54 protein-coding genes and 1 pseudogene (2 of these 55 running past the window's edge) are annotated in these 55,890 nt (G+C 61.6%); 29 read left to right on the top strand and 26 right to left on the bottom strand.

The genetic code is table 11. The features are described from left to right. The 8 genes from BLW22_RS02250 to yaaA all read right to left on the bottom strand — a co-directional run. Positions 1 to 668, bottom strand: the beginning of a protein-coding gene (locus BLW22_RS02250; protein ID WP_074845124.1) for an alginate O-acetyltransferase. The gene continues 778 nt to the left of window position 1, outside the view; 668 of the gene's 1,446 nt are visible here — the first part of the coding sequence; it begins with the start codon at positions 666 to 668; its stop codon lies off the left edge, out of view. An 11-nt stretch (positions 669 to 679) separates the two neighbouring features. Then, positions 680 to 2,248, bottom strand: coding sequence for a mannuronan 5-epimerase AlgG (algG, locus tag BLW22_RS02255; RefSeq protein WP_065924232.1), 1,569 nt, complete (start codon positions 2,246 to 2,248; stop codon positions 680 to 682). After that, entirely contained in the window at positions 2,248 to 3,735 is a 1,488-nt protein-coding gene (locus BLW22_RS02260) for an alginate export family protein (protein ID WP_074843959.1), read from the bottom strand. The genes algG and BLW22_RS02260 overlap by 1 nt, the downstream gene beginning before the upstream one ends. Then, positions 3,732 to 5,123 (bottom strand): alginate biosynthesis TPR repeat lipoprotein AlgK, encoded by a 1,392-nt coding sequence (algK, locus tag BLW22_RS02265; protein WP_074843961.1) that lies wholly within the window; start codon positions 5,121 to 5,123, stop codon positions 3,732 to 3,734. Before algK ends, BLW22_RS02260 begins: the two co-directional genes overlap by 4 nt. Positions 5,124 to 5,125: 2 nt before the next feature. Beyond that, the gene (locus BLW22_RS02270; protein WP_065924230.1) at positions 5,126 to 6,292 is read right to left on the bottom strand and encodes an alginate biosynthesis protein Alg44; all 1,167 of its coding nucleotides are present in this window, start codon (positions 6,290 to 6,292) and stop codon (positions 5,126 to 5,128) included. Between the two features lie 36 nt (positions 6,293 to 6,328). Continuing rightward, complete coding sequence (gene alg8 / locus BLW22_RS02280) at positions 6,329 to 7,810, bottom strand: mannuronan synthase (protein WP_162494264.1); 1,482 nt, start codon at positions 7,808 to 7,810, stop codon at positions 6,329 to 6,331. Between the two features lie 83 nt (positions 7,811 to 7,893). Further along, positions 7,894 to 9,210, bottom strand: a complete 1,317-nt coding sequence (locus BLW22_RS02285) for a nucleotide sugar dehydrogenase (protein ID WP_065924229.1) — start codon at positions 9,208 to 9,210, stop codon at positions 7,894 to 7,896. 888 nt (positions 9,211 to 10,098) lie between these two features. After that, complete coding sequence (yaaA, locus tag BLW22_RS02290; RefSeq protein WP_065924228.1) at positions 10,099 to 10,878, bottom strand: peroxide stress protein YaaA; 780 nt, start codon at positions 10,876 to 10,878, stop codon at positions 10,099 to 10,101. Between the two features lie 120 nt (positions 10,879 to 10,998). On the opposite strand from yaaA, the gene BLW22_RS02295 reads away from it, so the two are divergent. The 5 genes from BLW22_RS02295 to moaE all read left to right on the top strand — a co-directional run bounded on the left by BLW22_RS02295 (position 10,999) and on the right by moaE (position 15,118). Then, a complete protein-coding gene (locus tag BLW22_RS02295; RefSeq protein WP_074843965.1) occupies positions 10,999 to 12,123 on the top strand; it encodes a polysaccharide deacetylase family protein in 1,125 nt (374 codons plus the stop codon). Between the two features lie 347 nt (positions 12,124 to 12,470). Continuing rightward, positions 12,471 to 13,865, top strand: a complete 1,395-nt coding sequence (locus tag BLW22_RS02300; protein WP_005785025.1) for a PhoH family protein — start codon at positions 12,471 to 12,473, stop codon at positions 13,863 to 13,865. A gap of 88 nt (positions 13,866 to 13,953) precedes the next feature. After that, positions 13,954 to 14,427 carry a cyclic pyranopterin monophosphate synthase MoaC gene (moaC, locus tag BLW22_RS02305; RefSeq protein WP_027604721.1) on the top strand — a complete coding sequence of 158 codons (474 nt, stop codon included), beginning with the start codon at positions 13,954 to 13,956 and terminating at the stop codon, positions 14,425 to 14,427. Beyond that, a complete protein-coding gene (gene moaD, locus BLW22_RS02310) occupies positions 14,424 to 14,666 on the top strand; it encodes a molybdopterin converting factor subunit 1 (protein WP_065938595.1) in 243 nt (80 codons plus the stop codon). The genes moaC and moaD overlap by 4 nt, the downstream gene beginning before the upstream one ends. A gap of 2 nt (positions 14,667 to 14,668) precedes the next feature. Beyond that, complete coding sequence (gene moaE / locus BLW22_RS02315) at positions 14,669 to 15,118, top strand: molybdopterin synthase catalytic subunit MoaE (protein ID WP_065924226.1); 450 nt, start codon at positions 14,669 to 14,671, stop codon at positions 15,116 to 15,118. A gap of 130 nt (positions 15,119 to 15,248) precedes the next feature. Here moaE and rhlB read toward each other — a convergent pair whose 3' ends face one another. Together rhlB and BLW22_RS02325 are read right to left on the bottom strand one after the other, a co-directional pair. After that, positions 15,249 to 16,712, bottom strand: coding sequence for an ATP-dependent RNA helicase RhlB (gene rhlB / locus BLW22_RS02320; protein ID WP_074843967.1), 1,464 nt, complete (start codon positions 16,710 to 16,712; stop codon positions 15,249 to 15,251). 95 nt (positions 16,713 to 16,807) lie between these two features. Then, on the bottom strand, positions 16,808 to 17,464 hold the full coding sequence (locus tag BLW22_RS02325; protein WP_027604717.1) for an alpha/beta hydrolase: 657 nt from the start codon (positions 17,462 to 17,464) through the stop codon (positions 16,808 to 16,810). Between the two features lie 345 nt (positions 17,465 to 17,809). Between BLW22_RS02325 and BLW22_RS02330 the strand changes: the two genes are divergently transcribed. The 4 genes from BLW22_RS02330 (at position 17,810) to BLW22_RS02345 (ending at position 21,979) form a co-directional block, all read left to right on the top strand. Further along, positions 17,810 to 18,841, top strand: a complete 1,032-nt coding sequence (locus BLW22_RS02330) for an amino acid ABC transporter substrate-binding protein (protein ID WP_065875000.1) — start codon at positions 17,810 to 17,812, stop codon at positions 18,839 to 18,841. 72 nt (positions 18,842 to 18,913) lie between these two features. After that, a complete protein-coding gene (locus BLW22_RS02335) occupies positions 18,914 to 20,095 on the top strand; it encodes an amino acid ABC transporter permease (RefSeq protein ID WP_065948981.1) in 1,182 nt (393 codons plus the stop codon). A 10-nt stretch (positions 20,096 to 20,105) separates the two neighbouring features. Continuing rightward, complete coding sequence (locus tag BLW22_RS02340; RefSeq protein WP_027604714.1) at positions 20,106 to 21,203, top strand: amino acid ABC transporter permease; 1,098 nt, start codon at positions 20,106 to 20,108, stop codon at positions 21,201 to 21,203. Positions 21,204 to 21,214: 11 nt separating this feature from the next. Next, the gene (locus BLW22_RS02345) at positions 21,215 to 21,979 is read left to right on the top strand and encodes an amino acid ABC transporter ATP-binding protein (protein WP_003171943.1); all 765 of its coding nucleotides are present in this window, start codon (positions 21,215 to 21,217) and stop codon (positions 21,977 to 21,979) included. 50 nt (positions 21,980 to 22,029) lie between these two features. Here BLW22_RS02345 and BLW22_RS02350 read toward each other — a convergent pair whose 3' ends face one another. Together BLW22_RS02350 and BLW22_RS02355 are read right to left on the bottom strand one after the other, a co-directional pair. Then, the gene (locus tag BLW22_RS02350; RefSeq protein ID WP_065924223.1) at positions 22,030 to 22,512 is read right to left on the bottom strand and encodes a type II toxin-antitoxin system MqsA family antitoxin; all 483 of its coding nucleotides are present in this window, start codon (positions 22,510 to 22,512) and stop codon (positions 22,030 to 22,032) included. Next, positions 22,509 to 22,820 carry a type II toxin-antitoxin system MqsR family toxin gene (locus BLW22_RS02355; protein WP_074843969.1) on the bottom strand — a complete coding sequence of 104 codons (312 nt, stop codon included), beginning with the start codon at positions 22,818 to 22,820 and terminating at the stop codon, positions 22,509 to 22,511. The genes BLW22_RS02350 and BLW22_RS02355 overlap by 4 nt, the downstream gene beginning before the upstream one ends. Positions 22,821 to 22,979: 159 nt before the next feature. Here BLW22_RS02355 and BLW22_RS02360 point away from each other — a divergent pair, with 159 nt between their 5' ends. Then, on the top strand, positions 22,980 to 23,639 hold the full coding sequence (locus BLW22_RS02360; RefSeq protein WP_074845128.1) for a FadR/GntR family transcriptional regulator: 660 nt from the start codon (positions 22,980 to 22,982) through the stop codon (positions 23,637 to 23,639). Continuing rightward, positions 23,629 to 24,894, top strand: coding sequence for a CynX/NimT family MFS transporter (locus BLW22_RS02365; RefSeq protein ID WP_074843971.1), 1,266 nt, complete (start codon positions 23,629 to 23,631; stop codon positions 24,892 to 24,894). Before BLW22_RS02360 ends, BLW22_RS02365 begins: the two co-directional genes overlap by 11 nt. Here BLW22_RS02365 and BLW22_RS02370 read toward each other — a convergent pair. The 8 genes from BLW22_RS02370 to BLW22_RS02405 all read right to left on the bottom strand — a co-directional run bounded on the left by BLW22_RS02370 (position 24,891) and on the right by BLW22_RS02405 (position 32,625). Continuing rightward, positions 24,891 to 25,541 (bottom strand): DUF1120 domain-containing protein, encoded by a 651-nt coding sequence (locus BLW22_RS02370; protein ID WP_074843973.1) that lies wholly within the window; start codon positions 25,539 to 25,541, stop codon positions 24,891 to 24,893. The two genes, BLW22_RS02365 and BLW22_RS02370, sit on opposite strands and share 4 nt — an antisense overlap. A gap of 17 nt (positions 25,542 to 25,558) precedes the next feature. Then, positions 25,559 to 26,695 (bottom strand): DUF1120 domain-containing protein, encoded by a 1,137-nt coding sequence (locus tag BLW22_RS02375; protein WP_074843975.1) that lies wholly within the window; start codon positions 26,693 to 26,695, stop codon positions 25,559 to 25,561. Between the two features lie 11 nt (positions 26,696 to 26,706). Then, complete coding sequence (locus BLW22_RS02380; protein WP_083381311.1) at positions 26,707 to 29,139, bottom strand: fimbria/pilus outer membrane usher protein; 2,433 nt, start codon at positions 29,137 to 29,139, stop codon at positions 26,707 to 26,709. Positions 29,140 to 29,233: 94 nt separating this feature from the next. Further along, positions 29,234 to 29,935 carry a fimbria/pilus chaperone family protein gene (locus tag BLW22_RS02385; RefSeq protein WP_065924218.1) on the bottom strand — a complete coding sequence of 234 codons (702 nt, stop codon included), beginning with the start codon at positions 29,933 to 29,935 and terminating at the stop codon, positions 29,234 to 29,236. A gap of 33 nt (positions 29,936 to 29,968) precedes the next feature. Then, on the bottom strand, positions 29,969 to 30,592 hold the full coding sequence (locus tag BLW22_RS02390; RefSeq protein WP_065924217.1) for a DUF1120 domain-containing protein: 624 nt from the start codon (positions 30,590 to 30,592) through the stop codon (positions 29,969 to 29,971). Positions 30,593 to 30,681: 89 nt separating this feature from the next. Continuing rightward, on the bottom strand, positions 30,682 to 31,302 hold the full coding sequence (locus tag BLW22_RS02395; RefSeq protein WP_065924216.1) for a DUF1120 domain-containing protein: 621 nt from the start codon (positions 31,300 to 31,302) through the stop codon (positions 30,682 to 30,684). Between the two features lie 38 nt (positions 31,303 to 31,340). Further along, positions 31,341 to 31,955, bottom strand: a complete 615-nt coding sequence (locus BLW22_RS02400; RefSeq protein WP_065924215.1) for a DUF1120 domain-containing protein — start codon at positions 31,953 to 31,955, stop codon at positions 31,341 to 31,343. A 46-nt stretch (positions 31,956 to 32,001) separates the two neighbouring features. Then, a complete protein-coding gene (locus tag BLW22_RS02405; RefSeq protein WP_065924214.1) occupies positions 32,002 to 32,625 on the bottom strand; it encodes a DUF1120 domain-containing protein in 624 nt (207 codons plus the stop codon). 416 nt (positions 32,626 to 33,041) lie between these two features. Here BLW22_RS02405 and BLW22_RS02410 point away from each other — a divergent pair, with 416 nt between their 5' ends. From BLW22_RS02410 to dacB, 7 genes are all read left to right on the top strand, one after another. Further along, positions 33,042 to 33,851, top strand: a complete 810-nt coding sequence (locus tag BLW22_RS02410; protein WP_065924213.1) for a response regulator — start codon at positions 33,042 to 33,044, stop codon at positions 33,849 to 33,851. A 198-nt stretch (positions 33,852 to 34,049) separates the two neighbouring features. Continuing rightward, complete coding sequence (locus BLW22_RS02415; protein WP_065948977.1) at positions 34,050 to 34,685, top strand: response regulator; 636 nt, start codon at positions 34,050 to 34,052, stop codon at positions 34,683 to 34,685. Positions 34,686 to 34,778: 93 nt separating this feature from the next. Then, a complete protein-coding gene (locus BLW22_RS02420; RefSeq protein ID WP_065948976.1) occupies positions 34,779 to 35,249 on the top strand; it encodes a nuclear transport factor 2 family protein in 471 nt (156 codons plus the stop codon). A 36-nt stretch (positions 35,250 to 35,285) separates the two neighbouring features. Next, a complete protein-coding gene (locus BLW22_RS02425; RefSeq protein WP_065924326.1) occupies positions 35,286 to 35,561 on the top strand; it encodes a GIY-YIG nuclease family protein in 276 nt (91 codons plus the stop codon). Positions 35,562 to 35,636: 75 nt separating this feature from the next. After that, complete coding sequence (locus BLW22_RS02430; RefSeq protein WP_065924210.1) at positions 35,637 to 36,572, top strand: glutathione S-transferase family protein; 936 nt, start codon at positions 35,637 to 35,639, stop codon at positions 36,570 to 36,572. Positions 36,573 to 36,681: 109 nt separating this feature from the next. Further along, positions 36,682 to 39,099: a TonB-dependent siderophore receptor gene (locus tag BLW22_RS02435; RefSeq protein WP_074843977.1), complete on the top strand. Its 2,418-nt coding sequence runs from the start codon at positions 36,682 to 36,684 to the stop codon at positions 39,097 to 39,099. A gap of 296 nt (positions 39,100 to 39,395) precedes the next feature. Continuing rightward, positions 39,396 to 40,841, top strand: a complete 1,446-nt coding sequence (gene dacB / locus BLW22_RS02440; protein ID WP_074843979.1) for a D-alanyl-D-alanine carboxypeptidase/D-alanyl-D-alanine endopeptidase — start codon at positions 39,396 to 39,398, stop codon at positions 40,839 to 40,841. Between the two features lies 1 nt (position 40,842). On the opposite strand, the gene BLW22_RS02445 is transcribed toward dacB, so the two are convergent. Next, on the bottom strand, positions 40,843 to 41,622 hold the full coding sequence (locus BLW22_RS02445) for an IclR family transcriptional regulator (protein WP_074843981.1): 780 nt from the start codon (positions 41,620 to 41,622) through the stop codon (positions 40,843 to 40,845). A gap of 120 nt (positions 41,623 to 41,742) precedes the next feature. Here BLW22_RS02445 and hmgA point away from each other — a divergent pair, with 120 nt between their 5' ends. Genes hmgA through BLW22_RS02465 form a run of 4 tightly spaced genes read left to right on the top strand, consistent with a single transcriptional unit; the run spans position 41,743 to position 46,387 of the window. Further along, positions 41,743 to 43,026 carry a homogentisate 1,2-dioxygenase gene (gene hmgA, locus BLW22_RS02450; RefSeq protein ID WP_074843983.1) on the top strand — a complete coding sequence of 428 codons (1,284 nt, stop codon included), beginning with the start codon at positions 41,743 to 41,745 and terminating at the stop codon, positions 43,024 to 43,026. Between the two features lie 3 nt (positions 43,027 to 43,029). Further along, positions 43,030 to 44,316: a fumarylacetoacetase gene (fahA, locus tag BLW22_RS02455; RefSeq protein ID WP_065924205.1), complete on the top strand. Its 1,287-nt coding sequence runs from the start codon at positions 43,030 to 43,032 to the stop codon at positions 44,314 to 44,316. Positions 44,317 to 44,328: 12 nt separating this feature from the next. Further along, positions 44,329 to 44,967 (top strand): maleylacetoacetate isomerase, encoded by a 639-nt coding sequence (gene maiA / locus BLW22_RS02460; RefSeq protein ID WP_074843986.1) that lies wholly within the window; start codon positions 44,329 to 44,331, stop codon positions 44,965 to 44,967. 49 nt (positions 44,968 to 45,016) lie between these two features. Beyond that, a complete protein-coding gene (locus BLW22_RS02465) occupies positions 45,017 to 46,387 on the top strand; it encodes an MFS transporter (RefSeq protein ID WP_065948970.1) in 1,371 nt (456 codons plus the stop codon). A gap of 172 nt (positions 46,388 to 46,559) precedes the next feature. Here the strand turns inward: BLW22_RS02465 and BLW22_RS02470 are convergent, their stop codons facing one another. After that, positions 46,560 to 47,363: a SirB1 family protein gene (locus BLW22_RS02470; protein ID WP_074843988.1), complete on the bottom strand. Its 804-nt coding sequence runs from the start codon at positions 47,361 to 47,363 to the stop codon at positions 46,560 to 46,562. Between the two features lie 185 nt (positions 47,364 to 47,548). Between BLW22_RS02470 and BLW22_RS02475 the strand changes: the two genes are divergently transcribed. After that, on the top strand, positions 47,549 to 48,568 hold the full coding sequence (locus BLW22_RS02475) for a Leu/Phe/Val dehydrogenase (RefSeq protein WP_027604689.1): 1,020 nt from the start codon (positions 47,549 to 47,551) through the stop codon (positions 48,566 to 48,568). A gap of 55 nt (positions 48,569 to 48,623) precedes the next feature. On the opposite strand, the gene BLW22_RS02480 is transcribed toward BLW22_RS02475, so the two are convergent. Beyond that, a complete protein-coding gene (locus BLW22_RS02480) occupies positions 48,624 to 48,884 on the bottom strand; it encodes a YebG family protein (RefSeq protein ID WP_012722374.1) in 261 nt (86 codons plus the stop codon). Positions 48,885 to 49,155: 271 nt separating this feature from the next. Between BLW22_RS02480 and BLW22_RS02485 the strand changes: the two genes are divergently transcribed. From BLW22_RS02485 to BLW22_RS02495, 3 genes are all read left to right on the top strand, one after another. Continuing rightward, positions 49,156 to 49,416: a DUF6124 family protein gene (locus BLW22_RS02485; RefSeq protein WP_074843990.1), complete on the top strand. Its 261-nt coding sequence runs from the start codon at positions 49,156 to 49,158 to the stop codon at positions 49,414 to 49,416. 184 nt (positions 49,417 to 49,600) lie between these two features. Beyond that, complete coding sequence (gene relB / locus BLW22_RS35775) at positions 49,601 to 49,891, top strand: type II toxin-antitoxin system RelB family antitoxin (protein ID WP_083381312.1); 291 nt, start codon at positions 49,601 to 49,603, stop codon at positions 49,889 to 49,891. Positions 49,892 to 49,903: 12 nt separating this feature from the next. Then, a complete protein-coding gene (locus BLW22_RS02495; protein WP_053131246.1) occupies positions 49,904 to 50,392 on the top strand; it encodes a phosphate-starvation-inducible protein PsiE in 489 nt (162 codons plus the stop codon). Here BLW22_RS02495 and BLW22_RS02500 read toward each other — a convergent pair. Together BLW22_RS02500 and BLW22_RS02505 are read right to left on the bottom strand one after the other, a co-directional pair. Further along, the gene (locus BLW22_RS02500; protein ID WP_065924197.1) at positions 50,389 to 50,706 is read right to left on the bottom strand and encodes a DUF3509 domain-containing protein; all 318 of its coding nucleotides are present in this window, start codon (positions 50,704 to 50,706) and stop codon (positions 50,389 to 50,391) included. The two genes, BLW22_RS02495 and BLW22_RS02500, sit on opposite strands and share 4 nt — an antisense overlap. 337 nt (positions 50,707 to 51,043) lie before the next feature. After that, complete coding sequence (locus tag BLW22_RS02505) at positions 51,044 to 52,420, bottom strand: L-serine ammonia-lyase (protein ID WP_065948907.1); 1,377 nt, start codon at positions 52,418 to 52,420, stop codon at positions 51,044 to 51,046. A 137-nt stretch (positions 52,421 to 52,557) separates the two neighbouring features. Between BLW22_RS02505 and BLW22_RS02510 the strand changes: the two genes are divergently transcribed. Together BLW22_RS02510 and BLW22_RS02515 are read left to right on the top strand one after the other, a co-directional pair. Further along, positions 52,558 to 53,505, top strand: coding sequence for a LysR substrate-binding domain-containing protein (locus BLW22_RS02510; protein ID WP_065924195.1), 948 nt, complete (start codon positions 52,558 to 52,560; stop codon positions 53,503 to 53,505). 213 nt (positions 53,506 to 53,718) lie between these two features. Next, entirely contained in the window at positions 53,719 to 54,129 is a 411-nt protein-coding gene (locus tag BLW22_RS02515; protein ID WP_027604683.1) for an HPF/RaiA family ribosome-associated protein, read from the top strand. Positions 54,130 to 54,180: 51 nt separating this feature from the next. On the opposite strand, the pseudogene BLW22_RS02520 reads toward BLW22_RS02515, so the two are convergent. Beyond that, positions 54,181 to 55,691 (bottom strand): annotated as a pseudogene (locus BLW22_RS02520) (MFS transporter). A gap of 105 nt (positions 55,692 to 55,796) precedes the next feature. Between BLW22_RS02520 and BLW22_RS02525 the strand changes: the two are divergent. After that, positions 55,797 to 55,890, top strand: the 5' end (the start) of a protein-coding gene (locus BLW22_RS02525; RefSeq protein ID WP_065924193.1) for a LysR family transcriptional regulator. It continues 779 nt past the right edge of the window; the window shows 94 of its 873 coding nt (coding positions 1–94); it begins with the start codon at positions 55,797 to 55,799; its stop codon lies off the right edge, out of view.

Here is a 55,890-nt window from a genome sequence, read left to right on the forward strand (position 1 = left end):
GTCTTGCCCATGCGCCCGGAGCGCTTGGTCTCGAATTCGCGCTTGGGAATATCGGCAAACTCAGGCATTGCACGCACCTTGGCGCCGACGATTTTCGCCGTGCGCTGGGCGCCGTACGGGGTCCAGTGCTGGTCACCGCGGAAGTAGAAGTCGTGGGCCGGCAGTTCGTCCGGCAGTTGCTCATTGGTCAACGGTGACAGGTCCGGCACCACGTAGCCCATCTTGGCGAAACGGCCGAGCATGGTCTTGTAGTTGCCCAGGGCCTTGTCGAAATCGAACGAGGCTTTTTCCGCGGGGTTGAGCTTGTTGCGGTTCACCAGGCCACGGGTCGGCTGGTAGACCACCACCAGTTCCACGCCCTTGGCCTTGAACGCGTCGTGCAGTTGTTGCATGCGCTTGTAGCCGGCCGGGCTGGTGTCGAATTCGGTGCGCAGGTCTTCCTGGGTACGGAACAGCCAGTCGCCCTGGGCTTGCACCAGGGTGGTGAAGTTCTGCTGGTAGCGCGTGGTGTAGTTTTTCGCGTCATGGGCGGCCGGGCACAGGCTGCAGCAGGGCTCGGCGGTGAAGGTCGGGGCCTTGATTTCGTCGGCGCGCACGCCCTGGCTGGCCGCGAGCAGGCCGAGGGTCAGACCCGAGAGGCTCAGCAGTTTGATCATGTGTGGGTGCATAAGGGTCATCCTCAGTCCTGCATTTCGGTCTGGCGTTCGACAGGGTCGATCAGCACGGCTTTCTGCTGGCGCACCAGCAGGTCGAGAATTTCTTCCTGACGATCGCCCAGCACGCCGGAGAAACTGATGCCGCTGGATTTGGTCGGCGCCAGCATCGATACGCGGTACAGCTCGATACTCAGTGGCGAGTCGATGGACAGCGGCCCGCTGCCGTTACCCGCCAGTTCACCGCCGACCACGATCAGCGAGACCTTGGCGTCGAACGGGTCGAGGGCGATGTCGCGGTCGGTGTCGGTCAAATCCTTGATGTGGCCGTACACGCCGGTCAGGCCGTTGGCCATCGAGGTGTTTTCGTACAGCTTGATGTTCACGCTGTTACGCACGCGGATGCCGTGGCGACGGTTGCTGATCACTTTGTTGCCCCACAGCAGGTTGTCGCCGCTCTCATAGAGGGTGATGCCGTCGGTGTGGTTGCGGTAGATCTCGTTGTCGGCGATCAGGTTGTTCACGCTGTTACGGTCGATCACCAGGCCCGAAAGCTTGTTGTCGTAGCTGCGGTTGTTGAAGATGAAGCTGTCGTTCACCTCACGGGAAATGATGATGCCGTGCTTCTTCTTGGTGCCGTAGACGGTGTTGTCCGCGATGATCAGGCCGTGGGAACGGTCATGGGGGTCAATGCCGTAGACGATGTTGTCTTTGTAGGTATTGCCCTTGATCACGAAGCCCGTGGTCTCGTAGCAGTAGAAGCCGTACCACATGTCCGAGAACTCGGAATCGATGATCCAGCCGGTCGGCTCAGGGCGCTTGAGCACCTTGGCCATGTTCGGCGTGTACTGGGAAATACTCACCCCATACGACTTACTGTTGGCATAGCCGAAACTGGCCATCTTGGTCTTGGAAACGTAGGTCTCGGTGCCGCCCCAGGCCAGCAGGAACGGGCGGAACTCCTTGGGCGACTTGAACAGCGCCGGGCCATTGGCTTTTTCGTCCCAACCGGTGATCCTGGTGTCACGCACAAACAACTGGCCGTCGTTGATCAGGAACGAACCGGCCTGCTGGGACAGGCGCAGCTCCTGGGTGTTTTTATCGATGTCCAGGATGCCCTTGCGGCCGACCACGATCGGCAACTTGGCCAGGAACACGCCCGGCGAGGTTTCGCTGAAGTACTGCTTGGGCACTTTGCCGAGCAGGTCCTTGAGGTTCATGTAACCGTCGTCGACAAAGATCGCCTGGGGAATACCGTGCTGGCGCACCACCCATTCGGCCATCTTGTTGTCGCCGCCGATAAAGTCCTTGAGGGCGTCTTCCTGCATCATGCGGCGGATGCTGATCTTGCCGGGCCTGGTGCGTACGATCTTCTTTTCCATCGCTGCGGCGGTATAACCCGACAGATCAGGCAGGGCCGGCTTGGCCATTTCCAGCGGCGCGGTCGGGGGGCTGGAAATGGTGTAGGTCTTGGCCTGTTGCAGTTCCTTGGCGATGGTCGGCGCCTTGGCCGCCGTATCGGCAAACGCTGTGGCGCTGGCCATCAGCATTGCCGCGACGAGTAGGCTTTGAGCATTCATTGCGCAGGCTCCCATCAGAATTTCCAGATCACGTCGACAAACGCGCGATGCATGTACGAGTCGACCTGGCTGCCATAGGCATCACCTGGCTTGAACACACCGGCACGGAACCGCACCAGGGCTGATGGCTCGTCAACCGACTGGCTGAGCGCGGCCGGCAGCAGGCCGGTCTTGAAGTACTTGGTGACTACAAGGTCCATCTCCTGGCCCAGGTCTTTCTTGCCGTCTTCAAGGGGCAGGGAAGTGCTGGACAGGATCGCGCCGGTCACGTCATCGGTGTTGTTCTGGACGGCGTCGATGCCATTGCTGCCCACCGGCTTGTTGCCGTCGACGCGCCAGAACTTGTGGTACACCAGGCTGGCGTCGTAGTCCTCGCGCAGCTGCCAGGAACCGAACAGGCTCATGGACTGCATGTTGTTCATCTCGCCACGAAACGCTTCGCCGAAACGGTGCACGCGGGACTGGGTGCCGGTGAAGTTCGAACGGTTGCTTTGCAGGCCGTTCTGCTCGTACTCGGCACTGGCGCGGGCATAGGCCGCACCCACTTGCCATTGCGGGTCCAGACGCAGGCGGATACCCAGGTCGGTCGCCCAGCCACTCACGTCATCGCTGCGCTTGGCCTCTGTCGGGCGGGTGCCGTCGGCGTTCAAGGCATTGACCGAGTCGCGGTCGCCTTTCATGCCGGTGATGCTGGCCCAGTAGTTGACGGTGTTGGTGTTGCGCCAGTTGTAGGCGTCGCTGTTGGCTTCGATGCCGAGCCAGGTCAGGTCGCCGTTCTCGCGCTTGTCCAGGGAGTCGGTGGCGACGCCCGGTTCCGGGTAGTCGAGCTTGCCGTTGTCATGGGTGTGGTGGCCACGCAGGCCGATCCACTGGCCCGGCGTCCACTGGTAGGACGCGTCGGCGTAGAGGTGCTGACGGTCCTTATCCTTGGGCGACAGTTCCTTGAGGTCGGTACGGTATTCGCTGAAACGTTCGGCGGCGCCGACGTTGGCCTTGAGCAGGGTGGTGTCGAAGGTCCAGTTCAGCGCTTCGATGTTGGTGTCGCGCCATTGGCCGTCGTCATTGCGCAGGCGTTGGCGACCGAGCTTGAGGATCTCGCCGGGGTAGGGCGTGAAGCCGCTGTAGCCGACCCAGAACTCGCGCATGGCCAGGTAGTTTTTCTTGGTCTTGCGGTCGTTGTTGGTGGTTTGCTGGTTTTCGTCATCCGCCGACTGTTGCAGGGTGTCGGTCTCGATGATGTCGCTCGAAGCCACCGCCTGGCCCATGGCGTAGGCGCTCCAGTTGCCGCTTTCGCCGTAGATCCACGGGCGCAGGTCGAGGCCGATGCCGTTGACGTCGCCGCCTTTCTGGGTGCCGAGGTCGCGGTCATCTTCGGACTGGCCGGTGACTTTGACTTCCAGGCCGAAATTCTTGGCTTCGGTCAGCGCGGCCAGGGTCGGGCACGACCACAGCAGGGCGAAGGTCAGGCCGATGCCGGCCTGCACGAATGGATTGAGCTTCATAGGGATTCCTCGCCGTCTTCTTCTTCCAGGGCGTGCAGTTGCAGCGTGCTCTGGGTCAGGGTGCCGCGGGCGGCCAGTTCCTGTTGCACCAGGCGTTGGCCTTGGGCGCGTTGTTCCGGTGTGAGCGGGGCTTCGAGCTGCGTGGCCAGGTCATTGGCCTCTGGCGTGCCCTGGGCTTTGGCCAATTGGCTGAAGACATAGGCATTCAATGGGTCGGGCTTGGTGCCCTTGCCTTGGGAAAACAATTGGGCGATGGCGAAGTCGGCGCTGTTCTGGCCGTTGCGCGCAGCGGTCAGCAGGTGGTCCAGGGCTTTTTGCGAATAGACCTGGCCCAGGTAACCACGGCGGTAGATCTGACCGAGGTAGTAGTCGGCAGCCACTTCGCGGCCCACGGCTTTCTGGAAGTGCGCTTCAGCCGCCTTGGCGTCCGCCGGCACCCACTTGCCTTCGTAGTAGAGCTTGCCCAGCAACAGCTCGGCGCGCGGCTGGTCGGCGGCGCGGCCGTTGTCCAGGTATTTCATCATCTGGTCGACGTCGCCCAGTTCGGGGAAGTCGTAGAGCAGTTGCGCCAGGCTGACCCAGGAAGCCGGGTAGCCGGGGGCGATTTTTTCCAGCAGGGCCTGGGCGGTTTTCTCGTCGGTCTTGCCCAGCGTGGCGTCGCCCAATACGCGGGCGACGCTGTCGACGCGTTGTGCGGTGACGGTGCCGCGGCTGTAGCCGGCTTCCATCTGCTTGAGCAGTTCGGCCTGTTTTTCCGGCTGGGCTTTTTTCTGGTAGACCGTGGCCAGCTCGACATAGCAGATATCGGTGGTGTTCAGCGCGGCCTTGCAGATGCGCTCCACATCATCCAGATGCTGGTCGTAGGTGTCCTGGGTGCGATACAGCAGGACCTGGGCCAGGCCGGCTTCCGGGTAACCGGCGGCCTGCCACTTGCTGATCTGCTGCTGGGCATTCACGTTGGGGAAGCTGTGGGGGTATTGCAGGTACAGCATCGCCAGCGGGATCAGGGTGTTGCCTTCGCCATTGGCAAAGGCTTTTTTCAACAGGCCTTCGGCTTCATGGTGTTCGGCTTCGGTGGAGCCTGGCTTGGCCACCAGCAGGCGACCGAGGCGGGCCTGGGCGCGCGGCGAGGTATCCGCCGCGGCACGGTAAGTGGCCTCGGCCTGTTTGATTTGCGCCGGATCGCGGGTGCCTACCTGGATATCGGCCAGGCCCACCTGGGCCTCGCTGTAACCCAGTTCTGCCAGTTGCTGGTAATTCTGCTGCGCGGTGACGGTGTCGCCACGCTTGAGCGCTTCATTGGCCAGGCGTTGGTCGGGCAGGCCGGCGCAACCGGCGAGGGCGATGGCCAGCGCCAGGGGCACCGGCAGGGTTCGAAGGGCGCTCATGATTAAAGACCTGCAGCCATGGCTTTATCGATCAGCCAGTTCAGGGATGGGCCACGGTCGCTGGTCACTTCCACCGGGCGGCCGGCGTAGGCGCTGTCCAGCGGGGCGTCAGGCTTGATCTGGACGCGGATGTCGGAGGACAGGTCGGCGCTGTTCAGGCTGGTGCTGCTGACGATGGTGCCGGTGCGGGTCTGTTCTTCGTCGGCCACCTGGAAGCTCACCGGGGTGCCTGGGCGCACGTCACCGAACTGGCGGTAGGTAAAGCGAGCTTCGACGTTAGCCTGGCTGCCGCGTGGCACCAGTTGGAAGATCACGTCGCCTTTGCTGGCGTACTGGCCGTCGGCGACCAGTTGCTGGGCGACCACGCAATCGCACGGCGAGGTGAGGGTGCCGGTCATTTGCTTGCCGAACAGCTCTTCGACCTTGGCCGGCTGCAGCTGGTCTTCGTCCAGGTGGCCTTTGAGCACATCCAGCATGCTGGTGCTGAAGGTCGCCAGTGGTGCACCTTTGGCCGCCACCGCGTCACCTTTGAGCAGGCTTTGCACGGTGCCGTCGCGCGGCATGGTCACGTTCATGCCGGGCACGCTGACCAGGCCGGCCTGGGCGTGGCTGACGAAGTACATGCCGTACACCGATTTGAACACGAAGCCGAAGGCTGCCAGGCCGACGAGGAAGATCGCCAGGCTGAACGTCACGGCGCGCAGGCGACCGAAGGCGCTCATGTTGCTGCCGCTGTCCTTGACCTTGCGCGCCTTGGTGAAGTTGTCGCGTTGCAGGGTTGCCAGCACGTCACCCATGGTCACGATGTCGCCCGACAGGTGCGAGGTGATCAGGTGGCGCAGGGTGGAAATATCCTGGGCGTCGAGGTTCTGGAACTGGCAACCGGTGCGGCCGCTCTGGCGGTCGTAGGAGCGGATCTGCAGCTCCACATCCATAGCCAGGCCGAGGTTATCGATGACGAATTGCAGGCGACCCTTGTGCACTTCACCCACGGTCAACGGCTGGGTGGCGGTGAACGCCAGGCCGCCGGCCGAGAGGTCGATCACCCGTGCTTCGGTTTGGGTGCGGTCGGTGTTGAAGAAGCGCAGCTTGGCCGGGATTTTGACCCGGGCATGTTGGCGCTGTGCTTCGGATTCGTGGACAACGTTGGCGTTTACTTGGCTGTTCATGACGGTGTAATTCCTTGGTTAATTCAGGCTTGGCTGTCAGACCATCATCAGCAACACGGCAACGAAGATGCTGCCGGCGGAGAAGGTCATGGTCCGAGACGACCAGGTGTTGAACCAACGTTGAAAGCTGGCCAAATCGCGGGTCAGTTTGGTGTCCTGGCGGGTCCAGGACTGTTGATCAAGGCGGAAGAACACGTAGATCTTCACCAACGCGCCCATGATCTGGTTGTAATAGAGAATCGCCGGGTAAGCCGGGCCGATCTTGTGGCCGGAGCACGACAGCAGCAGGGTCAGGATCAGGCGGGTGATGCCGATCCACAGCAGGTACGCGAGGATGAACGCGCCGCCGTACTTGAAGGTGGCGATGATTGCCACGGTCAGGCCGAGCAGGGAGGTCCACATCGACACGCGCTGGTCGAACAACACGATGCTGGTGAACATGCCCAGCCGACGCACACCCAGGCCCAGGGCTCGGGAGTTCTGGCGCAGGTTGTTGCCGTACCAGCGGAACATCAGCTTGCGGCTGGCTTTGATAAAGCTCTTTTCCGGCGGGTGTTCCACGGTGTGGATCGCGGCGTCCGGCACGTAGAAGGTGTCGTAGCCCAGGCGCATCAGGCTGAACCAGCTGGACTTGTCGTCACCGGTGAGAAACTTGAAGCGGCCCAGGCGCCAGTGCTGCAGCGAGTCGCTTTCCACGTCGGCGATAAAGCCCGGGTCAGTCACGACGTTGGCGCGGAACACCGACATGCGGCCGGTCATGGTCAGCACGCGCTTGGACAGGGCCATGGAGCACATGTTGATGTGGCGCTGGGCGAAGCGCAGTTTGTGCCACTCGCTCATGATGTAGCCGCCGCGCACTTCGCAGAATTCGTTGGTGGTCAGGCCGCCGACGTTGCCGAACAGCTGGAACCACGGCACGGTCTTGCGCACCACGCCTTCGGCGAGCACGGTGTCGCCATCGATCACGGCAACCACCGCGCGGTCGTCCGGCAGGTGGCGGGAGATGGCGCGGAAACCGAAGGCCAGGCCGTCGCGCTTGCCGGTACCGGCGATCCGCACGAAGTCGAGCTTGACGTGGTCCGGCGGGTTCATGCGTTCCCAGAGGCTCTTGACCAGCAGCTCATCGGACATTTCCACCAGCGAGCAGACCACGGTGGTGGGGAAGCCGCATTCGATGGCCTCGCGAATCACCGAGCTGTAGACCTGCGCGGTGGTCAGCGCATCGATACGGAAGCTGGTGACCATCAGGAACACGTGGGACGGGTCGGCAGCCTTGCCCAGCTTGCGCACTTTACGGCGCAGGTGCGGGTAGACCACATACAGGAACAGCATGCCGCGAAAGAAATGCGTAGCACCCATCGAGTAGCGCCAGATACCGACGGCGCCAATCAGGAAAATAAAATTCTTCGACTCGGAGTCGAACGTACTCGCCGGCAACAGCAGGGCGAGACCCATCAGCAGGCTCAGAAAGAACAGCCAGCCGGCGGATTGGAGCAGTACGTGTTTTAACTTGGACATAAGCGTCATCCGAAGGTGAAGAAGGCTTCGAGCTGCAAGCGCTGGGGATTGGTACGCCTGCGGCTCGAAACTTACCGTTGCTGTTACCAGCAAATGCCTTCGGTACGGCCTGTCGTACTGGTGGCCTTGGACATGAAGCCCACCAGGTCGATCACTTGCTTGCCGTGCGGTGCGTTCTGCGCCAGGGCACGGAACTTCTCGTCGCGGTTGCCGAGGATGATCACGTCGGAGTTGTTGATCACATCATCGAAGTCCGAGTTGAGCAGTGACGACACGTGGGGGATCTTGCCTTCGATGTAGTCCTTGTTCGCACCGTGGACACGGGCGTACTCGACGTTGCTGTCGTAGATGCTCAGGTCGTAGCCCTTGCCGATCAGCATTTCCGCCAGCTCGACCAGTGGGCTTTCGCGCAGGTCGTCGGTACCGGCCTTGAAGCTCAGGCCCAGCAGGGCGACTTTGCGTTTGTCGTGGCCGGCGACGATGTCGAAGGCGTTCTGCACCTGGGATTCGTTGCTGCGCATCAGCGAGTTGAGCAGCGGCGCTTCCACGTCCAGGGAGCCGGCGCGGTAGGTCAGGGCGCGCACGTCTTTAGGCAGGCAGGAGCCGCCGAACGCGAAGCCTGGGCGCATGTAGTACTGGGACAGGTTGAGGGTCTTGTCCTGGCAGACCACTTCCATCACTTCGCGACCGTCGACGCCGACCGCCTTGGCGATGTTGCCGATCTCGTTGGCGAAGGTGACCTTGGTGGCGTGCCACACGTTGCAGGTGTACTTGATCATCTCGGCTACGGCGATGTCCTTGCGGATGATCGGTGCGTCGAGTTCTTCGTACAGTGACTGCAGGACATCGCCGGAGGCTTTGTCGAATTCGCCGATGACGGTCATCGGTGGCAGGTCGTAGTCGGCGATGGCGGTGGATTCGCGCAGGAATTCCGGGTTGACCGCAACACCGAAGTCGACGCCGGCTTTCTTGCCGGAGCAGTCTTCGAGGATTGGGATCACCACGTTGGCGACGGTGCCCGGCAACACGGTGCTGCGTACCACGATGGTGTGGCGGGTGGTCTTGTCACGCAGGACAAAACCGATCTCGCGGCATACCGATTCGATGTAGTTGAGTTCCAGGTCGCCGTTCTTCTTGCTCGGCGTACCGACGCAAATCATCGACAGGTCAGTATCACGGATGGCTTCGGCGAAGTTGGTGGTGCCGCGCAGTCGACCGTTTGCGATGCCCTGGCTCAACAGTTCGCCCAGACCCGGCTCGACGATCGGCGATTTGCCGGCGTTGATCAGGTCGATCTTTTCCTTGGAGATGTCTACGCCGACCACTTCGTGGCCACGGGCAGACAGGCAACCGGCACACACTGCGCCAACGTAACCCAAACCAAATATGCTGATGCGCATCGCAATTACCTCTGTATTTAAATCATGCCATTAGATGGCCGGAGTTCATGTTTGCAAACGTCACAAATGCCGCGAAAGTTGGGCGAATAGACGCCGACTTGCCGCGTACAGGCATGTTGAATAACGAGTGACTAACTATTGCACTCAAGTTGTGCGCAACTTGGCCTTGTTATTGGGGCCTGCCCTGAAATGCAGCCAGCCTTCCTGGGAGAAGGGCCTGGCGCCAGTGCCGCAGGGCCTTGATAGAGGCTGTAAGCCTTTAGATATCAATGCCTTGGGTTGTCTCACTGACCCATTAGGGTAAGCACAGCCTTGGCCTTATAGTTCGTGGCAATGGATCCTTATCGCCGCTCTCAACTAATCGGTTGGTAATGTGACCACTGAGTCAAAGTTGAATATGACAACTTCGCTACTTCCGTTGGTCCGCCTTGTAAGTCATCTCCTACAGAAACAGAGAATTTCGTTACCGGTGGTATGAGCGGCGCTTCAGGACGAAGTTCCTGGCCGCTCATCCTGTTTCCCGAAATTTCTTGAAATATAGGTAAAGATGGCACTGGTACTATATTGATAGCACTTGCTATCTGGGCCAGTAGTTACGGGTAGTTGGCGCGAAGGGATAGTTTTGTGCCACTAGTGTTTTAAAAAAGTGGTGCCACTACGAAAAAAAATCGCAAATGTCGAGTGAAAGAAATGTTATGGATGTGTCGGGATATTTTTTGACGTCAAATAAATGACGATTCTTGGCGTGAAGCGCGGATAAAAATGTGGGAGGGGGCTTGCCCCCGATGGCAGTGCATCACTCGATAGATTCGTGACTGAACCACCGCAATCGGGGGCAAGCCCCCTCTCACATTTGGATTTCATTGTCTGAAAGAGGCGGGTACGGCCTTATTCCGGTGCACGATCGCGCAGGAACACCAGATTGTCCGGCTTGGACTGCTCCGCATTGAAGCGGTAACCCTGCACATCGAACTGCTTGAGCCTGGTCGGATCGTTGATGCGCTCTTCGATCACGAAGCGGCTCATCATGCCCCGGGCCTTTTTCGCGTAAAAGCTGATGATCTTGTACTGGCCGTTTTTCAGGTCCTTGAACTCGGTGTTGATGATCCGCGCGTTCAGGGCTGTGCGCTTGACCGCCGAGAAGTACTCGTTGGAGGCCAGGTTGAGCAGTACGTCGTCGCCTTGTTCGGCCAGGGCTTCGTTCAGCCACTCACTGATGCGCGTGCCCCAGAAGGCGTACAGGTCCTTGCCACGGGCGTTGGCGAGTTTGGTACCCATCTCCAGGCGATACGGCATCATCAGGTCCAGGGGGCGCAGCAGGCCGTACAGGCCCGAGAGCATGCGCAGGTGGTCCTGGGCGTAGCTGAAGTCGGCATCGCTGAAGGTCTCGGCGTTGAGGCCGGTGTACACGTCGCCCTTGAACGCCAGCAAGGCCTGCTTGGCATTCTCGGGGGTGAAGGCCGGGTTCCAGCTGCCGAAGCGGGCAGCATTGAGGCCACCGATCTTGTCGGACACGTGCATCAATTCGCTGATCTGCGCCGGGCTCAGTTCGCGCAGTTGCTCGATCAGCGCCTGGGAATGGTCCAGGTACTGTGGCTGGGTAAAGCGCTGGGTCACCGCTGGGGTCTCGAAATCGAGGGTCTTGGCGGGGGAAATCACCATCAGCATGAAGTCGTCTCCTGTAAATCGTGCGGGGATTCTAGGGGCTGGGGCGATTTGACTCCACCTATGATGGCGATAGACGCGATCCGCTATGATGGCCGGTGACTCTGGAGAGGGAGACCCTGTGTGCGAATAGCGCTTTTGTTGTCGGCGTGCCTGCTGTGCCTGAATGCCCAGGCGGCGCCGGTGGATGTAGCCAGCCTGGACCGTGGCACCTGGCCGGAAAAACTCAGCAGCCCGGCGCTGTTCGATGTGGCCTCGCGTGCGGAAATCCTGATGTTCGCCCACAGCCTGCTGGCCAGTGAATCCCAGGATGAAACCGCACTCAAGCAGCGCCTGGGCTTGAAGATCATCAACCTGGCGGCCATCGACGACCTGCGCCGCGAGCTGTGGCAGCGCCTGCTGGAGAACTACACGTTCGCCCAGCAGAGCTGCGAAGTCGACGCCTCGTTCTGCTACCTGGTAGAGAGCATGGACGACCTGCGGGAGCAGGCCGGCAAGCTGGCGATCAGCGAAGACTCTTTCTATATAGGCTGGGCTGCACCCAGCCATGCCTTCCATGAGCGTTATCTGGACGAACTGCTGCGCAAGGCCGCGCTGTTTCCGCAGATCAGCAGCGAAGTCGCGCGCTTTGGCGACCATGAACGCAACGGCGACGAGTTCAACGACCGCCTGTTCCTGCTGACCTTCGACGGCGGTCCGGCACCGGTCAGCGGCAATACCGACTGGCTCGCCGACTACCTGCGCAAGCAGAAGATGAACGCCACCTTCTTTGTCCTCGGCAGCAGCCTGCAAAACCGCGTGGAGCGCAGTTCCGCCGCGCAGGTGGAGGCGTTGTACCAAGGCCAGTGCGTCGGCACCCAGGGCTGGCAATACCGTTCCCACAGCCATTGGGTGGACTGGCAAGGCTCCATCACCCGCAGCGCGCAGTTGGTGCAGAACCTGATGCCGGAAAACTACGTGCCGCTGTTCCGCCCGCCTTACGGACAGCGGCGCGCGGACAGCCAGGGGTTCTTCCAGTCCCAGGGCTTGCAGGTGGCGTTATGGGACATCGATTCCCAGGACGAGCCGGGCAAGCTCAAGGCCGATGAGTCGGCGCAACGGGTGCTGACGTTGATGCTGTTGTGGCGCAAAGGCGTGATTGTGTTTCACGACACCCAGGACAAGGCGCGGGTAGCACTGCCGATGTTGCTGCAGGCAACGGCGCAGAGTGGGCTGGGTTGGCAGGACTGCCGGGAGGCGTTTCGTTAAAAGGATGAAGTGCCCGGCCCTGTTGGGTGCGAGGCATTTTTACGCTGATTTTGTGCGACATTTCGATGCAGGCGGACTTCCGACTTTAACGGTGCATGGGGCACTCGGCTAGTGCTATTCGTCATCCTGAAAAATAAACTTCAAAAAAGCGTCAAAGTACTTTTTCCTGTCATGGGTTTTGCGGTATTACGAAGTCAGATCGCCGAAACCTGCAACACAGGTGGCGTCTTCCAAGACTCCTCATGTGGGCACTGCGCTTGACGTCACTCAGGTGCAGTCGGTGGTCGAATCGAGGCGCAGCACTGTTGTGGTATTGCGTCGACTGGCTCCCACAAAGGTGACCGAGTATGGATGATCATGGACGTAACCCTTCTTCCGACCAGCCAATCCTTTATGTGCTTGATACCAATGTACTGATCCACGATCCAAACGCACTGCTTAACTTCGAAGAACACCACGTCGCCATCCCGATGATCGTGCTTGAGGAGCTCGACAAACTCAAAAGCGGGCACCACAGCGTGGCTGCCGAATGCCGCCAGGCCATCCGCCTGATCGACAAGACCCTGGGCGAAGCGTCACCCGAGGACGTTGAGGTCGGCGTGCCGATCCAGCGCGGCAAAAGCGGGCCCAAGGGCTTGCTGTCGATCCTGATGAGCAAGCGCAGCGAGCCCAACAGCCTGCTGCCCGAAAACCTGAACGACAACAAAATCATCAACCAATTGATCGACCTGCACGCTCGCGACAAGGACCTGCGCGTGGTGCTGGTGACCAAAGACATCAATATGCGCCTCAAGGCACGAGCGTGTGGGATCGCTGCCGAGGACTACAGTACCGACCAACTGGTCGACGACGTGTCGATGCTGTCCCGTGGTTATCACATGATGACCGGCTCGTTCTGGGACCGTGTCAGCAAGGTCGAAACCCGTCAGGACCATGGCCGTACCTGGCACCAGGTACAACTGATCGACAATCTGCCGGCCGTGCATATCAATGAATTCATCGTCGACGAACAGGGCTTCGTGGGCTGGATCAAAGAGATCCAGGTCGACAAGCTGCTGATCCTCGACCTGCATCAGGAACCCCTGTTGCACCAGGAAGCCTGGGGCCTGAAACCGCGTGACATCTACCAGAGCCTGGCGCTGTATGCGCTGCTCGACCCGGACATCCACCTGGTCAACCTGACGGGCGCTGCCGGTTCCGGTAAAACCATCCTTGCCCTGGCTGCCGCCATCGAGCAGACCATGGTGACCAAGCGCTATCGCCGCATCATCGCCACCCGCTCCGTGCAGGGCCTGGACCAGGAAATCGGCTTTTTGCCCGGTACCGAGGCGGAAAAAATGGAGCCGTGGCTGGGGGCGATCACCGACAACCTCGAAGCCTTGCACATGGATGACGAAAACACCCATGGCAGCGTCGACTACATCCTCAGCAAAGTGCCGTTGCAGTTCAAATCCCTCAACTACATCCGAGGTCGCAGCTTCCAGCAGAGCCTGATTTTGATCGATGAATGCCAGAACCTGACCCCGCACCAGATGAAAACCATCATCACCCGTGCCGGCGCCGGTTCCAAAGTGGTGTGCCTGGGCAACCTGGCACAGATCGACACCCCTTACCTGTCCGCGACCAGCTCCGGGCTGACCTACCTGACGGAACGCTTCAAGGACTTCCCGAACGGCGTGCATATCGCGCTGCAAGGGGTTCCTCGCTCGATTCTGGCTGAATACGCAGAGTCGCACCTGTAACCGTTGGAGCGGCGGTGCGTCGCACCGCTGCTCCCACATTTATTGTGTGTTGGGTTTACAATCGCCGCTCCTGATCAGGAGTATCCCTGTGCTGACTCATCTCGATTCCCAAGGTCGCGCCCATATGGTCGACGTCACCGACAAGTCCGTGACGTTCCGGGAGGCGGTGGCCGAAGCGCGGGTGCGCATGCTGCCCGAGACCCTGCAAATGATTGTCGACGGCGCCCATCCCAAGGGCGACGTGTTTGCCGTGGCCCGCATCGCCGGGATCCAGGCGGCGAAAAAAACCAGTGATTTGATCCCCCTGTGTCACCCGCTGATGTTGACCGGTGTCAAGGTCGAACTGAGTGCCGATGGCGCAGACTCGGTGCACATCGTCGCACGCTGCAAGCTGTCCGGGCAGACCGGCGTAGAGATGGAAGCGTTGACGGCGGCCAGCGTCGCGGCGCTGACGATCTACGACATGTGCAAGGCCGTGGATCGCGGCATGACCATCGAAAACATTCGCCTGCTGGAAAAGCTTGGCGGTAAGAGCGGGCATTTCAAGGCGGATGGACAATGAGCATCAACGTACTGTTTTTCGCGCGTTACAGCGAAAAAATAGGCCTGGATTCACTTGAGATGGAAGGCGACTTCGCCACGGTCGATGCCGTGCGCCAGGCGCTGGCCGCTGATCCGGGCTTTGAAGTGCTCAACGAAACCAGCTTGATGTGTGCTCGCAACCAGGAGTTGTGCGCTCTCGACGAGCCGTTGCAGGCCGGTGATGAAGTCGCGTTCTTCCCGCCCGTGACCGGAGGCTGAACATGGCCATTCGTGTACAGGTCGAACCGTTTGACCCCGGTGCCGAGGTCAACGCGATGCACGCGGCGAATGTGGGCGTGGGCGCGGTGGTGAGTTTTGTCGGCTATGTGCGCGACTTCAACGAGGGGCGCGAGGTGTCTGGCATGTTCCTCGAACACTATCCGGGCATGACTGAAAAAGCCTTGGCCAAGATCGCCGTCGAAGCCGAGCAACGCTGGCCGCTGCTCAAGCTCGAAGTGCTGCATCGTATCGGTGCGCTGGAGCCTGGCGAGCCGATAGTGTTCGTGGCCGCCGCCAGTGCCCATCGCCAGGCCGCGTTCGATGCCTGTGCGTTTGTGATGGATTACCTGAAAACCCGTGCGCCGTTCTGGAAGAAGGAAAATACCAGCGAAGGCGCGCGCTGGGTGGAAGGGCGAGACAGCGACCACGCTGCAGCGGATCGCTGGAAATAGCCAGCCGAACACAGAACCAAATGTGGGAGGGGGCTTGCATCCCGATGGCAGGGTGTCAGTCACTTTATCTGTGACTGACCCACTGCTATCGGGAGCAAGCCCCCTCCCACATTTTTTATCGCATTTCAGCTTACGGGCGTTTGCGTTCTACAGCCCGCAGCAAGTGCGTCGGCGGTGTCTCGCAACTGATCTTGCGCCCCAGCAACGTCTCGATCGACGGCAGCTGATACGAGTCATCCTCCCCGGCAAAGCTGATCGACACGCCCGCAGCCCCCGCCCGGCCGGTACGGCCGATGCGGTGCACGTAGTCGTCCGGCACTTCCGGCAGGGTGAAGTTGATCACGTGGCTGATGCCGTCGATGTGAATCCCGCGCCCGGCCACGTCGGTGGCCACCAGCACGCGGATCTTGCCTTCGCGGAAGCCTTCCAGGGTCTTGATGCGCTTGTGTTGCGGCACATCGCCGGACAGCTGCGCGGCATTCACGCCATCGCGCACCAGGCGTTCTTCGATGCGGCGCACTTCGTCCTTGCGGTTGGCGAACACCATCACGCGTTCCCAGCCGTTGTCGTTGACCAGGTTGTAGAGCAGCTTGTACTTGTCGGCACCGGCCACGGCATAGATGTGCTGTTCGACGTTTTCGCTGGCGACGTTCAGCGCTTCGATCTCGACGATCGACGGCTCGGTCGTCCACTGCTTGGCGAGGTTCATCACGTCTTCGGTAAAGGTCGCGGAGAACAGCAGGGTCTGACGCTCGGCCTTTGGCGGGGTCTGGCGAATGATCTGACGCACTTGTGGGATGAAACCCATGTCGAGCATGCGGTCGGCTTCGTCCAGCACCATCACTTCGACCATGTCCAGGTGCACGTCGCCGCGCTGGTTGAAGTCCAGCAGGCGGCCGGGGGTCGCCACCAGGATGTCGCAGTGGCGGGCTTCGAGGTGCTTGAGCTGCTTGTCGAAGTCCATGCCGCCGACGAACGTCATGACGTTGAGACCGGTGTACTTGGTCAGGTCGGCGGCGTCCTTGGCGATCTGCACCACCAGTTCACGGGTAGGCGCGATGATCAGCGCACGCGGTTCACCCATGTAGCGTTCTTTCGGCGGCGGCGTTTGCAGCAGCTGGGTGATGATCGAGATCAGGAACGCGGCGGTCTTGCCGGTACCGGTCTGGGCACGGCCGATGGCATCTTTGCCGGCGAGGGTGAAGCCCAGGACCTGCGCCTGGATCGGCGTGCAGTACGGGAAACCCAGGTCCTGGATGGCGTGCATCAGTTCCGGGGCGAGTTTGAAATCGTGGAAGCGGGTCTTGCCTTCCTGGGGCTCGACGACGAAGTCTTCGAGTTTCCACGGGATCACCGGCGGTTTGGGCGCGCGTTCCCGGCGAGGCTTGGGGGCGGGTGCGGCTTGCGTCTCGAGTTTTGCCTGTTCGGGCGGTGTCACCGTCGGCGTCTTCGGCTGGGCGACAGGTGCAGTCCGGCCTGGCTGTTGACCGTCATTGCGGCTGCCGGAGGTGGGGACAGGAGCACTGGGAACAGGCGCGAGCGGCTCAGCCTCGCTTTTGCCGAACATCTTCTTGAGTGCTTTGAGCACGGTGATCTCATTAATTGGTTAAGGAATGTACGCCGGCCAGTGTAATGCAAGAATCGGGCGCGGCGTAGTGCGTCTGTCATACGGCTACATAAACGTGGGGTTCAGCCCAGGCGAGCGGTCAACCAAGTCCCTATATCGTGTATCTCCTGGGGTAACACTTCGTGGCCCATTGGGTATTCCTGCCATGTCACGGTGACACCACGGGTTTTCAGATGCTCGTAGGCGCTGCGGCCCATGGCGTTCTGTACCACCTCGTCGTACTGGCCGTGCAGGCATAGCGTTGGAATGCGTTGTTGGCTGGCCGACAATTCAAGCTCATCGCTGAAGGTGGGCGCGTAGGTGGAGAGGGCGATGACGCCGCCCAATGGCCCCTCCCAATTCAGGAACGCGGTGTGGAATACCACGGCGCCACCTTGGGAAAAGCCCGCGAGGAAAATCCGCGAAGCGTCTATTCCGGTTCTCTTCTGTGCTTCGATCAGATCGGTCAGCATTTTTGCCGACACCTCCAGCTCTTCCAGGCTGATCGAGCGGGCCGGGCTCATGGCCTTGATGTCGTACCAACTGGGCATCTCGTAGCCACCATTGATCGTCACCGGACGGGTCGGTGCCTGGGGCAATACAAAGCGGGTGGACAGCAAGCTTTCCTGCAGCGCCTCGGCCACCGGCAGGAAGTCGTAGCGATCGGCACCCAGGCCATGCAACCAGATTACGCAGGCGTCTGCGGGCTTGGCGGGCTGAAGAATCAAGGGTTCGGTCATGTCTGCTCCATATATGTGCGCGCGCTCCGATTGGGTGCGTCGTAACGGTGCGCGACAGGTTGATCTGTTAAGAGAATGTCGCAAGGTTGAATCTTTTTCCATTGACGAGGGGCTGAAACGACTCAGCCGCCACTCTGGTACGCGCCTTGCTATGTGTAGGTCGATGTCAGAACTTTCCTGGGACGGTAACACTATCAGTGACTGCCGCTTTCAGGATAGCCGCTGGAATTACCGCGAAAGCCTCATGCCGCTTGACCCTAAAAAAAGCCAACACGGGTCGATATCGCCTCATAAGGGTGCGCTGAGGTTGGAGCTTCGACACAACAAGAGCAACTGGAGGTTTGAATGAAGGTATTGAAATCCACCCTGGCCATCGTTAGCGCGGCGGCTGTACTGGGTGTCAGTGGTTTCGCCCAGGCTGGCGCCACTCTGGACGCCGTGCAGAAGAAAGGCTTTGTGCAATGTGGCGTGAGTGACGGCTTGCCGGGCTTCTCGGTACCGGATGCCAGCGGCAAGATCCTCGGGATCGATGCTGACGTTTGCCGCGCCGTGGCCGCTGCCGTTTTCGGCGACGCCACCAAGGTCAAATTCAGCCAGTTGAACGCCAAGGAGCGTTTCACCGCGCTTCAATCCGGCGAAGTCGACATCCTGTCGCGCAACACCACCATGACCAGCTCCCGCGATGCGGGCATGGGCCTGAAATTCCCGGGCTTCATCACTTACTACGACGGCATCGGCTTCCTGGTTAACAACAAGCTGGGTGTCAAAAGTGCCAAGGAACTGGACGGTGCAACCATCTGCATCCAGGCCGGTACCACCACTGAGCTGAACGTTTCCGACTACTTCCGTGGCAACAACCTCAAATACACCCCGATCACCTTCGACACCTCCGATGAAAGCGCCAAGTCGCTGGAATCCGGTCGTTGCGACGTACTGACCTCCGACAAGTCCCAACTGTTCGCCCAGCGCAGCAAGCTGGCCGCGCCGAAGGACTACGTGGTTCTGCCGGAAACCATTTCCAAGGAACCGCTGGGCCCGGTCGTGCGTAACGGCGATGACGAGTGGCTGGCCATCGTGCGCTGGGTGGGCTACGCCATGCTCAACGCTGAAGAAGCCGGCATCACGTCCAAAAACGTTGAAGCTGAAGCCAAGTCCACCAAGAACCCGGACGTTGCGCGTCTGCTCGGTGCTGACGGCGAATACGGCAAAGACCTGAAAGTGAAGAAGGATTGGGTCGTACAGATCGTCAAGCAAGTCGGTAACTACGGTGAAGTGTTCGAGCGCAACCTGGGCAAGAGCACCCCGCTGGAAATCGACCGTGGCCTGAACGCGCTGTGGAACGCTGGCGGCATTCAATACGCACCCCCTGTGCGCTGATCGCTGATGGTTCTGTCACCCGGTGGGCCAACCGCCGGGTGATGTTCTGTTCCATTCTTTCCGGGGCACTTCATGCAAAATCAAATCGGCGCACCAAAGCAGAAGCTCAGCTTCAGCGATCCCAAAGTGCGTGCGTGGCTCTTCCAGATCATCACGATTGTGGCGGTGGTCTCGCTGGGCTGGTACCTCTTCGACAATACCCAGACCAACCTTCAGCACCGGGGCATTACCTCGGGTTTCGACTTTCTTGAGCGCAGTGCCGGCTTCGGCATCGCGCAGCATCTGATCGACTACACCGAATCGGACAGTTATGCCCGCGTCTTTGTGATCGGGCTGCTCAACACTTTGCTGGTGACCTTTATCGGGGTGATCCTGGCGACCCTGCTGGGCTTCATCATCGGCGTGGCGCGCCTGTCACCGAACTGGATGATCAACAAGCTGGCGACCGTGTATGTGGAAGTGTTCCGCAACATTCCGCCGCTGCTGCAGATCCTGTTCTGGTACTTCGCGGTGTTCCTGACCATGCCGGGACCGCGCAACAGCCATAACTTCGGTGACACCTTCTTTGTCAGCAGCCGTGGCCTGAACATGCCGGCAGCGCTGGCCGCTGACGGGTTCTGGCCGTTTGTGGCCAGTATTGTGGTTGCCATCGTGGCCATCGTGCTGATGGCGCGTTGGGCCAACAAGCGTTTTGAAGCGACCGGCGTACCCTTCCATAAGTTCTGGGCGGGCCTGGCGCTGTTTATCGTGATCCCGGCGCTGTGTGCCTTGATCTTCGGCGCGCCGCTGCACTGGGAAATACCAAAGCTTTCAGGTTTCAACTTTGTCGGCGGTTGGGTACTGATCCCTGAACTGCTGGCGCTGACCCTGGCGCTTACCGTGTACACGGCAGCGTTTATCGCCGAGATCGTGCGTTCGGGCATCAAGTCCGTCAGCCACGGCCAGACCGAAGCTGCGCGCTCCCTGGGCCTGCGCCCTGGGCCGACGCTGCGCAAGGTCATCATCCCGCAAGCCCTGCGGGTGATCATTCCGCCGCTGACCAGCCAGTACCTGAACCTGGCGAAGAACTCGTCGCTGGCCGCCGGTATCGGTTACCCGGAAATGGTTTCGCTGTTTGCCGGCACGGTGCTCAACCAGACCGGCCAGGCCATCGAGGTTATTGCCATCACCATGAGCGTGTACCTGGCGATCAGCATCAGCATTTCCCTGCTGATGAACTGGTACAACAAGCGCATTGCGCTGATCGAGCGGTGAGGAAACGCACATGAGTTCGCATACTTTCAAACCTGATATGCCGCCGCCGAGCAAAGTCTTCGGACCGATGGCCTGGATGCGCGCCAACCTGTTCTCCAGTTGGCTCAATACCCTGCTGACGCTGTTGGCGTTCTACCTGATCTACCTGGTGGTGCCGCCGATCCTGCAGTGGGCCATCCTCGATGCCAACTGGGTCGGCACCACCCGCGCCGACTGCACCAAGGAAGGCGCGTGCTGGGTGTTTATCCAGCAGCGCTTCGGGCAGTTCATGTACGGCTATTACCCCGGCGACCTGCGCTGGCGTGTGGACCTGACCGTGTGGCTGGCCATCGTCGGCGTGGCGCCGTTGTTCATCTCGCGTTTCCCACGCAAGGCGGTCTATGGCCTGAGCTTCCTGGTGCTGTACCCGATCATCGCCTACTTCCTGCTGCACGGCGGGATCTTCGGGCTGACCAATGTGGCCACCAGCCAATGGGGCGGCCTGATGCTGACCCTGGTCATCGCCACCGTCGGCATCGCCGGCGCCTTGCCTCTGGGCATTGTGCTGGCCTTGGGGCGGCGCTCGAACATGCCGGCGATTCGTGTGGTCTGCGTGACCTTTATCGAGTTCTGGCGCGGCGTGCCGTTGATCACCGTGCTGTTCATGTCCTCGGTGATGCTGCCCTTGTTCCTGCCCGAAGGCATGGGCATCGACAAGCTGCTGCGGGCGTTGATCGGCGTGATCCTGTTCCAGTCGGCCTACGTGGCCGAAGTGGTGCGCGGTGGCTTGCAGGCGATTCCCAAAGGTCAGTACGAAGCGGCCGCGGCGATGGGCCTGGGTTACTGGCGCAGCATGGGCCTGGTGATCCTGCCGCAAGCCCTGAAGATGGTGATCCCGGGCATCGTCAACACGTTTATCGCGTTGTTCAAGGACACCAGCCTGGTGATCATCATCGGCCTGTTCGACCTGCTCAACAGCGTCAAGCAAGCCGCCGCCGACCCTAAATGGTTGGGTATGGCCACCGAAGGCTATGTGTTTGCCGCCCTGGTGTTCTGGATTTTCTGTTTTGGTATGTCGCGCTATTCCATTCATTTGGAACACAAGCTCGACACAGGCCACAAGCGTTAGGAGTTGATGTTATGAGCGAAGCGATCAAACAGCCTGTGAGCCCTGAAGGCATTATCCAGATGCAGGGCGTCAACAAGTGGTACGGCCAGTTCCATGTGTTGAAAGACATCAACCTCAACGTCAAGCAGGGCGAGCGTATCGTGCTGTGCGGCCCGTCGGGTTCGGGCAAGTCCACCACCATCCGTTGCCTCAACCGCCTGGAAGAGCACCAGCAGGGCCGCATCGTGGTCGATGGCGTGGAGCTGACCAACGACCTCAAGCAGATCGAAGCGATCCGCCGTGAAGTCGGCATGGTGTTCCAGCACTTCAATCTGTTCCCGCACCTGACCATCCTGCAGAACTGCACGCTGGCGCCGATGTGGGTGCGCAAGATGCCCAAGCGCAAGGCCGAGGAAATCGCCATGCACTACCTGGAGCGTGTGCGCATCCCGGAGCAGGCTCACAAGTTTCCGGGGCAACTGTCCGGCGGCCAGCAACAGCGCGTGGCGATTGCCCGTGCCCTGTGCATGAAGCCGAAAATCATGCTGTTCGACGAGCCGACCTCGGCCCTCGACCCGGAAATGGTCAAGGAAGTACTCGACACCATGATCGGCCTGGCCGAAGACGGCATGACCATGTTGTGCGTAACCCACGAAATGGGCTTCGCGCGCACCGTGGCCAACCGCGTGATCTTCATGGACAAGGGCGAGATCGTCGAACAGGCGGCGCCGAATGACTTCTTCGACAACCCGCAGAATGACCGGACCAAGCTGTTCTTGAGCCAGATCCTGCATTGATCGATGCCTGAAAAAATAAACCCGGCTTGGCCGGGTTTATTTTTGTCTGTTCAGGAGGCCTTGAGCGCCTCCTGCCCTGTGTTCGCGGTATGGGTGAAGCCCCGCAGGTCAGCGCCTTCGGCCAATACCCTGGCGTCGGCGAGGAGGTGAGGGTAACGGTCCAACAATCGCATCAATAGAACCAGTGGCTTCGGTGGCAGAAGCTCACCGCGTTCATAACGTGAAAAAGCGTTGTGACCGCCACCGGACAACAGTTGCACGGCTTCTTTCTGCGTAAGGTGCAGCTTGCGACGGATGCGTTTCATCTCGTTGCCGATCATTGTCCGCGCGGTACGGACCAGTTCATCGCTGGCGGCGCTATAGCGGTCGGAGCTGTCAGGGTCATGCATGCCGTCGCCGCACAGTTGGCATTCCCAGCCAGACAGGTCATCGACACGCCGTTCCATGCCGTTGACACGGAGGGTTTCGCTGCGGCTTTCGAAGCGCGTCATGGCGTCGGGTGCACCGCAAATGAAGCAATGTTGAGTGTTCATGAGCTCTTCTTCTTGAAGGAGATCACTGGAGGGTTACCGGCTGTGCAGTAAGTGACCTTGATGTAAATCTCCAGACCGTGTGAATTGATGTGGTACACGTCCTGCCACACCCGGTGATCGGCATACGTGGTCATCGATTTGTACAACATCCTGTTTTGTAGTTCGAAAACGACCTCTTGCATCTCGTTGATATTCAGGCCGAGCCGCGCGCCTGTTTGCTTTGCTGCGAGCGTAAATGCCCGGCCTCCAAGCCGCCTGACATCCGTCTTGATCACCGCCAGATCGTAATGAGGTGTGTACTTTTCCATAAGACACCTGAGCCGAATAATTACCCTTTGAGGGTAATTTTACCAATCGAAAATACTGCTCCTTTTGCTGCCTAAGAACCGTAGTGCGTTGCCTTTGTAGGCAACTCTGAATAGGCTGTAGGAAAATTCATCCTATGATTGGACGAAAGCCTGCATCCCATGACAGACATCGCCCCCTTGATCAAACGCTCCCTGGTGGACCAGGCCCTTGAGCAATTGCGCTGGCGTATCAGCGAAGGCCGGTGGGCCATCGGCGAGCGCCTGCCCACCGAGCCGGAGCTGGCCGCCGAGCTGGGCATCAGCCGCAATACCGTGCGCGAGGCCATGCGCGTGCTGGCGTTTTCCGGGTTGATCGAGATCCGCCAGGGCGACGGCAGTTACCTGCGCTCCATGACCGACCCGCTGGGGGCCATGCGCGCGTTATCCCATTGCACCTTGGAGCAGGCGCAGGAGACGCGGCAGATACTGGAAGTGGAGGCCGTCGGGCTCGCGGCGGTGCGCCGTACCGAAGCCGACCTCACCGCTTTGCATGAGGCACTCAAGGCCAGCGCGGTGCTGTACCACGGTGACCTCGAGGCCTATATCAGCGCCGACCTGCTGTTCCACAAACGCCTGGTGGACGCTGCGCACAACCCGGCATTGAGCGAGCTGTACCAGTACTTTTCCGCCATCGTCGGCGTGCAGTTGCGCCAGACCCTGAACATTTCGCCGCGTCGCCAGGCGGTGTTCGACCTGCATATCGCCCTGCTCGAAGCCGTGGAACACCAGGACCCGGAACGCGCCAAATCCCTTTGCCGGCAGTTGATCAATGAACCCTGAAACCAAACGTACGAGCGAGTTGGACGAACTGTTGATCGACGCCGAGGCCGACGACGAAGTGGTGCAAAGCAGCCACCCGGTGGTGAGTCGCCCCTGGTTGCTGCTGCTGGGCCTGATTCTGGTGGCCTTGAACCTGCGTCCGGCGCTGTCGAGCGTGGCGCCATTGCTGGCCGACGTCTCCAGCAGCCTGGGGTTGTCGGCGGCCAAGGCCGGTTTGCTCACCACCCTGCCGGTGTTGTGCCTCGGCCTGTTCGCACCCACGGCGCCGATCCTGGCCCGGCGGTTTGGCGCCGAGCGGGTGGTGTTGGGGATTTTGCTGACCCTGGCCGCCGGCATCCTCCTGCGCAGCGCTTTTGGCGAAGTGGGCTTGTTCGCCGGCAGCCTGATCGCCGGTGCGAGCATCGGCATCATCGGCGTCTTGCTGCCGGGCCTGATCAAGCGTGATTTCGCCAGGCAGGCCGGTGCCATGACCGGGGTCTACACCATGGCCCTGTGCCTGGGCGCGGCGTTGGCCGCCGGTGCCACGGTGCCGCTGAGTCATTACTTCGGTGACCGCTGGACCATTGGCCTGGGCTTCTGGATTCTGCCGGCGTTGGCGGCGGCGTTGTTCTGGTTACCGCAGGTCGGCCGCAAACACGCTACCCACCAGGTCGCCTATCGAGTGAAGGGCCTGCTGCGTGATCCGTTGGCCTGGCAGGTCACCTTGTACATGGGCCTGCAATCGTCCCTGTCGTACATCGTGTTTGGCTGGCTGCCGTCGATCCTGATCGGTCGTGGCCTGAGCGCCACCGAAGCCGGGTTGGCGTTGTCCGGCTCTATCGTCATGCAATTGTTCAGTTCCCTCGCCGCACCCTGGCTCGCCACCCGTGGCAAAGACCAGCGCCTGGCGATCGTAGTGGTGATGCTGCTGACCCTCGGCGGTTTGTTCGGTTGCCTGTATGCACCGCTGGACGGCCTCTGGGGCTGGGCGATCCTGCTCGGCCTGGGCCAGGGCGGTACGTTCAGCCTGGCGCTGACCCTGATCGTGCTGCGTTCGCGCGACTCCCATGTGGCGGCCAACCTGTCGAGCATGGCCCAGGGTTTTGGCTACACCCTGGCGTCCATTGGCCCATTTGCGGTGGGCCTGGTGCACGACTGGACGGGCGGCTGGTCGGCCATCGGCTGGATTTTCGCGGTGATCGGCCTGGGCGCCATCGTTGCCGGGCTGGGGGCGGGGCGGGCGCTGTATGTGAAGGTCAGCAGCGAGAAAGTCTAGAGGTACAGCACTTCCAGGGTCGCCGAGCCGTCGAGCAAGGTGTCGCTGCTCAGGTCCAGGTTCTGCTTGGCATTGATCACCGCCTCGACCTTGACGGTGCTGGTTAACGCCTGGATCGCCGAGGGCCCGGCGGTGCTGCCTTCGGCGGTGGTGAACCCCAGGTAACTGTTGGCCCCGATATCGATAGGGTTGAGGTTGGCGGTGCGCCAGGCCAGGCCACCGGTGGTGGACTCGGTGCCGTACAGGGGTGTGGTGCTGTCTGCCTGGGTGCTACGCGGGTCGAAGCTCATGGAATAGAGGCCGATGCGATTGCCACTCTGGTCCAGCCCCAACCCGTAGTAAATCTCGCTATTGACCGTGGCCGTGCCATCGCGATTGTCACGCATGCGCAAGGCAAAGCGGCTCGGCGCGTTGCAGCCAATGCTGACTTGCAGATGTTTGATCGGCAGTCGTGTGCCTCTGTCGAGGTTCAGGTCCTGCTGGGAAATCTTGCCGTAGTCGATCAAGCCGCCAGCGGACAGCAGCGGCGTGCAGGCGACGGGCGTGATCCTGCCCTTGACGATCAGCTCCACGGTCGACGCCGCCAGTGCCGGCGCGGTCGAGGGCAGCAATAGCAGTGAAGAAAAAACCAGGCAGTACTTGTTCATTCAGCGGATTCCAGTGATTAGAGGTAGATGATTTCAAGGGTGCCGGAACCATTGATGTGCACCACCGTGCGCAGGTCCATGGACTGGGTGGGGGCCAGGTACGCCTTGATACGCACGGTGCCGGCCAGGTTCTGCAGGGCAATGGGGCCGCGGGTGTTGCCGGCGCTGTCGGTAAAACCCATGAGGCTGTGGGCGGCGATGGGAATCTGCCGCGCACTGGAGGTGCTCCAGGCCTGGCCGCTGCTGGTGGAGTCGGTGCGGTAGAGCGTGCGGTAGGCGTCGGCTGTGAAGTCTGCCGGGTCGATGTTCAGGTAGTAGCGGCCGATCTTGTTCCCGCTGTTGTCCAGGTCCAGGCCATAGGCGGTTTCATCGGTGCCGCCGGTGGCCGTGCCGGAGCGGTTGTCGTGCATCAGCAGGGCAAAGGGGGTGGGCGCGTCGCAATTGACAGAGAACTGCAAGGTGCGGGTGGGCAGTGGGTTTTCGTGGGTTGGGCTCAGATCTTTCGCCAGCAACGTGCCGTAGTCCACCAGGCCACCGTTGGACAGTTGAGGTTTGCACGCGGCGGGCGCGAAGTGGGCGCGCAGACTCACTTCGCGCGCGCTATGACGGCCATGGAACGTCCCGGAGGCTTCCCAGGTGGTGGCGTCCGTGACCCGTGTGGCGGCGATGTCGGCGAAGGCGCTGAAGGTCAATTGCACGGAAAAATGCTGGCCGTTGAGTAGCGTCTCGCCGTTGACCGGTGCGATGCCGTGGCCTGTGCGCCAGTTCAGCAGCGCGCCACGGGCCACTGGCGGCTGGCCGAGTGCGGGGATCAATCCCAGCTCCACGGCGGTGCCGTCCAGCACCGCGTCGCTGGCCTGGATCGCGTAGCTGCCATGCTCGGTGAACCGCAGCCGCTGCGAAGTGGCCGCCAGCGCCTGATAAAACAGGCTCATGTCGGTCGGCTGCGCGCAGCTCACATTCAGGCTGACGCGGCGCTCACCCAACGGGCGCTCAAGGGTGCTGTCCTGTTGTGCGATACGGCTCATCAGGCCGAAATCCAGCAGCGATTCATTGAGGTTCAGTTGGCACTCGTCCTCGGCAAGGGCGTTGCTGGCGACTATCAGCAGCATCACGCTCATGGCCAGGCGGGACAGGGTAGAAGCGGTATTCATGGTGAGGGTCCTCATGATTTATCGCAGCGTGCGGACGCGGTTTCGAAATACACCTGGGGGTCGCTCTTTTCCGGCAACTCGAAGCGCAGGGCACAACGCGTCATGCCAGGGGCGCTGACCCACAATTGCGGTTGCTCCAGCACATTGGGCAGGAACACCTGGCCGCCATCCTGGACCAGGGTCACGAACTCCCCGCCAGCGGTACTGACGGACGCCCCGCGCGGCAGGGGGGTGCCCTGTTCGGTGCGCGCGTGCAGCAATACCCGACGTGTGCGGGTCACGCCAAATTCGACCCGATCCACGGCCCCGCGCCCGGCGGCGATCATTGCCAGGCCGTTGTTGATATCCGCATTGCGTGGCAGCGAGCGGGTCTGGACTTCCACCGGGCTGCGGCCGTAAGCGCTGACCTGCGGCACCACGGCCTGGCCTTGCCAGTCGGTCCACACTGGCCCGCTGGGGGTGCTCAGTTTGATGCCGCTGATGTCGCCCACCGATGCCACGGCGAAGGTGTCGCGCACTGGGTAGGGCGATAATGTGACGCCGCCGCCATGCATCACCACACCGCCTCGGGCGCTGCCTTGGTAGCTCGAACGCTCGGCGTCGGAGCGGCTGTAGCTGAAGTCCAGTTGGCTATAGCGCGGCAGGGCGGAGAGGCCCAGCGTGGTTTCCACCTGTCGATCGCGGGTGTCGTGTTCGGCACTGACGCGGTAGCTCAGTTGATCGTCGATCTGCTCACTCAAACCCAGCCCGGTGCGGTGTTCGCCACCGGAGTTGCGCACCCAGCCGCGGGCCCGGCGGCTCTCGCCCAAGGGCACGCTGATGTTCAGGTACACCGCATTGTCTTGTTGCTGGCGGCCGCCCATCTGCCATTCGCCGCTGGCCGACAGCGACACCCCGCGCACGCTGGTGCCCCAGGAGACCAGGCCCCGGCTGCTGCTGTCGCCATCAAAGCTGCTGGAGCGTGAAGCCCCCGCACTGAACGCGCCCAACCACGGGTGGGACCATCCCAACGTCGCGCTTTGTTGATCGCGATAACGCGAGCGCCGTTGCTGAGTGGTCTCGGGTTCGTAGGTGGCTTCTTCCAGCTCCCGATAGCCCGCCGTGCGCCAGGAATTGGCCACGCTGAACGACCACTGATCATTCAGGCGCTGGGCCCATGACAGGTCGGTCTGCAGCCCGCGAACCTTGTCCCGTGCCTGGGTATCGGCGAGTTGGCTGGACAGCTGGATGTGACTGTCCAGCCACGGCAGCCAGCCCAGGCTCAACCCGCCCGCGCGGTATTCGCTGGACGCCAGCACGCCGCTGCCCAGGGACAGTTGCGGGTGCACGGCGCCGGTCCAGCCTGCGCTGACCACCCAAGGGTCATCGCCCTGGGCATTGCCGATGTTGCGCACGCGCCCCGCTGCGACCGAATAGCCCGGTGCTGGCAAACCAAGGCCGAGCATGGCCGCCGGGACGGTGAAACGCCGCTCGCCACCGCTGCTTTCGCGGACGGTGACTTCGACGTCGGAGCGCGAGTTCAAACGGCGCACGTCCGTCAGGGAAAACGGCCCGGCGGGGACCACTGTGGAGTGAATCAACGCGCCGTTCTGCCGCACCTCGACCTGCGCCGGGCTGTTGGCGATCCCCTCGATGGTCGCACCCTGGCCTTGCTCTTGAAGGGCCTGTTCGGTGAGGACCTGCACCCCGGTGATCTGCGCGCCGGACAGCACTGGGTTGTAGAGGTTGATCTGCCCGAGTTGCAGCACGGCCTGGTGGCTGGCGAACGTGCGCTGGGCGTAGGCCTCCAGGTGCGTGCTGCGCGACAGACCGTCCTGCCAGGTCTGTACCTGGCGGCTGCGCACGATCCAGTCGCCGGCGTTGAAACCGACTTCGGTATTGGCCGAGCCGAAACGGCTGTCACCGTCACCGAAGCGGTTGTAGAACCCGGTGAGGTCGTAATTGAGCAAACCGGCAACCCCACCGGTTTCATAGCCCGAGACGTCTTGTTGCACAGGCCGCAACGCCTCGGTCGGCACCACCAGCGACACCGTCAGGCTTGCCGGGTCGGGCTCCACCAGGCTTTGTGGGTAGCGTTCCAGAAAGTCATGGCAGGGGCCGTCATCTGCGGGGACGATCAGGTTGGCGGCGTCCAGCAAGGCGCGGTCAAAACACAGTGCCCCCTGCTGATCAAACCCCACCTCCAGCCGCCCCCGGCGCTGGCCGTTGACCCGCAGGCTGACAGCATGTCGGCCTGCGGCAAAGCGCGGTGCGTCGAGCAACAGGCTGGCCAATTGTGGATCAATGCCCCGCTGGTGCAGGGTCGTGGCATCAAACCCCGGTCGTGCTTCGGCCCAGGATGCTGCGGGCCAGAGCACACACGCCAACAGCATGGCCGGGCGAGTGATGCGGGCAGGTGTGTCGGGCACGGCTTCGCCGTCACGGTCGCTAAATACTGTTTTCACGAAAGGCACTCAAGTGATGGGCGTCTGTGCGCCCTGGTGACGGTCTTCGAGCCGTCACTTCGTTATGCAGGCGCCGGGCGCCTGGTGTATGCCGTCAGGTCAGAGGGGCTTCGTAGGCGGCTACCGCAAAGCCATACACCGTGGCCGGTTGCAGCCGTACGGTGCTGGCCGGGCCGCCGGTGGCCGGCATGCTCAGGGTTTCTCCCGGCAACACGTAGGTGCGCGGCAGCATCGCCTTGCCATCACCGGGCAGCAGGCGCAGTTCCTGGGCCAGGCGCACCACATACGGGCTGTCGTTGCGCACCTGCAAGGTGGCGCCGTGCTGCGACCAACTCAGTAGAGTCCACGGTGTGCGATTGCGCGCCAGGCCTTTGGGATGAATGATCACCGGCAAGTTCTGGCGCACCGTCACGCCTACCCGTGCATGCCCGGCTTCAGTGGCCGGCCGGCCCTGGGGCATGCCTTCAAAGATTGCCCGCTTGAGTCGCTGGGTGAGCAACGGTTGCTGGCTTTGCAGGATGAAACGCACCAGTTGCGATTTGGACGGTTCGACCCGCGACAGTGGCGGCGTGACCACCAGTAACGACTCGGTGTCCTCGGGAACATCTTCCAGGGTGACGTGCAGCAAGGCGAGTTGGCTGTCGGTGTTGGTCACCGATACGGCGGCTTCGCCATCGGTTTCGTAAATGATCACCACGGAGGTGTCTGGGACCATGCCATCGGCCTGTGCATAAGTGGCCGGCAGCAACGTCAGGGCAGCCAGGCAGGCCGCGGTTTTCAACAATGTCGTCGTCATGACGGGGTTTCCCATAGGGGCAGCATAAAGAAGTCAGAGGTAGCGCAAATCCAGGACGATGGAGCCATCGAGCGGCACTTCCTGGTTCAGGGTCAGGTACTGGGCCAGGTTGATGGCGGTGTCGATTTGCAGTTGGGCGCTCAACTGGCCGATGAAGTCGGGCTGGCGATCACCGATGGGGGCAAAACCGACGTAGGTCCTGGGGGAGGCATTGGGGTGCGGTGCCCAGGTTTCGCCGTTGTCGCTGGAAGCCAGCGCTTGCATGGGTTGCGCATCGCCCAACGGGTTGCGATAAGACAGCGCCACCGACCCCAGGCGTTCGGCGGGCGCGTGGATGTTTCTGCCCAGGCTGTAAAGCCCGGGGCCCAAGGCGGACTCGGCTCGGTTGTCGATCCCAACCAGGGCAAATAGCATGGGCCTGGCGCACTGCACATTCAGCGCCAATGCCCGGCTGGGCAGTAGGGTGAACTCGCTGGGACTGAGGGTGTGAGCCGGGATTTTGCCGTGATCGACCGTGCCCTCGTCAGACAGCGTCACGTGGCAAGCGTCCGGCGTCAGCCGACCGGTCACCGTGATGTCGACAAACGACGCGGCAAAGGCCGCCGTGGCGTTCGTCAGTAAAAGGACTGTCGCCAAGAGGCGAGGGTAGGTAGTCATCGGTTTGCGCCACTGGCCGACGTGCAAACGGCCGAAACGGAAGAAATGCCCATGCCTGCCTGTTCCCGCCAGGCATGGGCGCCCAAGGCTTACAGGTACTTCACTTCCAAGGTGGCCGAGCCGTCGAGCGTCACCTCGTTGCTCAGGTCCAGGCCATCGGTGCGGGCGATGGAGGTGTCTACTACCAACTCCGTCACCAGTTCCTTGATGGAGGCCGGTTGGGTGGCGTCGTCCAGGGTGGCCAGCGCCATGTACAAGCCGGCGTCCCAGAACTTTTCGCTGTACCAGGTGTTGCCGCCATCCGAGGAGGCAATCGGTTGCATCTGTGCGCCGTCGGCAACGGCGTTACGCAGCATCAGCTTGTACCAGCCCAGCTTCTGGGTGCCGTTGATCAGGCCCAAGCCGTAGTCGGAAGAGGAAATGGATGAACCAGCACGGTTATCGATGGAGTGCAGGGCAAACTGAATGGGCGCATCGCACACCACCACCAGGGTCATGACATGGGTCCCGATGTGTGTAGGGTTGTCCGGACGCAGGTCTTTTGCGGAAATCTTGCCGTGGTCGATGATCCCGCCACTGCTCATGTTTGGCGTGCAGGCGCTAGGCACGATCAGGCCCTTGACGGTCAGGTCGACGGTAGACGCGGCGTAGGTGCTGGCGGAGCCGAGCAGCAGCAGGCTGGTGGTGAGGGTGGTTAACAGGGCTTTCATAGGGGCGAGTTCCTTTCGAACGAGTCTGTGTGTGGCACTTACAAGTAGCTGACCTGGACCGTGGCGTGCCCGTCGACGGGCACTTCATCCGTCAGCGTCAGGCTATCGGCGGGGGCGATGTGGGTGAACAGGCGGATTTCAGCGTCGAAATCCTTCACCGCGATCGGCACCAGTTGGTTGCCCACCGCGACGGCGGTCAGCAGGGTGTGCGTCAGCAGGCTGGTCGGTAGCCACGTCACGCCGCCGTCTTGTGAGGTGATGGTGCGTACCGCGACACCATCAGCCACGGGACCATAGAGATGGAAAACCGTGCCGCCGAGCTTTTCGCCTTCCTGGGTCAGGCCCAGCCCATGCCAGTACTGGTGGTTGGCAGAGGAGCCGGCGCGGTTGTCGACGGTGGTCAGGGTGAAGAACGTCGGTGCTTCACAACGCACGCTCAATTGCATGGATTGGTTGGGCAATGAGGTGTATTGCCCGGCGTTGAGGTCCTTGACTGCCATTTTTCCGAAGTCGATTGTGCCGCCGCCGGAGATCAGTGGCGCACAGGCGCTCGGGGTGATGGTGCCTTTGACCGTGAGGTCGGTGTTGCTGTCGGCCATTACCGGCGGCGCGAACAACAGTGTCAACATGAGTCGGGAGGCAAAAGCGTTCATAGGCAAAGGGTTCTTTACAAGAGGGGTCTACGTAGCGTCGACCGGGTTACAGGTACTTCACTTCCAGTGTCGCTGAGCCGTCCAATGCCACTTCATTGGTCAAGGTCAGGTCTTTTGCTGGCGCGATAGCGGTGTTGAGTACGATTTCCACGGCTGCATTCTTGAGGGGGTGAGGTGCCCAACCGCTCTCACCGTTGAAATCGCCGAAGGCAAACAATCGATTCGGTTCTACCGCATCGTCCTCATAAAGCTCTGACCACCGCCCGTCAGTGAACATCGTCAGCATGATCGAGGGGATATCGGTGACGGGATTGCGCAGCGTGATGTAATACCGCCCCAGCTTCTCTGTTCCGTTGATCAGACCCAGGCCATAGGCACCGGCGCGCATTGAGGAGCCTGCACGGTTGTCGACGGGGTTGATGCCAAACAGCGTGGAGGCTTCACAACTCACGGTCAGTTGCAGGGTTTTGACCTCAAGCAGGGTTTGGCTCTCTTGACTCAGGTCTTTGGCGGAGATTTTCCCAAAGTCGACGGCGCCAGGCAGGTTGGGGGTACAGGCGCTCGGCGTGATCAACCCCTTTACTGTCAGGTCTACGGAGCTGGCGGCGAAGGCCGATGTTGTGCTGGCGAGTAACAGGGCGGTGCCCACCAGATTCAGGGACTTGTTCATTGTTCAGATTGTTCCAGTGCAAGGTCGGCTGTTTAAGGCGTGCGCAAGCCTTTACCAGTCCCGTTGAGGGGCAGGTTGCAAGGTGGCTTGGCGCGCTGTGTCGAGGCTGCCGCAGTGCGGCGAGCCCGTTCCCTCTGATCGGGGTGGGGCGCAATGTAGCGAGGGGAGGGGCCGCGAGAAATACAACTTTTACGACAATGCCGAGGGGGCCTGAAAGTCAATCGGGTCCATGTCGGAATAGATGCGAGATCATGTAGGAAAATTGGTTTTTCGTAGTTGTTGCATCGTCTTAGAAGTGGTCATGAAGATATTTTAGTCTGGCGATAACGGTCATATGAGTGTGCTTAGGCGCATCTCTGACTCTTGCGCCAGCGCCAACCGGGCGCTGGCGAACCGATCGCAACACTGAGGTGACCATGGAGACTGGCGTATCGTTGAGCGCAGTGCTTTCCCGTGAATTGACTCCCTCGACCGCGCTGCCACCACACTGGCAGCATTTGAAGGTGCTGGTGGTGGAAGACCACTCCGCCTACCGCGCCTTGATGGGGTGGTTTCTGCATAAACTGGGGCTTGGCCATCAGCTGGCCGTCGATGGGCTGGACGGCCTCGCGGCGCTCGCCGAATACCCCTACGATCTGGTGATCAGCGACTGCCAGATGCCCGTCATGGACGGCTACAGCATGAGCCGGGCGATTCGACGGCGCGAATGCGCGAATGCGTCGGCACGCGTACCGATTATTGCCTTGACCGGCAACTTGGTAGACGACGACCCGCAACGTTGCCGCGAAGCAGGCATGGACGCCTGGCTGCTCAAACCATTGACCTTCGATCAACTGCGTGAAGTGCTGGCACTGTGGCTTCCCGGCCCGCCCGTTGCTGCACCGGTTTATCGGCTGTCAGCGCGTTGGCCAACCCGTGCCGGGCTGATTGATACCTTTGGAGATGCCCAAGTGGTGAGCCAGATGCTGGCCAGCCTGCTCTGTGAAGCCCAGGAGGACAGCGCTGCCTTGTTTCAAGCCCGACTGGCCTCGGATGTCCCTTCGACTGTCGAACGCCTGCATCGCCTGGTGGGAAGCCTGGCGTTTCTCGGCGTGGCTGAACTGGAGGGGCGAGGCATGAGCTTGATCGATCAAGTCCATGCTCAGGGCATCAGGCAGAGCACGCCTGCGTTGGAAGCCTTTGAGCGGGAGCTGCGTGACTACCTCACGTACTTGGGTTCCCTGTGAAGCCATTGCTGTTTGTAGGAAAAATAAAGCCTGAATTGCAGTCTATGGATGTAGGGTTTTTCTTTTTATTTTGTAGGCCTGCATAGAGCAGCTACGAAACGTTGATCGCAACGCAAACGCCTGGATTTAGACGGTTGTTGAGGGCCGCGGGCGAGGGTATTTTGCGCTGAATCAAGTTGCCATCATCTGTGGGTGTTTATGCTTCGCGTGATTATTGCTGACGACCATCCCATCGTGCGTATCGGGCAGCGAGTGGTGGTCGAGGCCAATGGCAGGTGCAAAGTGGTCGGCGAGGCCGATGGCCCTGACCAACTGCTGCGTTTGCTGGAGACGACCCCCTGTGACGTGCTGGTGACCGATTTCGCCATGCCGGGCGGCCAACAGGCCGACGGGTATGGCTTGTTGAGCCTGTTGCACCGCCAGTACCCGACGTTGCCGGTGATTCTGGTCACGATGTTCGCCAACGTCGCCACGTTGCGCGCCTCCTTTGCCCATGGGGCCCAGGCGATTGTGGCCAAAAGTGCCTCGGCCAAAGAGTTGCCGCTGGCGATCAATTCGGTCAGCGCAGGCCAGACCTTTGTCAGCGAGTGCTTGCGGGTGCAATTGATACAGGCTGGAACCGGCGACCAGTCGCAACAGCCACAGTTGTCGGGCAAGGAACGGGAGGTGGTGCGCATGCTGGCCAGTGGGCTGACGGTCAGCCAGATCGCCGCTCGGGTCAATCGCAGCATCTCGACCATCAGCAAGCAGAAAAGTACGGCGATGCAGCGTCTGTGCATCTCTACCGATGTCGACTTGTTCGCCTATGCCCGCAGTTGCGGCATGGTGCCGTAGCTGCACCGGCATTCGCCGGATAAATGCCGATAGTGTTCAACCGCGCCAGGGCTTATCGTACCGAGCCCTGAACCTGATGGATGGAAGCTGCCCATGAGTGACGCCCACACCGCGCTGATCACCACGTTCTACAGTGCGTTTCAACGGCTGGATGCCGAGGCCATGAGTGCCTGCTACACCGAGGATGTACTGTTCAGCGACCCGGCTTTCGGCGAGTTGCGCGGGCGCGATGCCGGCGACATGTGGCGCATGCTGACCACGCGGGCCAAGGATTTTTCGCTGACGTTCGACCAGGTTCGCAGCGATGACACCACGGGCAGTGCCCATTGGGTGGCGACTTACCTGTTCAGCCAGACCGGCAATGTTGTGGTCAACGATATCCAGGCGCGTTTTGTGTTTCGTGACGGCAAGATCTGCGAGCACCACGATCACTTCGACCTGTGGCGTTGGTCGCGCCAGGCATTGGGCACCAAGGGCCTGCTGCTGGGCTGGACGCCGCTGGTGAAAAACGCCGTGCGCGCCCAGGCGAACAAAGGCTTGAAGGCATTCCAGGCCAGTCGTTGATAAGCTTGGCGCTCCTCTGGTGTGTTGAAGCTTGCCGTGACTGATCCCGCTGAACCCAAACCCTGGTACGTCTACCTGGTGCGCGCCGCCAACGGCGCGCTGTATTGCGGCATCAGCAATGACCCGCTGCGCCGGTTCGCCTCGCACCAGAGCGGCAAAGGCGCGCGGTTTTTCCTGAGCAGCCCGGCGGTGGCGCTGGTGTATACGGAGCAATGCGCGAGCAAGGGCGAGGCGCTGCGCCAGGAGCGGTTGATCAAGAAACTGAAGAAGAGCGCCAAGGAATGTCTGGCGGCGCAGGGCTCATTGATCTGACTGATAGGCTCCCATCACGCCACCAGAGCCGGTTGCACGCTAAGCTGCGGGTTCATTTACCCCGTGGACCCCAGCATGCCTGAGCTAATCCTGCACCACTACCCAACGTCTCCTTTCGCGGAAAAAGCTCGGCTGCTGCTGGGCTTCAAAGGTTTGTCCTGGCATTCGGTGCATATCTCGCCGGTGATGCCCAAGCCAGACCTGACAGCCCTCACCGGCGGCTACCGTAAAACCCCAGTGCTGCAAGTGGGCGCCGATATCTACTGCGACACCGCCTTGATCGCCCGCCGCCTGGAGCAGGAAAAAACCGCGCCCGCGCTGTTCCCGCTCGGCCAGGAAATGATCACCCAAACCTTTGCTACCTGGGCCGACAGCGTGGTGTTTGCCCACGCGGTGAGCCTGGTGTTTCAGCCGGAATCGGTGGCGGTGCGCTTCGGCAAACTGCCGCCGGAAGCGATCAAGGCGTTTCTCGCCGACCGCGCCGCGCTGTTCAGCGGCGGCACCGCGAGCAAGTTGCCAGCCGAACTGGCCAAGCACCAATGGCCAGCGATCATGGCGCGCCTGGAGCAGCAATTGCAGCGCGAGGCCGGGGACTTCCTGTTTGGCGAGCCGTCGATTGCCGACTTTGCCCTGGCCCACCCGTTGTGGTTCCTCAAGGCCACGCCGGTGACTGCGCCGTTGGTGGATGCTTATCCGGCTGTGTCTGCATGGCTGGGCCGCGTGCTCGGTTTCGGCCACGGCACGTCCAGCCAGATGACGGCCGAGCAGGCCTTGGAGATTGCGCGCGACGCCACACCGGCAGCGTTGCCGGACGAAGTGTTCGAGGACTTGAATGGCTTTAAGGCCGGCCAGCAGGTGAGCATCAGCGCCATCGACTACGGCGTCGACCCGGTCGCCGGCGAATTGCTGTTTGCCGGGCGCGAAGAACTGATCCTGCGCCGTACCGACCCACGCGCCGGCACCGTGCACGTGCACTTCCCTCGCTTTGGTTTTCGCCTTCAGGCGCACTAACTGAAAATATTTGCAAATAAACGTGAGGTAAACCGGCGGCCCATCCGTGTAGTGCTTGAAACTGCGATCTATTCGCATTAACAGCGTTTTCTACACGGGTTCTCACAGCATGAAGTCGACGGCGGGCGGTTTGGTTAAACAGTGGCTGGGAGCCTCGGTACTGGCGGTATCGGGGCTGGCCTTGCTGCCCCTGTGTGTGGCACAGGCGCAGGAGCAGCAAAGCGCCCAGTTCAGGTTTGCCCTGGCTGCCAAACCGCTGCCCCAGGCCCTGAGTGATTTCAGCCGGGTCACCGGTATCAGTGTGATCTACACCGATGAAGCGCCCTACGGCCTCAGCGCCCCGGCGGTCAGCGGGCAGATGAGCGCGACGCAGGCCTTGCAACGCCTGCTGGGCAACTCCGGGTTCACCTTCCGCCAGATCGACGCCCGCACCCTGGCGCTTGAGCCGCTGCCGACCGACGGCGCGGTCAACCTCGGCGCTACCACCATCAGTGGCATCGGCCAACCCCAGGACAGCACCAGCTACCAGCCGCCGCCCACCAGCTCGGTGATGCGCTCCCGTGCCTTGCTGCTGGAAACCCCGCAGACCGTCAACGTGGTCCCCGCCCAAGTGCTGCGCGACCAGACCCCGCGCAATCTGGATGACGCCCTGGGCAACATCAGCGGCATCACCCAGGCCAACACCCTGGCCAGCACCCAGGACGCGGTGATGCTGCGCGGCTTTGGCGACAACCGTAACGGCTCGATCATGCGCGACGGCATGCCGGTGGTGCAGGGCCGTGCGTTGAACGCCACGGCGGAGCGTGTCGAAGTGCTCAAGGGCCCGTCCTCGCTGCTGTATGGCATCCAGGACCCGGGCGGCGTGGTGAATATCGTCAGCAAAAAGCCCGAGCTGACCCAATCCACAGCCCTGACCGTGCGCGGCTCCACCTTCGGCAACGGCAAGAACGGCAGCGGTGGCAGCCTCGACACCACCGGGCCGATCGGTGACTCGGGCCTGGCCTATCGCCTGATCGTCGACCATGAAGACGAAGACTACTGGCGCAATTTCGGCACCCACCGCGAGTCGCTGGTGGCGCCGTCCCTGGCCTGGTACGGCGATTCAACCAAGTTGTTGTTCGCCTACGAACACCGCGAATTCCTCTCGCCGTTCGACCGCGGCACCGCCATCGACAAGTCCAACCACCCGCTGGACATCCCGGCCACTCGCCGTCTGGACGAGCCGTTCAACAACATGGAAGGGCGTTCCGACCTGTACCGCTTTGAAGCCGACCACGACTTGAACGACGACTGGAAAGCCCATTTCGGCTACAGCTGGAACCGTGAGACCTATGATGCCAGCCAGGTGCGTGTCAGCGCGGTAAATACCAACGGCACCCTGACCCGCAAGATGGACGGCACCAAAGGTGCGATCACCACCGACCGTTTCGCCACGGCCAGCCTGGAAGGCAAGGTCAATGTGCTGGGCATGCAGCATGACCTGGTGTTCGGCCTGGACGACGAGTACCGCAAGATCTACCGTGCCGACCTGATTCGCCAGAACTCGCGCGGTACGTTCAACTACAACAACCCGGTGTACGGCAACGAAGTCGCGGGCACTACCGTCAGCGCCGCCGACAGCGCCCAGACCGACCTGTTGCGCAGCGACTCGCTGTTCTTCCAGGACGCGATTCACCTGACCGACCAGTGGATCTTTGTGGCCGGTGCGCGCTATCAGATGTATGACCAGTACGCCGGCAAGGGCGTGCCGTTCAAGGCCAACACCGACGGCAACGGCCAGGCCTGGGTGCCGCGTGCCGGCCTGGTGTATCGCTACACCGATGAGTTGTCGTTCTACGGCAGCTACACCGAGTCGTTCAAACCCAACTCCACCATCGCCGCCTTGGCCGATGGCAGCACGTTGACCGGTGACCTCACGCCGGAGGAATCCAAGTCGTGGGAGCTGGGCGCCAAGCTCGACATCCCCGGGCGCATCACCGCCAGCGCAGCGTTGTTCACTATCGACAAGCGCAATGTGTTGGTGTCGGTGGGCTCCGGCGCCAACACCATCTACAGCATCGCAGGGCAGGTGCGTTCCCGTGGCCTGGAACTGGACGCCAGCGGCCAGTTGACCGACAAGTGGAGCCTGATCGGCAGCTACGCCTTCACCGACGCCGAAGACATCAAGGACAACGACCCGACGCTGGAAGGCAACCGCCTGCAAAACGTGGCCAAGCACACCGGCTCGCTGTCGGTGGCCTACGACTTCGGCAACATTTTCGGCGGCGACCAATTGCGCGTGGGCACCGGTGCACGCTACGTCGGCGAACGCGCAGGCGACGCCGCCAACGACTTCAACCTGCCGGGCTACACCGTGGCTGACGCCTTCGCCACCTACGACACCAGGATCGACGGGCAGAAGGTCAAGTTCCAGGTCAACGTGAAAAACCTGTTCGACCGCGTTTACTACACCTCGGCGGCCAGTCGCTTGTTTGTGTCCATGGGCGATGCGCGGCAGGTATCGGTGTCCAGCACCCTGGAGTTCTAAAACCTGGCGAGCTCCCTATGGCAAGTGTGCTCCTTGTTGTGGGCAGGCTTCCTCTGGTGAGCGGGCTTCCTCTGGTGAGTGGGCTTCCTGTGGTGAGCGGGCTTCTTGTGGTGAGCGGGCTTGCCCCGCGTTGGGCTGCGAAGCAGCCCCAAAACAGACTCCATGGTGTTCCTGAAAGAACGCGACGGCATCATTAAGGGCGGCTTCGCCACCCAACGCGGGGCAAGCCCGCTCGCCACAAAGGTACGGAGCTGTTAGCGTTGCGGCCATTAATGGCTTTGCGGAACACAGTACTGATGCACTTTGGACGATGGCTGCACCTGCTGTGCCTGAGCGTTTTACTGGGCGGCTGCGCGAGTGTTTCGCAGCCTTCCACGCCTTCAACCCTGGATCAGCTGTTGGCCGATCCTGTCCTCAACGGCGCCACGGTTTCTATCATGGTGCGCGACGCCCTCAGCGGCAGTACCCTCTATCAGCACAACCCGCGCACCCGTCTGATTCCGGCTTCCAACCTTAAGTTGCTCACCACCGCTGCGGCGATGGATGTGCTGGGGCCGCAATACCGTTTTTCCACCCAGCTGTTGAGCAACGGCACCCGGCAAGGCGAGCGCCTGGCCGGCAACCTGTACCTGCGCGGCCTCGGCGACCCGACCACGCAGTTCGTCGACTACCAGGCATTGGCCGCCCAGTTGGCGAGCCGGGGCGTGCGCCAGGTACAAGGCGACCTGGTTTTCGACGACACCTGGTTCGACGCCGAACGCCTGGGCGTGGATTGGGCGCAAGACGATGAAAGCACCTACTACGGCGCGCAGATTTCGGCATTGACGGTGTCTCCCAATGCGGATTTTGACGCGGGCACCTTGCTTGTCACCGCGAAGGCGCCCGTCGCGCTCGGCCAGCCAGTAAGCGTGATGCTGAGCCCGTCCACCGACTACGTGCAACTGAGCAACCGTGCCGTCAGCGGCCCCGGCAACAGCTACGCCATTACCCGCCAGCACGGTACCAACCTGCTGCAACTCAGCGGCGCGCTCGCCCCGGGCAAGCAAAGTCGGCAGTGGGTGAGTGTGTGGGAACCGACGCAACTGGTGGCCAATCTGTTTGAGCAGGCCTTGGCGCAGCAGGGCATCCAGGTGCTGGGCCGGCGCGTGATCGGTGGCGCCAGCCCCGCGACGGCGACAGTGTTGGCGGAGCATCAATCGGCGCCGTTACAGGACTTGATCACACCGCTGCTCAAGCTCTCGAACAACAACATGTCCGAAGCGTTGCTCAAGGCCATGGGCCGCAAAACGGCCAACGCGGGTACGGCGGCGGCGGGCGTGGTGGCGGTAGCGGCGTTCATGCAGCGCCAGGGCCTGGACCCGGCGACGCTCAGCCAGGTGGATGGCTCAGGTTTGTCGCGGCGCAATCTGGTCTCGTCGCAGAACCTGACCGACCTGCTGCTGGCTAGCGCCAAACAGCCCTGGTTCGACGCCTGGTACAACGCCTTGCCGATTGCCGGCAATGCCGACCGTATGACCGGCGGCAGCCTGCGCTATCGCCTGCGCGGGACGGCGGCCGAAAACAACCTGCATGCCAAGACCGGCTCGATGGCCGGCGTGTCATCGCTGAGCGGCTATATCACCGATGCCGACGGGCGGCGGCTGGTGTTTTCGATGATCAGCAACAACTACCTGAGCGATGCGGCACCGATCCGCGCCCTGGAAAACCGCCTGGCCGTGGCCCTGGCGCACTGGCACGACTGATTCAGGGCTGGTAGCCCATCCGCCAGCTCACGGCCCGGGTCGCTGCCAGCAAGCGCTGCGCCGCCGGGCCATCTTCGTCGGCGTGGAACAGCGAGGTGGGGCCGACCACGGTCATCACCGCCGCCACGTGCCCGACCGCGTTGAATACCGGTGCCGACAGCGCATCCACCCCCGGCATCAGCAGGCCATGCACAAAGTGCAGGCCACGGTTGCGGATTTGTTCGCAGGTGGTGGCGTAAGCCTGGTCGTCGGCGAGGGCATGGGCGATGCCAGCCTGGACCTCGCGCTCACGCAACTCGACGGTTTCCCGCGACGGCAGGAAGGCACTGAACACCAGCCCGGTGGACGAACTGAGCAGGGGCAACACCGACCCCAATTGTGTCACCACCGTCACCGCGCGTACTGCCGGTTCGATCTGCACCACCGTCGCGCCCTGGTTGCCCCATACCGCCAGGAAGCAGGTTTCATTCAACTCGTCGCGCAGCTCTGCCAGGGGCATCGCGCCGACTTTCAGCACGTCCATGCTGCCCAGCGCGGCCAGGCCCACGCGCAGCGCCTCGCGCCCCAGGCCGTAATGGTTGGTGGCGGTGTTCTGTTCGGCAAAACCCGAGGCGATCAGCGCCTGTAAATAACGGTGCACCTTGCTCGCCGGCATCTGCACATGGTCGGCCAGCCGCGACAACGACGTGGAGGGCGACAGTTCGGCCAGGGCCTTGAGGATGTCGGTGCCCACTTCGGCCGAGCGGACTTTCTGTTTACCGGTGTCGCGGGGCTTTTCCATGGAGAGGCGAGAATCCGAGAGATGAATGGGCGTCTTTATAGCTTGACGGTCGATAGTGATCAAATTACGTTATTCGTAACTGGATTACGATAAAAACAACTTCCGCATAGAGGATGATCCATGAACCTCGAATACCTGTCGGGCTTCGGCAATGAATTCGCCAGCGAAGCCCTGCCCGGCGCCTTACCGGTCGGCCAGAACTCCCCGCAAAAAGCGCCCTACGGGCTGTATACCGAACTGTTTTCCGGCACCGCCTTCACCATGGTACGCAGCGAAGCCCGCCGCACCTGGCTGTACCGCATCCAGCCATCGGCCAATCACCCGGCGTTCGTCAAGCTGGAGCGGCAGCTGGCCGGCGGCCCGTTGGGGGCGGTGACGCCCAATCGCCTGCGTTGGAACCCGTTGGATATTCCGAGTGAGCCGACGGACTTTATCGACGGCCTGGTCGGCATGGTGGCCAACTCAGGGGCGGAAAAACCCTCAGGCATCAGCATCTACACCTACCGCGCCAACCGCTCGATGGACCGCGTGTTCTTCAATGCCGACGGCGAACTGTTGATCGTGCCCGAGCAGGGCCGCCTGCGCATCGCCACCGAACTGGGGGTGCTGGACGTCGAGCCGCTGGACATTGTCGTGTTGCCCCGTGGCCTCAAATTTCGTGTCGAACTGCTGGATGCACAGGCGCGCGGTTACGTCGCCGAAAACCATGGCGCGCCGCTGCGCCTGCCGGACCTGGGGCCTATCGGCAGCAACGGCCTGGCCAATCCGCGTGACTTCCTCACCCCGGTGGCCCACTACGAAGACCTCAGGCAACCGACCACGCTGGTGCAGAAATTCCTCGGTGAACTGTGGGCGTGCGAGCTGGACCATTCACCGCTGAACGTGGTGGCCTGGCACGGCAATAACGTGCCGTACAAATACGACCTGGGCCGCTTCAACACCCTTGGCACCGTGAGTTTCGATCATCCCGATCCGTCGATCTTCACCGTATTGACATCGCCCACCAGCGTGCACGGCCTGGCCAACCTCGACTTCGTGATCTTCCCGCCGCGCTGGATGGTGGCCGAGAACACCTTCCGTCCGCCGTGGTTCCACCGCAACCTGATGAACGAGTACATGGGCCTGATCCAGGGCGCCTACGACGCCAAGGCCGAAGGCTTCCTGCCCGGTGGCGCGTCGCTGCACAGCTGCATGAGCGCCCACGGCCCGGACGGCGAGACCTGCACCAAGGCCATCAACGTGGACCTGGCACCGCACAAGATCGATAACACCATGGCCTTCATGTTCGAGACCAGCCAAGTGCTGCGTCCCACTCAGTTCGCCCTGGAGTGCCCGCAACTGCAACCTTCCTATGACGCGTGCTGGGCCTCGTTGCCCGTCACCTTCAACCCGAACCGGAGATAACCCATGACGCAGCCAACCCCTACCCGCAGTTGGGTAGCCTCCGCCAATGGTCACCGTGATTTCCCCCTGCAAAACCTGCCGCTGGGTGTGTTCAGCATCAACGGCTCGGTGCCGCGCAGTGGCGTGGCGATTGGCGACGCGATCCTCGACCTGCACGCCGCCGTGGATGAGTTTGAAGGCGAAGCCCGCCGCGCCGTTGATGCGACTGCGGGCGGCCAGTTGAACGCCTTTTTCGAGCTGGGCCGTGGCCCGCGCGTGGCCTTGCGCGAGCGCCTCCTGGAGCTGCTCGCCGAGGGCAGCAAGCTGCAGGCCCGTGAAGCGCAGGTGCTGCACCGCGCCGCCGATTGCCAGATGCACCTGCCGGCGAAGATCAACGACTACACCGACTTCTACGTCGGCATCGAGCATGCGCAAAACGTCGGCAAACTGTTCCGCCCGGATAACCCGCTGTTGCCGAACTACAAGTACGTGCCGATCGGTTATCACGGCCGCGCCTCGACCATTCGCCCCTCGGGTGCTGACGTCCGTCGCCCCAAAGGCCAGACCTTGCCGGCCGGCCAGACCGAACCAAGCTTCGGCCCCTGCGCGCGCCTGGACTACGAACTCGAGCTGGGCATCTGGATCGGCCAGGGCAACGCCATCGGCGACTCGATTGCCATCGGCGATGCAGCCGAGCATATCGCCGGTTTCTGCCTGCTCAATGACTGGTCGGCGCGGGACATCCAGGCCTGGGAATATCAGCCGCTGGGCCCGTTCCTGTCCAAGAGCTTCATCACCAGCATTTCACCGTGGGTGGTCACGGCCGAAGCCCTGGAACCGTTCCGCAAAGCACAGCCGGCGCGGCCCGAAGGCGATCCGCAGCCACTGCCGTACCTGCTGGATAAGCGTGACCAGGCCGCTGGCGCCTTGGATATCGAACTTGAGGTGCTGTTGACCACCGCCGCCATGCGCGAACAGAACCTGCCGGCCCATCGCCTGGCCCTGAGCAACAGCCTGCATATGTACTGGACCGTCGCGCAATTGGTGGCGCACCACAGCGTCAACGGCTGCCAATTGCAGGCCGGCGACCTGTTTGGTTCGGGGACGTTGTCGGGTCCTGAGGCCGGGCAGTTCGGCAGCCTGCTGGAGATGACCGAAGGCGGCAAGAAGGTCATCGAGCTGCCTTCCGGCGAAGTGCGCCGGTTCCTGGAGGATGGCGATGAAGTCATCCTGCGCGCCCGCTGCAACCGTGAAGGCTTCGCCTCCATCGGCTTCGGCGAATGCCGTGGCACTGTGGTCTCGGCGCGCTAGGAGGGCAGGGCGATGGAACTCTATACCTACTACCGCTCTACGGCGTCCTACCGGGTGCGCATCGCCCTTGCGCTCAAGGGCCTGGTTTTCACTGCGGTGCCCGTCAACCTGCTGGTGCCGGCGGGTGGCGCCAATCGCCAGCCCGAATACCTGGCCATCAACCCCCAAGGTCGCGTTCCGGCCTTGCGCACCGATGACGGCGAGCTGCTGATTCAGTCCGCGGCGATCATTGAATACCTGGACGAACGTTATCCACAGGCGCCGCTGCTTTCCAAGGACATGGCCACCCGTGCCCATGAACGCGCAGTGGCGTCGATCATCGGCTGCGATATTCACCCGCTGCACAACTCCAGCACCCAGAACCTGTTGCGTCAGTGGGGACATGACGAGGCGCAGGTGCTGGAGTGGATCGGGCATTGGATCAGCCAGGGGCTGGGTGCGGTGGAACAGTTGATTGGCGATAAGGGGTATTGCTTTGGCGAGCAGCCGGGCATGGCCGAAGCCTTCCTGATTCCCCAACTGTATGCGGCGGAGCGCTTCAAGGTGCCGTTGGGGGCGTATCCGCGCATCGGCAGGGTGGCGGCGTTGGCGGCGCAGCATCCGGCATTTATCCAGGCCCATCCTGCCAATCAACCCGACACTCCTGAGTGATCGTGCCCACGCAGAGCGTGAGCACAATAATAAAAACAGGTACCTTGCGATGCACAATCAGATTGCCAGCTTTCGCGCGGCACTCGATGCCCGTCCGGTGTCGCGCTACCAGTGGTTGATTCTCCTGTTGCTGGCCTTGTTGCTGGTAACCGATGGCTACGATGCCCAGGTGCTGGGTTATGTGGTGCCGGCGCTGGCGTCGGATTGGGGGCTGGAAAAGGCCGCGTTCGGACCGGTGTTCAGTGCCAACCTGCTGGGGCTGACCTTGGGCTCGTTGCTGGTGACACCCCTGGCCGACCGCTTTGGCGTACGCCGCATCCTGCTGGGCTGCGTGCTGATCTATGCCAGCCTCACGGTGTTGATGATCTTCGCCAGCTCGCTGACAACGCTGATGGCGGCGCGCTTTATTTGCGGTATCGGCATGGGCGGCGCGATGCCCAGTGCCATGGCGTTGATGTCGGACTATTCCCCGCCACGTTTGCGCACCTTGATGGTGACGTTGGCGGCGTGCGGCTTCTCGTTCGGCGGCGCAGCCGGTGGGTTTGTGGCCGCAGGATTTATCGACGGCTTTGGCTGGCAGGCGGTGTTTCTTGCCGGCGGCGTGACGCCGTTGCTGCTGTTCCCTTTCCTGGTGTGGCTGCTGCCGGAATCCCTGCCGCGCCTGCTGCGCGATGCGCCGCCGTATGCACGCTTGCATAAGGTCACCGCGCGCATGTTGCCTGGGTGGCGTGCGCCGCTGGCGGGCGAGGAAGAAAACCGCCACGAGCAGGGCAGCCCGTTGACGGTGGTGGAGCTGTTTCGCCATGGCTATGCACGCCCGACCGTGCTGATCTGGGCGACCTTCTTTGTCAGCCTGATCCTGCTGTATTTCATGATCAGCTGGTTGCCGTCGCTGCTGCTGGAAAGTGGCCTGGCGTTGAGTGAAGCCAACCTGGTGACCTCGATGTTCCTGTTCGCCGGCACCTTGGGTGCCATCGGCATGGCCTGGTTTGCCGACCGATTGAAGCGCAAGGTGCGGCTGTTGTCCGGCGTGCTGGCGGCAGCGGCGGTGTGTACCGTGCTGCTGGGGCTGAACCACGACAATCCGCGCTATCTGGTGGCCTGTGTGTTTGCCGCCGGGTTTTGCATCATCGGCGGGCAACTGACCCTTAATGCTTTCGCCAGCAATTTTTATCCGGCGCATGTACGCGCCACCGGTACGGGTTGGGCATTGGGTGTAGGGCGCTTCGGCTCGATCCTGGGCCCGTTGCTGGGCAGCATGCTGCTGGCGATGCATATTCCGGTGCAGCAGATTTTCTTCTTCTGCGCGATTCCGGCGGTGATCGCGGCGTTGTTGATCATTCAAGTGCGCTCGCCCGCGCCTGACGCGCCGAAGAGCTCTTTGCACGGCGATATCCTCAAGGTACCGGCCAATCACTGAAGATGTTGCATCTACATCGAGCAGGATCACTGTGGTGAGCGGGCTTGCCCCGCGCTGGGCTGCGTAGCGGCCCCAAAAATCGTGGGAGCGCTTCGCACTCCAGCGCGGGGCAAGCCCGCTCACCACAGAAGGCCGCTCACCACAGGGAAATAGGCGCTTGAGAGCAGTGGGTTCAATGCACCACGGAGTTGGGCGGCAGGTGCCCCAGGCGTTCAGTCAGGCGCAGGCGTTGGATTGGGTCTTCGCTGAGCATCAGCGCGTGTTCAAGGTCGAAGCGCTCGGCGTTGGGGCAGTCCAGGCGTTGATACAGGCTGGCCCGTGCGAGGTAATCGGCAGCGCTGGCATTGCCCAGTTCCAGCACGCGCTCGGCGTCGATCAGCGCGGCCAGGGGGTTGTCATTGGCCAGGTGCAACTGGCGCAGGTTGCGGGACAGCCGTTGCAGGATCGAACGGGGTTCGGCGGTGTGCAGATGGTCGGCGTGTAACTTGAGGTTGGGGCCATACTGGCGTTGCAGCAGCTCGCGGCAATCGTTGGGGTACAGGCGTCGTCCGCCGCAGGGGTCCAGCAGGTGATCGGCACCGGGCACCCGCAGCAGGAAGTGGCCGGGAAAGTTGACGCCGACCATGGGAATGCCCAGGCGTCGCGCCAGCTCCATGGCAATCAACCCCACGGCCAGGGGCTGCCCGCGTTTGCGTTGCAACACCTTGTCCAGCAGGGCGGCGGCGGGGCGCAGCGGGGTGAAGTCATCCTGGGCGAAGCCGAGGTCATTCATGCGTCGCAGCAAGGGTTGGCCCAGTTCATCCGCCGGCAGCAGGGGCATGCCCAGGCTGACCTGTTGCTCGAGCAGTTTCAGGTCCTGCATGATCAACGCCGGTTGCACCGCCGGGTCATGCTCGGCGGCGATCCACAGCGCGGCTTCAAACAGCGCGGGGGGCGAACGTTCCAGGCAGGCGAAAAAAGCGTGACGGGGATTCATTGCATTCTCCGGCGAATGCCCCCGTTTTAGCCTTGCTGGGAATTTTCGTCCAGTGGCTTAAGAAATATCCTATCCGCTTATGTCACAAGACCTACAAAACCGGACGGCTTATTCCAGCGCACTTCGGCAGTTTTCTGCCGCAAGCCTATACTTGGCGACACAAGAAGTGATTCGGGAGCTCGACGATGTTTGCTCTCATGCATAGCACCCGCCTTGAATCGCTGCACCTGAGCATCGACCCGGTGACGGGGTTGAAGGCGGTCATAGCCATCCACAACAGCCGCCTGGGCCCAGCCTTGGGTGGTTGTCGCTACCTTGCCTACCCCGACGATGAAAGCGCCGTGGCGGACGCCGCGCGCCTGGCCCAAGGCATGAGCTACAAGGCCGCCCTGGCCGGGTTGCCGGTGGGTGGCGGTACGGCGGTGATCCTGCGCCCCGCCCATGTGGAAAACCGTGCGGCGCTGTTTGAAGCCTTCGGTCGTTGCATCGAGCAACTCGACGGTCGCTACATCACCGCCACCGACAGCGGCACCTCGGTCGCCGACATGGACTGCATCGCCCAGCACACTCGCTTCGTTACCAGCACCACCGCCGCCGGCGACCCTTCGCCCCATGCCGCCATGGGCGTGTTCGCCGGTATCCGCACCACCGCCATGGCCCGCCTGGGCAGCGACAACCTCGAAGGCTTGCGCGTGGCCATCCAGGGCCTGGGCAACGTGGGCTTCGCCCTGGCCGAACAACTGCACGCCGCCGGCGCCGAGCTGCTGGTCAGCGACATCGACCACGGCAAGGTGCAGCTGGCCATGGAACAGCTCGGCGCGCATCCCATCGCCAACGACGCCTTGCTCAGCACCCCGTGCGACATCCTCGCACCCTGCGGCCTGGGCGCCGTGTTCAACCGCCAGAGCGTCGGCCAGCTCCGCTGCGCCGCCGTCGCCGGTTCCGCCAGTGCACAACTGACCAACCTGCAAGTGGCCGACCAACTCGAAGGCCGCGGCATCCTCTACGCCCCGGACTACGTGATCAACTCCGGCGGCCTGATCTACGTCGCCCTCAAGCACAGCGGCGCCGAGCTGCCGACCATCACCGCGCACCTATCCAATATCGGCACGCGCCTGACGGAAATATTCGCCCACGCCCAGGCCGAAAAACGCTCCCCTGCACGGGTCGCGGACGAACTGGCCGAGCGTCTGCTCTACAAATAAGCCAGGCATTAAAAAGGCCCTGAATCATGGACTCAGGGCCTGTTCAATTCGGGCTTTATTCCGCCGGTGCGTTCAGCAACTCGGACAACGCATCCGGTTGGCTCTTGAACGCCTTGGCAAATACATCGCGATTCTTCGCCATGTAGATCCCGGCTTCCTCCACCTGCTGCTCGCTCAGTGACGGCACGGCTTTTTGCAACACTTCTGCGAGCAACTCAGCGAGTTCAAGCATCTTGTCATGACGGTCAGCTTCGGCTTTATCCATGAACAAACGCTCCAGATCTCGGCTGCTGCGGTATACCACTTCGACGGCCATTCACCACCTCACATGCCTTCACGATAGTTGTCTTTTGCGACTACTGTATTTATATACAGCTAAAAGGGTAAGCCAAACCGTGGGGTTTGGGTAGCAGTTTTTTAATGTAGCCGGGAAATAGGGGGTTACTACAACGGAAATTTCTGACAACACGCTGAGGTTGCCGGGTAATCCTACGCCGGCTTACCTTTTCCGGGTCCTGATTGTGCAGGGCCGAGCTTGGCGGCTTGAATTTAAGGGAACCTATCCAGTTAACTAGCGGAGTTGCACCATGGGAAAAAATCCTCCCCGTGATACCGATTATTTGAGTCCTGAGCCGCCTGTCACGCTTTTCAACGTAACGCCCAACGCAGACAAAGAAACTCTACTGGCCCATGCCAGCGAAACGTTAAACAGCGTCCGTGAAATGGCCAGTACGCTGGCATTTGATCTTGATGGGCCACAGCGAAGCCTGGTTTTGGCGATTCACCAGTTGGTGGAAATGAGCGGTCTGCTGGTCGACCGGGCACTGGAGCAAGTCGCACCTGCCTGAGGACTCACCAATACCTTTGCCTAGCGAGCCTGTTGTGGCGAGCGAGCTTGCTCGCGTTGGGCTGCGCAGCAGCCCCGAGTCAGGCGAAGGTGTTCTTCCAGATAAATCTCGGTGACAGGTTGGGGGGAGCTTCGCACCCCAACGCGAGCAAGCTCGCTCGCCACAGATATAGGCGTTCATACCTTTGAAAAGTGAATTTCCTGAAATTGCGCAAGGCATTGATTCCGAAGCGTCCTACGACCTTTGGTTTCGGACCAAAGTGCAAGAAGCTTTGGATGACCCTCGCCCTGGAGTCGCTCATGAACAAGTCATGAGCGAAATGAACGCACTGATCAAGGCCAAGCTTTTAACCCCTCCCCCCCGAATAAGTGCCTCATATCAAGCGGCCACCATCTCACTTCCCGCCTCTGGCCTTTTTTCTGCATGCAGAACAACCGTCACGTCCAACCCGCATTATCCGGTCGAACCGACCTAAGGAAGCACCATCGTGAAATTTAATTGGGCCGAAAAGCTGCGCCATCAAGTCCATGGGCTGGCCGAGTCCCTGGGGAACCTGTTTGTCGAGTCGTTCCATTACCTGGCGTTGTTCGCCATCGGTGCGGTGACCGCCTGGGCAGCGGTGATGGAATTCCTGGGGATGCTGGAGAACGGGCACATCAAGATCGATGACATCCTGCTGCTGTTCATCTACCTGGAATTGGGCGCGATGGTCGGGATTTATTTCAAGACCAACCACATGCCGGTGCGTTTCCTGATCTACGTGGCGATCACCGCGCTGACGCGTCTGTTGATCTCCAACGTGTCCCACCACAACCCGCCCGACATCGGCATCATCTACCTGTGCGGTGGGATTCTGCTGTTGGCGTTTGCGATTCTGGTGGTGCGCTACGCGTCGTCGGCGTTCCCGTCGGTGAAGGTCGAAGGCCCGCGTCGCAAGGGCGAGGCGAGCCTGGAAACCGAGAAGGGCGAGCTTTAAAGCCCGACGCTGAAGGGCAGGGGGCGGGTCGGTGGCCGCTGCAGCAGTTTGTGGCTGTCGCCGTCCGTCATCACCGCCAGGATCTCCATGGCGCTGTGGCCCTGCTCGATGGCGATGCCGAATTGAATGCTTTGCACCAGGCGTTTGAGCCGTTGCGGGTCGTTGCGTTGTTCGGCACTGATCATGCGTTTGGCCACTACGCCCGTCTCGTCCGAGAGGGTGAGCATGATGCTGCCGTCGAGCCGTTGGATGCTCAGGTTGACGCGGTATTTTGGGGTGAAGGTGTCGGTGATGATCTGAAAAGGATTGTCCATGGTGCGTTACCGCCTGATAAGAACATGCAGTCATTGACGACCGGTGTCGTGATTAGTTCGCGTTGCCTGACCACCGGCCACTCCGTCGCTGAGGTTGTACAAATTCCGTTTACCTCATGAGCTGTACAGCAAAGGGCGTGCCGTACAGCGATCTGTCAAACAATGAGCTCCTTATGTGTGTGTGGGCTTGCTCCCGATAGCGGTGCATCAGCCAAGTATTCATTGACTGATGCACCGCTATCGGGAGCAAGCCCCCTCCCACATGGGTTCTATGTTGTTATTGAGATCGGTGATCCGTTTCAGGGCAACACGGAAAAAACGATCGCTGACAGCGCAATCAGCACTCCACCCAGCTGACCGCCAGGCCGCCCCGTGAAGTTTCTTTGTATTTGTCGTGCATGTCGGCGCCGGTATCGCGCATGGTGCGGATCACCCGGTCGAGGGAAATGAAGTGCTTGCCGTCACCGCGCAGGGCCATTTGCGTGGCGTTGATGGCCTTGACCGCGGCGATGGCATTGCGCTCGATGCACGGCACCTGCACCAGGCCGCCGACCGGGTCGCAGGTCAGGCCGAGGTTGTGTTCCAGGCCGATTTCGGCGGCGTTTTCCAGTTGCTCGGGGGTGGCACCGAGGATGTCGGCCAGGCCGGCGGCGGCCATGGCGCAGGCTGAGCCGACTTCGCCCTGGCAACCGACTTCGGCACCGGAGATCGAGGCGTTTTTCTTACACAGAATGCCGACGGCTGCGGCGGCCAGGAAGAAATTGATCACATCGTCGTCAGACGCGTCGGCATTGAACTTCATGTAGTAGTGCAGCACCGCCGGGATGATTCCCGCTGCGCCATTGGTCGGCGCCGTGACCATGCGCCCGCCCGCGGCATTTTCTTCGTTGACGGCGAGGGCGAACAGGTTGACCCATTCCATGGCCGACAAGGTCGAGGTGATCACATTGGGTTTGCCGATTTCCAACAGGCTGCGGTGCAATTTCGCTGCACGCCGTGGCACGTCCAGGCCACCGGGCAGGATGCCTTCGTGGCGCAGGCCTTGTTCCACGCATTCGCGCATCACCGACCAGATATGCAGCAGGCCGCTGCGGATCTGTTCATCGCTGCGCCAGGCGCGTTCGTTGGCCATCATCAATTCGGAAACCCGCAGGCCGTGTTTGTTGCACAGGGCCAGCAGCTCGACGGCGCTGGAGAAGTCGTAGGGCAATTGCACATCGTTGGCCGGCGCGAGGCCCGAAGCCGCTTCAGCGGCTTCGATGATGAAACCGCCACCCACCGAATAATAGGTCTGCTCGCTGAGCAGGCCGTTGTCGCCGTAGGCGTGCAGGGACATGGCGTTGGGGTGGTAGGGCAGACTTTCGTCCAGCAGCAGGAGGTCTCTTTGCCAGTTGAAAGCAATTTCCTGTTGACCGGCCAGCAACAACCGTCCGGACTCGCGCAGCTGTTGGATACGCGTGTTGATCGAAGTGGGATCGACCTGATCCGGCCATTCGCCCATCAGGCCCATGACGCAGGCGCGGTCGGTGGCGTGGCCGACACCAGTGGCGGACAGCGAGCCATACAGGCGCACTTCGACCCGGCGCGTTTCACTCAGCAGGTGCTGGTCGCTCAGGGCCCGGGCGAAGGTCGCCGCCGCGCGCATGGGGCCGACGGTATGGGAGCTGGAAGGGCCGATGCCCACCTTGAATAGATCGAAAACACTGATAGCCATGCTAAAGCCTTACAAGAAATGGAGTAGGAATCGCTGCCATGTTTTGTAGGACGAGCGCAATTGGCGCGATACTGAGCCTCTAGATCGGCACTGACCAACGAATTATCCTAAGACACCCTTTAGCAGGACTAAACTCTATGGCTCGCCCTCTCCATGGCCAGACTTATGTCTGGTTGCACGTGTTTTCCTGCGCTGCCCGGCATCTGTCGTTCACCCGCTGCGCCGAAGAACTGCACATCACGCCGGGGGCGGTGAGCCAGCAAATCCGCCAGTTGGAGGAGCGCCTGGGGTTTCGGCTGTTTCATCGACGGGCACGGGGGGTGGAGCTGAGTGCCGAGGGCCAGCGCCTGGCGGCAACGGTGGGGGAGGCCTACGGCAGCATCGACGCCGAGTTGCAGCGGCTGGATGCGGGGATGATCAGCGGCACGCTTCGCCTGCGCTCGATTCCATCATTTCTCGGCAAATGGCTGACCCCACGCTTACCGCGCTTGCAGCAGCGCTTCCCGGATATCCAACTGCGTATGGTTGCCGAGGACAGCAGCATCGCCCTGCACGAGGGCGACTTTGACCTGGCCATTGACCTCAACGACGGCAGCTACCCCGGCCTGTTATCCACAGCCCTGCTGGATGAGCAGATTTTCCCGGTCTGCGCCCCCAGCCTGTTGCGGGGTCGACCGCCCTTGCACGGGCCGGCCGATCTCGTGCATTTCCCGCTGCTGCATGACATTACCGCCTGGCGTGGGAGTTATGAGTATGCGGAGTGGGAGTTCTATCTGAATGCCATCGGCTATCACGTCGCCGATGTACGCCGTGGCCACACCTTCAACCGCAACCACCTGACCATCGAAGCCGCCATCGCCGGCATGGGCGTGGCGATTGCGCGACGCACCTTGCTCAACGATGAGCTGGAACGCGGTACCTTGATTGTGCCGTTCGGCCTCGCGGTGCCCAACTATAAACGTTATGTGTTGCTATATGCGCCGGGCGCCCTGAGCCATCCGGGCGTACGCGCGGTGCATGACTGGCTAGTGGAGGAAGCAGGGATTTTTCGCGCCTTGCACCCGCTGGGGGAGGGGCAATTGTGAGGATTGCGGGGCGTAAGAAGATGTAACTAACTCCCCACCCTAACAGCGTTTCTGCTCGTCGTCAGGGTTAATTTGTAATGTGGGATTTATCTTTGCAAAGGGGTTGAAATGTTTCTCTAGCTGCTCAATTGTGTAATCAAGAGGTCATGGTTTCACCACCCCGGTGTTGCAGTTTGTGACCTCTCGCGAGCTAGCTGAAATAAGGGAAGAACTATGCAAATCCAAGTCAATAGCGATAACCATATTGAAAGCAGCATCCGACTGGAGGAGTGGGTACGTACTACCATTGAGAGCACGCTCGAACGTTATGAAGAAGACCTGACCCGAGTGGAGGTCTACCTGCGGGATGAGAACGGCGATAAGCCCGGTCCCCACGATTTAAGTTGCCGACTGGAAGCGCGGCCAAAAGGCCATCAACCGCTGTCGGTGTCCGCCAAGGGCGATACCCTAGAACAAGCGATTGACAGCGCGGCCACCAAGCTGGATCACGCATTGGAACATCTGTTTGGTCGACTGCAAGGCAAGCCCCGCGCTGCCGCGAAAAACCAGCCCATCAACAAAGTGAACGAAGACGCGCTGGAACAGGAATTCCTGGAAAACGAAAACGCGGTCATCAACGGCTGACGTTCTTTTCACCCCCTGCAAACGGGCCTGCATCTGCAGGCCCGTTTTCGTTCAGGCGCCGCGTCGGAAAAAATACCGGCTCAGCATCGCCAGCCCGCCAGCACCCAACCCGGCAAACAGCATCGCCCAACCGGCCCCGTGGCGCAGTGCCGCCTGGGTGTCGTTGACTGTCAGCCCCATCGATTCGAGTTTTCCTGCGGCAATGTTTTGACTGATAACCGGCCAATCCATTGCCGTGGTGGCGGGCAGCATCTCGGCCAGGTGATGGCTGATCCCCAGCAACAGCACCAACCCCATCAGGGCAATGTTGAGCGCCAGGGTGATCAGCCGCGCACTGAGGTCGATGCCGGAGGCCATGCCCGCGCGGTCGGCCGATACCGAGCCGGTGGTGGTATTGGTGGTGGGCGAGTTGGTCAGCGCCAGGCCTGCGCCGGCGATCACGCAACTGAGCAGCACCAGCCCGATACGTGGGTGCTCGGCGCCGTTGACGGCGGCCATGGCCAGAAAGCCCGCGCCCATCAGGCCCAGGCCGAGGGGGATGATGCGTTCGGCGCCATAGCGCAGGGCCAGGCGCTCGGCCAGTGGCGGTACCAGCAAGGTCGGCAGGGTATAGGCGAGCAGAGCGGCGCCGGTGGTCAAGGTGTCGTAACCCAGGCCTGCCTGAAAGTACAACGGCAGGTAGATCATGAACGGCCAGAAGCTGAAGTTCATGCCGATCGAACCCATCAACGCGCCGTTGAACCGCTGGATGCGGAACACCGAGAAGTCGAACATCGGGTGCGCACTGCGAAGCTCGACCGTGATGAACAGCAGCAGGCCGAGCCCCGACAACGCCGCCCAACCGAGCATGGCCGGTGTGCCGAAACCGTGTTCGCTGCCTTGGGTGATGAAGTACACCAGGGCAAACACCGACAGGGTCAGGGTGAGCATGCCGGCGATGTCCAGGCGATGGGCGGCCGGGTCGCGGGATTCCTGCACGCTGATGCGCAGCAGCACCAGGGTGAACAGGGTGAGCGGCACATGTACGAGGAACACCCAGCGCCAATCCGCCACCGCCAGGATCAATGCGCCGATCATCGGCCCGAAGCCCAGGCCCACGCCGGCAATCACGCCCCATATCGCAAACGCCCGTGCCCGTGCTGCCGGTTCGCGGAACAGGTGCGAGAGGATGGCGAATTGGCAAATCATCATCGCCCCGGCACCGATGCCCTGGATAAACCGCGCCGTGATCAGCAGCGAGGCATCCTCGGCCAGCCCGCAGGCCAGTGAAGCCAGGCCAAACATCCACAGGCACAGCACCAGCATGCGGCGACGGCCAAAGCGGTCGGCCAATGTGCCCGCTGCCATCAGCACGCTGGTGCAGGCCAGGGTGTAGGCGTTCATGATCCACTGGGCGTCCTGGAAGCCCGTGCCCAACTCCCGCTCGAGCGTCGGCAGGATCACCGGCACGCTGGAAATCTCCAGGCCGAACATCAGGGCGACAAGGCACACGGCCGTGAGGGCCAGCCCATTCCTGGCGGTACGCGGGGGCTGGCGGTAGTTAACGTGGCGGCGGGTGGCATGGGATTCTCCTGTGGATGAAGTGTCGCGTTATTTTCAGGGGAATCTGTTTCGTTATTCGTGATAAGTTTTCCGCTCATAGGGGAATTCAGGGCGACAATAGAGCCATGACGACACCGCGTTTTGATGGCGTTGAGCTGTTTCTGCACATCGTCGAAAGCGGCAACCTGACCGGGGCAGCCGAACGGCTGAACCTCACCC

The sequence above is a fragment of the Pseudomonas marginalis genome (assembly GCF_900105325.1).
GTDB classification, from domain to species: Bacteria; Pseudomonadota; Gammaproteobacteria; order Pseudomonadales; family Pseudomonadaceae; genus Aquipseudomonas; species Aquipseudomonas marginalis.

Excerpts from the sequence above, each read along its gene's own strand:
- alg8 (WP_162494264.1), bottom strand. The coding sequence starts at position 7,810 with ATGTCCAAGTTAAAACACGTACTGCTCCAATCCGCCGGCTGGCTGTTC.
- BLW22_RS02345 (WP_003171943.1), top strand. The coding sequence starts at position 21,215 with ATGAGCGAAGCGATCAAACAGCCTGTGAGCCCTGAAGGCATTATCCAG.
- BLW22_RS02335 (WP_065948981.1), top strand. The coding sequence starts at position 18,914 with ATGCAAAATCAAATCGGCGCACCAAAGCAGAAGCTCAGCTTCAGCGAT.
- BLW22_RS02480 (WP_012722374.1), bottom strand. The coding sequence starts at position 48,884 with ATGGCCGTCGAAGTGGTATACCGCAGCAGCCGAGATCTGGAGCGTTTG.
- BLW22_RS02435 (WP_074843977.1), top strand. The coding sequence starts at position 36,682 with ATGAAGTCGACGGCGGGCGGTTTGGTTAAACAGTGGCTGGGAGCCTCG.
- moaE (WP_065924226.1), top strand. The coding sequence starts at position 14,669 with ATGGCCATTCGTGTACAGGTCGAACCGTTTGACCCCGGTGCCGAGGTC.
- BLW22_RS02510 (WP_065924195.1), top strand. The coding sequence starts at position 52,558 with ATGGCTCGCCCTCTCCATGGCCAGACTTATGTCTGGTTGCACGTGTTT.
- fahA (WP_065924205.1), top strand. The coding sequence starts at position 43,030 with ATGACGCAGCCAACCCCTACCCGCAGTTGGGTAGCCTCCGCCAATGGT.
- BLW22_RS02385 (WP_065924218.1), bottom strand. The coding sequence starts at position 29,935 with ATGACGACGACATTGTTGAAAACCGCGGCCTGCCTGGCTGCCCTGACG.
- BLW22_RS02420 (WP_065948976.1), top strand. The coding sequence starts at position 34,779 with ATGAGTGACGCCCACACCGCGCTGATCACCACGTTCTACAGTGCGTTT.
- BLW22_RS02365 (WP_074843971.1), top strand. The coding sequence starts at position 23,629 with ATGAACCCTGAAACCAAACGTACGAGCGAGTTGGACGAACTGTTGATC.
- BLW22_RS02350 (WP_065924223.1), bottom strand. The coding sequence starts at position 22,512 with ATGAACACTCAACATTGCTTCATTTGCGGTGCACCCGACGCCATGACG.
- BLW22_RS02390 (WP_065924217.1), bottom strand. The coding sequence starts at position 30,592 with ATGACTACCTACCCTCGCCTCTTGGCGACAGTCCTTTTACTGACGAAC.
- BLW22_RS02445 (WP_074843981.1), bottom strand. The coding sequence starts at position 41,622 with ATGGAAAAGCCCCGCGACACCGGTAAACAGAAAGTCCGCTCGGCCGAA.
- BLW22_RS02500 (WP_065924197.1), bottom strand. The coding sequence starts at position 50,706 with ATGGACAATCCTTTTCAGATCATCACCGACACCTTCACCCCAAAATAC.
- BLW22_RS02285 (WP_065924229.1), bottom strand. The coding sequence starts at position 9,210 with ATGCGCATCAGCATATTTGGTTTGGGTTACGTTGGCGCAGTGTGTGCC.
- BLW22_RS02410 (WP_065924213.1), top strand. The coding sequence starts at position 33,042 with ATGGAGACTGGCGTATCGTTGAGCGCAGTGCTTTCCCGTGAATTGACT.
- BLW22_RS02475 (WP_027604689.1), top strand. The coding sequence starts at position 47,549 with ATGTTTGCTCTCATGCATAGCACCCGCCTTGAATCGCTGCACCTGAGC.
- BLW22_RS02370 (WP_074843973.1), bottom strand. The coding sequence starts at position 25,541 with ATGAACAAGTACTGCCTGGTTTTTTCTTCACTGCTATTGCTGCCCTCG.
- BLW22_RS02470 (WP_074843988.1), bottom strand. The coding sequence starts at position 47,363 with ATGAATCCCCGTCACGCTTTTTTCGCCTGCCTGGAACGTTCGCCCCCC.
- BLW22_RS02430 (WP_065924210.1), top strand. The coding sequence starts at position 35,637 with ATGCCTGAGCTAATCCTGCACCACTACCCAACGTCTCCTTTCGCGGAA.
- BLW22_RS02505 (WP_065948907.1), bottom strand. The coding sequence starts at position 52,420 with ATGGCTATCAGTGTTTTCGATCTATTCAAGGTGGGCATCGGCCCTTCC.
- BLW22_RS02515 (WP_027604683.1), top strand. The coding sequence starts at position 53,719 with ATGCAAATCCAAGTCAATAGCGATAACCATATTGAAAGCAGCATCCGA.
- BLW22_RS02340 (WP_027604714.1), top strand. The coding sequence starts at position 20,106 with ATGAGTTCGCATACTTTCAAACCTGATATGCCGCCGCCGAGCAAAGTC.
- yaaA (WP_065924228.1), bottom strand. The coding sequence starts at position 10,878 with ATGCTGATGGTGATTTCCCCCGCCAAGACCCTCGATTTCGAGACCCCA.
- BLW22_RS02300 (WP_005785025.1), top strand. The coding sequence starts at position 12,471 with ATGGATGATCATGGACGTAACCCTTCTTCCGACCAGCCAATCCTTTAT.
- BLW22_RS02405 (WP_065924214.1), bottom strand. The coding sequence starts at position 32,625 with ATGAACAAGTCCCTGAATCTGGTGGGCACCGCCCTGTTACTCGCCAGC.
- BLW22_RS02260 (WP_074843959.1), bottom strand. The coding sequence starts at position 3,735 with ATGAAGCTCAATCCATTCGTGCAGGCCGGCATCGGCCTGACCTTCGCC.
- BLW22_RS02485 (WP_074843990.1), top strand. The coding sequence starts at position 49,156 with ATGGGAAAAAATCCTCCCCGTGATACCGATTATTTGAGTCCTGAGCCG.
- BLW22_RS02395 (WP_065924216.1), bottom strand. The coding sequence starts at position 31,302 with ATGAAAGCCCTGTTAACCACCCTCACCACCAGCCTGCTGCTGCTCGGC.
- maiA (WP_074843986.1), top strand. The coding sequence starts at position 44,329 with ATGGAACTCTATACCTACTACCGCTCTACGGCGTCCTACCGGGTGCGC.
- moaD (WP_065938595.1), top strand. The coding sequence starts at position 14,424 with ATGAGCATCAACGTACTGTTTTTCGCGCGTTACAGCGAAAAAATAGGC.
- hmgA (WP_074843983.1), top strand. The coding sequence starts at position 41,743 with ATGAACCTCGAATACCTGTCGGGCTTCGGCAATGAATTCGCCAGCGAA.
- BLW22_RS02330 (WP_065875000.1), top strand. The coding sequence starts at position 17,810 with ATGAAGGTATTGAAATCCACCCTGGCCATCGTTAGCGCGGCGGCTGTA.
- dacB (WP_074843979.1), top strand. The coding sequence starts at position 39,396 with ATGCACTTTGGACGATGGCTGCACCTGCTGTGCCTGAGCGTTTTACTG.
- BLW22_RS02375 (WP_074843975.1), bottom strand. The coding sequence starts at position 26,695 with ATGAATACCGCTTCTACCCTGTCCCGCCTGGCCATGAGCGTGATGCTG.
- algK (WP_074843961.1), bottom strand. The coding sequence starts at position 5,123 with ATGAGCGCCCTTCGAACCCTGCCGGTGCCCCTGGCGCTGGCCATCGCC.
- BLW22_RS02355 (WP_074843969.1), bottom strand. The coding sequence starts at position 22,820 with ATGGAAAAGTACACACCTCATTACGATCTGGCGGTGATCAAGACGGAT.
- BLW22_RS02465 (WP_065948970.1), top strand. The coding sequence starts at position 45,017 with ATGCACAATCAGATTGCCAGCTTTCGCGCGGCACTCGATGCCCGTCCG.
- BLW22_RS02360 (WP_074845128.1), top strand. The coding sequence starts at position 22,980 with ATGACAGACATCGCCCCCTTGATCAAACGCTCCCTGGTGGACCAGGCC.
- BLW22_RS02400 (WP_065924215.1), bottom strand. The coding sequence starts at position 31,955 with ATGAACGCTTTTGCCTCCCGACTCATGTTGACACTGTTGTTCGCGCCG.
- BLW22_RS02415 (WP_065948977.1), top strand. The coding sequence starts at position 34,050 with ATGCTTCGCGTGATTATTGCTGACGACCATCCCATCGTGCGTATCGGG.
- algG (WP_065924232.1), bottom strand. The coding sequence starts at position 2,248 with ATGGGAGCCTGCGCAATGAATGCTCAAAGCCTACTCGTCGCGGCAATG.
- BLW22_RS02325 (WP_027604717.1), bottom strand. The coding sequence starts at position 17,464 with ATGACCGAACCCTTGATTCTTCAGCCCGCCAAGCCCGCAGACGCCTGC.
- BLW22_RS02270 (WP_065924230.1), bottom strand. The coding sequence starts at position 6,292 with ATGAACAGCCAAGTAAACGCCAACGTTGTCCACGAATCCGAAGCACAG.